Below are 57,671 nucleotides of genomic sequence, written 5' to 3' on the forward strand. Positions count from 1 at the left end.
AATAGATGTACTACGCTGTCTCAGGGTGGGTCAGATTTAGATGAAATCGGTGGGTTAAGACTCGGTGGAAATCAACATCCCAAGACAAGTGTGGGCCGGGTTGCAAAGCAACACAAATAGCCATGGCTCACATCGCCACGATTGGTATGACAATTGGAAGCGTGTGCCGCAGAAAGGCTGCACAGAGCCTCTAGGTCTACTTCGTCAGGTCATCAAGACGATCGACAAAGCCATCCCCGGCGATTCGATCAAGTTCTCGCTAAAGCAAGATCACGACAACCTTCGACTCGGAGCGGCCGTAGAAGCCAATCTTGGCGATGCGCTCAAGTGCCACATCGACCTGCACGGGGAGGGTTAGCCGAACGAGCCGAGTAGCTTCGGCAGATGGCTTGCGCCTTGAACTAAGCATCGACCTCCCCATTGGCTTTGAGGAGACACGCCCCAGACGTGAAACGGCGATTGAGCGTCGTCAATGCGGCGACATCGATCTGACACCATCGACTAAACATTGCGTCGTAGGCCGTCACTGCCAAATATTCTCCGATCATTTTCTGCCTATCCATACGGATTACATGCCCAACGCATGAAAGGTAGCCAATTATTCAAAGACAACTTATTGAGACTGCGGACATCTTTTCTGAGAGACAACAAAACCCGTCGACACCAATCCAACCCCTTCACTCCCCCGTACCGGCATTCGTCAAACCAACTGTACCGGTACTGTACAGAAAACCGTCGCTAAACTGACCTCCATCCCAGTCCAGAACCGAATGGAGAATCCGCGATGGAATTCCTCACCCTGAGCGCGCTGCCCGCCGGCATGCTGTTCGCGCTAGTCACGTCGATCACGCCCGGCCCGAACAACACGATGCTGCTCGCGTCCGGCGTCAATTTCGGTTTCCGCCGCACGATGCCGCACCTGTTCGGAATCAGCATCGGCGTCGCGATCCTGATGCTCTGCGTCGGCTTCGGCCTCGGCGAAGCATTCAAGCGCATGCCGCTGCTGTACACGATCCTCGAAGCCGCGAGCGTCGCGTACCTGCTGTACCTCGCGTGGCGCATCGGCACGTCGGGCGAAGTGAAGGCGCACGGCGGCAAGCCGCGGCCGATGACGTTCATCGAAGCCGCCGCGTTCCAGTGGATCAATCCGAAGGCATGGATGATGGTGCTGACCGCCGCGACGACGATCCGCCTGTCCGCGGACTACGGGATGAACGCCGCGTGGATGGCCGTCGTGTTCATCCTGATCGGCTTCCCGTGCATCAGCCTGTGGGCCGCGTTCGGGCTCGGCCTGCGCCGCTTCCTGTCGAACGCCCGCGCGCTGCGCATCTTCAACGTGACGATGGCCGTACTGCTGATCCTGTCGCTGTATCCGCTGATCGCGCACCTGCTGGCGTAGTGAGCGCTCACCGCGCGCCCGTTGAGATTCGCCCGATGCAGGCGTACCCTTTTGCTACGGGCGCGCGCCACCGTTTCGCCGGTTGCGCCGCTGCTGCCGGGAGAGTGCCGATGAAGCCATTGCTGAGAGCGGGCGAACACATCGAGGGGATGCACTGGATCGCCGAGTATCACCCGCTCACGCACCAGATTCGCGTGCTGCGCGAAGACATCGAGATCGGCACCTACAGCGCGCCGCCGGCGATGTTCGGTGAAGAGGAAGAGATGGGCGCCGCGAACCTCGCCGATCATCGCAGCCGGGAGGCCGCGCTGCGCGCGTATCTGCGCAACTTCGTGAAGCAACACGACGCGGAAGAATAGCCGGCGGCCCGATGGCCGCCGTATCGGCGGGCCGGCGCATCGCACCGGCCCGCGCTTCGCTCAATGCCCGAGCGATTCGATCTTGCCTGCCGGCTGCGTCACGCCATGCGGCCGCGCCATCTGCTTGATCAGCAGCGCGACACAGGCGAGCAAGCCCGCGACGGCGATCGTGGCGAACACGCCCGCGAACGAGAAATGCCGGCGCGTCAGCTCGGCGACGAGGAACGATCCCGCAATCCCGCCGAAGCGGCCGACGCCGAGCATCCATGCGACACCCGTGCCGCGCCCTTCGGTCGGATAGAAAGCGGCGGCGAGCGCCGGCATCGACGATTGCGCGGTGTTCATCAGCACGCCGGCCACGAACACGACCAGCACGAGCAGCCCGACGTTACCGGCCGCCTGCCCGATCGCATAGACGCTCACCGCCGTCAGCGCGTAGCACACGGCGATCACGCGGTTCGCGTTGAAGCGGTCCATCAGCACGCCGCACAGCACCGCGCCCACGCCGCCGAGCGGGAACAGCGCGGAGATCAGCGTCGCGCTCTTCGGCGTCAGGCCGGCATCCTTCAGCAGGATCGGCATCCAGTTGATCGACGCGTAGAAGATCACGAGCCCCATGAAGTACGCGAGCCACAACATCACCGAGCCGACGAGGTACGAGCGCGACAGCACGACGCCGAGGCCCTTGCTGCCGGTCTGCGGCGCGGTCTCCGTCATCGCGAACGAGCCGGCGTTCAGCGCATCGCGCGAGATGCGCGCGAGCGTCGCGCGGATCTTGTCGACGGCGTGGTTATTGGCGACCATGAAGCGCACCGATTCCGGCATCTTCAGCAGCAACAGCACGCCGAGCAGCAGCGGCGTCACGCCGCCGAGGATCAGCACGCTGCGCCAGCCGAAATGCGGAATCATCCATGCAGCCAGGAACCCGCCGAACGCGGCGCCGAGCGGGAAGCCGCAGAACATCAGGTTGATCACGGTTGCACGGCGCTTGTCGGGGCAGAACTCGCCCATCATCGTGACCGCGTTCGGCATCGCCGCGCCCAGCCCGACGCCGGTGATGAAGCGCAGGATCGTCAGGTGCCCGATGGTCGTCGAGAACGCGGACATCAGGCATGCGACGCCGAACAGGAATACCGAGCCGAGCAGCAGCGAGCGGCGCCCGAGCTTGTCGGACAGCGGGCCCGACACGAGCGCGCCGCACGCGAGGCCGAACAGCGCGGCGCTCAGCACCGGCGCAAGATCAGGTTTGGTGAGGTTCCATTCGCCGAGCAGCGACGGCGCGATGAAGCCGATCGCGGCCGTATCGAAGCCGTCGAGCAGCACGATCACGAAACACATGAGGAACACGAGCCATTGAAAACCGCCGAACGGCTGCTCGTTGATGAAGGTCTGGACATCGACCACGGGTGTGCGATTCATCGCTAGTCTCCTGTGTCGATCCAAGTTAGCGCTTTAGCGCTTACTTGGATCCCATGCTTCGCGGCCGATCCAGCCGGCGCTTTAGCGCTTGCCCGGATCCCATGCAAAGCCACTATGTTTATAAGCGACGCGGCCTCGGAACCGCGTCTTGCCTTTGTTCGCGCACCGGCCATCCGGTGCGCCGCGCGCCGATACTCTGCCGGCGCGTTCATTCATCGTCGAGGCCCGCCAACCATCAGCGGGCGTCGACTCAACATCGAACTACAGCCGGCACTTAACCGGCCACATCCTGTTCCTTGAAGATCTTGTCCGCGAGATGGAACGCGGAATTCGCGGCCGGCACGCCGCAATAGATCGCGGTCTGCAGCAGCACTTCCTTGATCTCGTCGCGCGTCACGCCGTTGTTGCGCGCGGCCCGCAGGTGCAGCGCCAGCTCCTCGCCGCGGTTCAGCGCCACCATCATCGCGATGGTCAGCAGGCTGCGCGTATGGCGCGGCAGGCCGTCGCGCGTCCAGATCTCGCCCCATGCATAGCGCGTGATCAGGTTCTGGAATTCGTCGGTCACCTCGGTGCGGTTCTCGATCGAACGGTCGACGTGCGCGTCGCCGAGCACCGCGCGACGCACCTTCATCCCTGCTTCGTAACGTTCCTGGTCATCCATCGCCGGTGCCTCACGCGGTCAGGAAATCGAGCAGCGCGCGGTTGAAGCCGTCGGTGCACTCGATGTTCGAAATATGCGCGGCGTCGAATTCGACGTGCTGCGCACCCGGAATCGCGGCGGCAAGCGCGCGGCCCTGGTCGGGCGGCGTCGACATGTCCTTCGCACCGGTCACGACGAGCACCGGCAGCGCGATGCCTTTCACTTCCTCGCGCAGGTCGGCTGCGTTCAGCGCGTCGCAGTTCGCCGCATAGCCGTCCTTGTCGGTATGCACGAAGGTGTCGCGGATCGCGTCGAACAGGCGCGGCTCACGTTCGACGAACACGTCCGTGAACCAGCGCGGCAGCACGGCGTCGGCGAGCGCGGCCATCCCTTCGGCACGCGCCTTCTGCGCACGCGGCGCCCACACTTCCGGCGAACCGATCTTCGCGGCGGTGTTCGACAGCACGGCGCGAACGATACGCGACGGGAAGCGTGCGGCGAGCGCCGCACCCGTCAGCCCGCCCATCGAGATCCCGCAGAAATGCGCGCGCGCGATGCCGACGTGGTCGAGCAGGCCGATCACGTCGCCGGCGAGCTGCTCGATCGTGTACGAACCGGCCGGCGCATCGGAATGGCCGTGGCCGCGCGTGTCGTAGCGCAGGATGTTGAAGTGCTGCGTGAGCGGGCGGATCTGCGGCGCCCACATCTGCAGGTCGGCGCCGAGCGAGTTCGAGAAGACGAGCCACGGCGCGTCGTCGCGCGCGGCACGGTCGATCCGGTAATGCAGTTTCACGCCGTTGACAGTGGCGAAAGGCATCTTGTTCTCCTGGTTATTGCGCGCCCGCGTGCAGCGCGAGCACGGCGTCGACATAGGCCTGCGCCTCGCCGACGTAATGAGCGGGATCGAGCAGCCGCGCGAGCGCGTCGCGCGACAGGTGCGCCGATACGGTCGCATCGGCAGCGAGCACGTCGAACAGCGTCGCGCCCGTGCGCACGGCTTCCTTCGACGCATGTTCGACGACGTGATGCGCGTCGAGCCGGCCGATCTTGTCGCCGAGCGCGAGCATCACCGCTTCGCCGAGAATCAGCCCGCGCGTCAGGTCGAGGTTCGCGGCCAGGCGTTCGGTGTTCACGTCGAGGCCCGCGACGATCTGCGCGATCTGCGCGAGCGCGCCGCCGGTCAGGCGCGCGAGATCGGGCAGCGCATCCCATTCGGCCTGCCAGCCGCCGAGTGCGCGTTCATGTTCCTGGACCATGCCCGCAAACACGGTCGCGACGAGGTTCGGCGCGCGTACGGCGGCGGTAAGCACCGCCGCGCAGCCGACCGGGTTGCGCTTGTGCGGCATCGTCGACGAGCCGCCCTTGCCGGCGGCGGCCGGTTCGCCGAGCTCGCCGACTTCGGTCTGCATCTGCAGCGACACGTCGCGCGCGATCTTGCCGAGCGTACCCGTCAGCATCCCGAAGCAGGACGCGGCTTCCGCAATGCGGTCGCGCTGTGTGTGCCACGGCACGGCCGGTACCGCGAGCTTGAGGTCTGCCGCAAGCGCGGCCGTGACGCCGGCCGCGTGCTCGCGCAGGCTCGCGAGCGTGCCGGCCGCGCCGCCGAACTGCAGCACGAGGGTACGCTCGCGCAATTCGGCGAAGCGCGCGCGATGGCGCAGCAACGCGTCGAGCCATTGCGCGAATTTCAGGCCGAGCGTGATCGGCAGCGCCTGCTGCAGCCACGTGCGGCCGATCATCGGCGTCGCACGATGCGCGCGCGCGAGCGTCGCAAGCGACGCGCACGCTTCGTCGAGCATCGGCTCGAGCACGTCGAGCGTGTCGCGCAACTGCAGCACGGTGGCGGTATCGATGATGTCCTGGCTCGTCGCCCCCCAGTGCACGAACTTCGCTGCCTCGGGGTCGTCGGCCTTCACCTGCGCGGTGAGCTGCTTGACGAGCGGAATCGCGAGATTGCCGCCGAGCGCCGCGCCGTGTGCGAGTGCCTCGGCGTCGAGCCGGCTTGCATCGCACGCGCGTTCGATCGGCGCGACCGCGGCGGCGGGAATCACCTGCTGCGCGGCAAGCGCACGCGCGAGCGCGGCCTCGACGTCGAGCATCCGCTGAATCGTCGCGCGGGGCGACCAGATCCGGTTGAGCGGCTCGGTGCCGCAGATGAGGGAGGTCAGGCGGGCGCTGTCTTCGAGCATGGCATCAGATTGGGGAAACGGCGTGCGCCTATTGTCCACCCAAGCGCGCCGGCATGCGCGCAAGCGCACGCGCCGGCACGCTCGCGGTTCAGGCAGCGGCCTTTTGCGTCGCGTCGATCAGCGGCACACCGGTCAGCTTCTGCAGTTCATCGAACGACAGGTCGGTGAAGATCTCGCTCACCGCGAGGCCGTCGGTCGTCACGTCGAGCACGGCGAGATCCGTATAGATGCGGCTCACGCACTGCACGCCGGTGACCGGATACGAGCACTGCGCGACGATCTTGCTCTCGCCCTGCTTCGTCAGGTGCTCCATCATCACGAACACCTGCTTCGCGCCGATCGCGAGATCCATCGCGCCGCCGACGGCCGGAATCGCATCGGGCGCGCCCGTATGCCAGTTCGCGAGGTCGCCGGTCGCGGACACCTGGAACGCGCCGAGCACGCAGTAGTCGAGGTGGCCGCCGCGCATCATCGCGAACGAATCCGCGTGGTGGAAATACGCGCCGCCGGTGAGCAGCGTCACGTGCTGCTTGCCGGCGTTGATCAGTTCGTCGTCTTCCTCGCCGGGCGCGGGCGCGGGGCCCATGCCGAGCAGCCCGTTCTCGCTGTGCAGGAAGATTTCCTTGCTCGGGTCGAGGTGATTCGCCACCAGCGTCGGCACGCCGATGCCGAGGTTCACGTACGCGCCTTCGGGGATGTCCTGGGCGACGCGCTTGGCCATTTCATCGCGGGTCAGTCGTTTCATGTCGGGTCTCCTCAGGCGGCTTGCGATGCGTGTTCGGCGGCCAGCTCGGCCGCGTGCGCGGCCTGCGGCACCTCGACGACGCGCTGGACGAAAATGCCCGGCGTCACGATGTGTTCCGGGTTCAGCGCGCCGAGCGGCACGACTTCCGACACCTGCACGATCGCGACCTTCGCGGCGCTGGCCATGATCGGCCCGAAGTTGCGCGCGGTCTTGCGATACACGAGATTGCCCCAGCGATCGCCCTTGTACGCCTTCACGAGCGCGAAATCGGCGTGGATCGGCGTCTCGAACACATACGGCTTGCCGTCGATCACGCGCGTTTCCTTGCCTTCCGCGAGCTTGGTGCCGTAGCCGGTCGGCGTGAAGAAGCCGCCGATGCCGGCGCCCGCCGCGCGGATACGCTCCGCGAGGTTGCCCTGCGGCACGAGCTCCAGCTCGATCTCGCCGGCGCGGTAAAGGCCGTCGAACACCTGCGAGTCGCTCTGGCGCGGGAACGAGCAGATGATCTTGCGTACCTGCTTCGCCTTAAGCAGCGCCGCGAGGCCCGTCTCGCCGTTGCCTGCGTTGTTGTTGACGATCGTCAGGTCGCGCGCGCCCTGTTCGATCAGCGCGTCGATCAGCTCGGACGGCATGCCTGCCGTGCCGAAGCCGCCGATCATGATTGTCGCGCCGTCGTGGATGTCGGCCACCGCCGACTGAAGCGATTCGAAAATCTTGTTGACCATGTCTCTTCCTGATACGAACCCGCGGCTCGATGCGCGGCCTGTCGAGGGGACACGCGCGTGCCGCGTGCCGCGCCGGGGCCGATATCGACTCCGGTATTTGTTCGCTATTCGAACCTAGATTCGATTAGCGAACGATGGGCCGATCATAGAGTCGCGCACAGCGCGTTGTCAAGGCGGGTTCCCTCGGGGGCCGCTGCGTCGTCGAACGGCAGCCCGACGTAGTTTTCGGCGAGCGACTGCGCGGCGGCCCGCGAGCGCGTCACGTATTTCAGCTCGGCAAACTTCAGGCGATTGACGAACGGCGAGTCTTCCGGCGACGAATGCAGCATGTTCGTCATGAAGTACGAGAAGTGCTCGGCGCGCCACACACGCTCGAGGCAGGTCGCCGAATACGTGTCGAGCAGCGTCGCGTCACCGTTGCGGTAGCGCGCACCGAGCGCGCGGGACAGCGCACGGACGTCGGCCACCGCCAGGTTCATCCCCTTCGCGCCGGTCGGCGGCACGATGTGCGCGGCATCGCCGGCGAGGAACAGGCGCCCGTGCTGCATCGTCTCGGACACGAAGCTGCGCATCGGCGTCACGCTTTTCTGCGTAATCTGGCCCTCGGTCGGCGTCCAGCCGGTGTCGTTCGAGAAGCGCGTGTGCAATTCGTCCCAGATCCGCGTGTCGGACCATTCGGTCAGGTCTTCGTCGGGTTTGCATTGCAGGTACAGGCGCGTGACCGTCGGCGAGCGCATCGAGAACAGCGCGAAGCCGTTGTCGTGATGCGCGTAGACAAGTTCGTCGAGCGACGGCGCCGCGTCGGCGAGGATGCCGAGCCATGCGAACGGGTACACGCGCTCGAACGTGTTCAGCCGCTCGGCCGGAATCGTCTGGCGCGCGATGCCGTGGAAGCCGTCGCAGCCGGCGATGTAGTCGCAGTCGATGCGATCTTCGCGACCGTCGGCATGCTTGAACGTGACGAACGGGTGCTCGCCTTCGACGTCGTGCAGCGCGACGTCGCTCACTTCGAAGTGCATCGCGTGGCCGTGCTCGACGCCGGCCGCGATCAGGTCACGCACCACTTCGTGCTGGCTATAGACGGTGATCGCGCGTCCGCCGGTGAGCGCGGACAGGTCGATGCGATGGCGCTGGCCCGAGAACAGCAGCTCGATGCCGTGGTGTTCGAGCCCTTCGCGGCGCATCCGGTCGCCGAGGCCGGCTTCGTTCAGCGTGTCGACCGTGCCCTGCTCCAGCACGCCGGCGCGGATGCGGTTCTCGCAGTATTCGCGCGAACGCGCTTCGACGAGGATGGAATCGACGCCTTGCAGGCGCAGCAGATGGGAAAGCAAAAGGCCGGACGGACCGGCGCCGATGATGGCGACCTGGGTGCGCATTGTTCGTCTCCTGAACATTAATTCGAATCGTCGAACACATTTGAGCGCTTTCCCGACTATGCGGCAACGCGATTCAGGAGATATGTTGTATACGTTTTGACGATACTGGCCTGGCGATGGACGCGCTCGATCTGAACCTCATTCCCTACCTCGTCGCGCTCGACGACACGCGCAACGTGAGCCGCGCGGGCGACCTGCTCGGCGTCAGCCAGCCGCGCGTGAGCACGGCGCTCGGCCGCCTGCGCGAGTACTTCGGCGATCCGCTGTTCGTGCGCACGTCGCGCGGGATGGAGCCGACACCGCGTGCGCTCGCGCTGCTGCCGGCCGCCCGCGACGCGCTCGCGCAGATCGAGCGCGGCCTCGTCGCGCCGCACGACTTCGACCCGGCCGCGAGCACGCATACGTTCTCGATCGCGCTGTCCGACGTCGGCGAGATCGTGTTCCTGCCGAAGCTGCTGCAGGCGTTCGCGACGCGCGCGCCGCACGCGAACCTGCGTTCGGTCTCGCTCGCGCACGACGAAGTCGGTCGCGGCCTCGAAGCCGGGTCGATCGATCTCGCGGTCGGCTACTTCCCCGATCTCGACGGCAACAACTTCTTCCAGCAACGGTTGTTCACGCACCGGTTCGTGTGCCTGATGCGGCGCGGCCATCCGTTCGAACAGGCGCCGCCGTTCACGGTCGAGCAGTTCCTCACGTGCGGGCACGCGGTGGTGCGCGCCGAAGGCCGCAGCCAGGAGGTGCTCGAGAAATATCTCGCGAAGCAGCGCATGCAGCGCCGCGCGGTGCTCGAGACGCCCCACTTCATGAGCCTGCCGTTCATCCTGAGCCGCACCGACCTGATCGCGACGGTGCCGCATGCGATCGGCTATGCGTATGCGGCCGAGCATGCGTTCATCGTGCCCGTCGAGCCGCCGCTCGCGCTGCCGCGCTTCGACCTGAAGCAGCACTGGCATCGCAAGTACCACAACGATCCGCGCACCGCGTGGCTGCGCGGCGTGGTCGCGTCGCTGTTCAACGACGAGCAGGACGAATGGCCGAAGTGAGTGCCAGGGCCCGTTCGCGCCAAGGTCTGGCCCCGGGCCTCGCACGCGACCCGCGAAAGCATGAAACAATGCCCGGATTCCGCGCCGCCCCGGCGGCGGCATTCGATGGAGCAGATAGATGGGTAAAAAGAAGTCCGCACGGCCCGAGCCGACCGCATCCCGCCCGAGCCGTGAAGAAGCAGAAGACGCAGTCCGCGTGCTGTTGCGCTGGGCCGGCGACGATCCCGCGCGCGAAGGCCTGATCGACACGCCCGCACGCGTCGTGCGCGCCTATGAGCAGTTCTTCGCCGGCTATGCGCTGGAGCCGCGCGACATCCTCGCGCGCACGTTCAGCGAAGTCGACGGCTACGACGAAATGATCGTGTTGAAGGACATCCGCTTCGAGAGCTACTGCGAGCACCACATGGTGCCGATCATCGGCCGCGCGCACGTCGCGTATCTGCCGAACCATCGCGTGGTCGGCATCTCGAAGCTCGCGCGCCTCGTCGACGCGTTCGCGAAGCGCCTGCAGATCCAGGAAAAGATGACCGTGCAGATCGCCGACACGCTGTTCGACGTGCTGCAGCCGAAGGGCGTCGGCGTGATCCTCGAAGCCGCGCACCAGTGCATCTCGACGCGCGGCGTGCACAAGCCGGGGGTCGAGATGGTCACGTCGCGCATGCTCGGCACGTTCCGCACCGATCCGTCGACGCGGCGCGAATTCCTGTCGATCGTCGCGAATCCTTCCTCGGTCAATCTGACGAACACGTAATGGCGCAGACGAAGCAAACGGCGCACGCGCCCGTCGTGCTGGTGACCGGCGCCGCGCGCCGGGCCGGGCGCGCGTTCGCCGAGTATTTCGCCGCGCACGGCTACCGCACCGCGGTGCATTACGACCGTTCGGCCGATGCCGCGCAGGCAGCCGCCCGCGCGATCGCCGAACGCGGGCACGATTCGGTGGCGTTGCAGGCCGACCTGTCGGACGCCGCGCAGATCACCGCGCTGATCGACCAGGTGTACGCGCGCTTCGGGCGCCTCGACGTCCTCGTCAACAATGCGTCGGTATTCTGGCAGGATCATTTCCCGAGCTTCGACCTCGCGGCATTCGACCAGGCGTGGGCCGTCAACTGCCGCGCGCCGATCCTGCTCACGCGCGCGTTCTACGAACGGGCCCGTGCGGCCGGCACGCAGGGTGTCGTCGTGAATGTGGTCGACCAGAAGATCAAGGAAAACTTTCACCGCGATCATTTCAGTTACACGGTCGCGAAGGCCGCGCTCGGCAACCTCACGCAGATGCTCGCGCTGTCGTCCGCGCCGGTGTTGCGCGTGAATGCGGTGTTCCCCGGCCTGATGCTGCCGAGCGACGACCAGACGCAGGCCGACTTCGAGCACGCGAGCCGCGCATCGACGCCGCTCGCGCGCATCGCGGGCCCCGACGACGTCGCGAGCGCGATCCTGATGCTGACCGGCAATGCGTACAACGGTGTGGATTTCGTCGTCGATGCGGGGCAGAACCTGATCCGCGTCGACCAGGACGTGCTGTACAAGCACCGCGCGCCCGACGGCAAGCACTGACCGACGCGCGCGGCGGCGGCCGGCGGCCGCGCGCCGCGTTACGGCTTCTCGGCGCTCCCGCCTTCGCGCACCTTGCCCTGTGCGACGCTCGTGCCGGGCGGCACGCTGTGCGTGAGCCACACGTTGCCGCCGATCACCGAACCGCGCCCGATCGTCACGCGGCCGAGAATCGTCGCGCCCGCGTAGATCACCACGTCGTCCTCGACGATCGGGTGCCGGGCATTGCCCTTGACCAGCGCACCTTCGCCATCGGCCGGGAAGCTCTTCGCGCCGAGCGTGACGGCCTGGTACACGCGCACGCGCTCGCCGATGATCGCCGTCTCTCCGATCACGACGCCCGTGCCGTGGTCGATGAAGAAGCTCGGGCCGATCTGCGCGCCCGGGTGGATGTCGATGCCGGTAGCCGAGTGGGCGATTTCATTGATGAACCGGGCCAGCAGCGGCACACCAAGCCGGTGCAGCGCATGCGCGAGCCGGTGATGCATCATCGCCAGCACGCCGGGGTAGCACAGCAGGATCTCGGTGATGTGCTGCGCGGCCGGATCGCCCGCATACGCGGCCTGGATATCGCTGACGAGCAGCGCACGGACCGCCGGCAACTGCCGGCCGAATTCGCGCGCGATCTCGAACGCGCGTTCGTCGAGTTCGGCGAACGGCGTATCGGCGTGCTCGGGCAGGAACGGCAGCGCACGGCGGATCTGTTCGGACAAAATGCGCAGCGTGCTTTCGAGCGTGTGGCCGACGTAGAAATCGACGCTTTCGTCGGTCAGATCCGGTGCGCCGTAGTGCGTCGGAAACATCGACGCGCGCAGGCCGGTCACAATCTTGCAGATTGCATCGCGCGACGGCAGTTCGCGGATGCCGCGCGGATGGCGCGTGCGATGGAGTTCCTCGCGCGACTCGCGCAAGCCGGCGACGATTTCTTCAAGGCCCCACTGACGGGCGGGTGATGTCGACATATGCCAATGCAGGCGGCCGCGCTCGGTCGCACGGCCGCTAATAAAGTGACGGGTTCCGCAAGATTACCGCGTTTTTTGTCCGGGAGCGGCACGCCGGGGCTCGACCGGACGGCCGATGGTGCCGAATCGCGGCGGCGTCAGATCGTGATGCTGCTCGCGTCGATCCAACGCACGGCCCAGTCGCGCGCGTGCGCGATTGCGTCGCCTTCGTCGTTGAACTGGAGCTCGATCGGAAAAAATCGGTTCGCAACGAGCTCCCCGTCGCTCGATCGGGAGATCACGACGTAGGGCTTGAATGAACCGTCACTGGCGCGCGCGGGCGCGCAGTTCAACAGATAACCGCGGTGCGTGAAGGCAGTAGTCGCTTGCATGAATCCGCCACCTCTAGTCCCTTGCTTTGTTGTTCACTACCCGTCTTTAAGGGTGCTGCGGCGCCCCCGGCGCGGGCAGAGGCGGCGCGACCGAATCCCCTGTCGCCGCTTCGCAGGAAAAGAATCATACTCTGTAGAAAACGCGTCTTCTAGCTGAAATAAATCACGACAAATCAGTGCGCGTCGCGCGACCGCGGCGATCGCCCGCGCGCCTTTTCCCGTCATGCCCGGAACGGGATTTGCTTCGATCCGGAACGCTTCGCCGCGAGGAGAGCCGCGATGGAATCATCCGGTCAAACCGATCGTTCGCGTCCGCGCAGCATCGAGCTCGACAACGACGACACGCACGACAGCACGGTCGACACCGACGGCAAGAACCGCGAGGCGTCGCGCCTCGCCGGCGGCGGGCCGATCTCGCCCGACCAGATCACGGGCAGCAACGCGTCGCTCGTCAACGCGATGCCGGAAGCCGGCGACGGCTTCGCCGGTTTCGACAGCCGCCCCGGCGGCAATCATCCGGCGTTCGCGCTGCGCGCCGGCTACATGGTGATCGAGAAGGGCTTCGACGCACCGTCACCCGTCAGCGATGCGCAGCTCGGCCCCGTTCACCGGATGTACGGCAGCGCGTACTGGCCCGGCCACCAGCGGCGGCCGGAGCGCATATTCGAGCTGACGGCCGTTCCGAGATAGCCTGCGCGGCGTTTGAATCGATCGTTCGTTTGCGAACCGGCATCGGTCGACGGCCGATGGCTGGGGATCGGCGTGCGCGACTACCGTACGCCGACCGTGCACCGATCACTGCGCGATGCAAAAGCGAACGATTCCGCGCAACGGCACCGGCGGTTTCGTTCATGCCGTGAATCGCAGCGACGCACATGCGTTGATCGAGGTCATGTCGAATCGGCTCGATTACGATTGAATGGTGATACGGGCGATGCATCCGCGTGACCGTCGCGCCGTGTCGATGCGATCGGTGCGCACCGCGATGCGCGTGTATGTGCCACACGCGACACCGCTGCTCGCGCATGCCTTCCCGCCAACGATGCGAACGGCGGCGGCGACCATACCGCACGACACACGTCGCGCGGCGCGGCGCGGCATGCGCCACGTGCATGGCACACGCCGCCGGCACCTCACTGCAAAGTCCCGGCCATTGGTTTACTCTGCCTCGCAGCATTGCGCATTGCCCAGCCCGATCGGCCATCCGGCCGACTTCGTTTCAACCCGCCACTCGGAGACACTATGTACAAGCGTATTCTGGTTGCCGTCGACGGCAGCGACACGTCCCGCCATGCGTTCGATGCCGCGCTGGCGCTCGCGAAATCGCACGGCGCCGAGCTGCAACCGTTCTACGTCGTCGAGAACGCCGCGATCTACTACAACGTGCCCGGCTACGATCCGTCCGTGCTGCGCGACCAGCTCGTCGCGCAGGGCAACGCACTCGCGAAGGATTTCACCGTGCTGATGCAGGCAGCGGGCGTGAAAGGCGAGACGAAGCTGAGCGAAGCGACATCGCTCAACGACGTATCGTCGCTGATCCTCGACGGCGCGAAAGCGTTCGATGCCGATCTCCTCGTACTCGGCACGCACGGCCGCCGCGGGTTCCGCCGTCTCGTGCTCGGCAGCATCGCCGAACAATGCGTGCGCCATGCGACGTTGCCCGTGCTGCTGATTCCGGCGGCCGCCAACGTCGACGAACCGGCCGCGTAAGCCGCGTTCGGCATGTGCGGCCGGTCGCGACGTTTTGTCACCCGACAGCGGCAAGTTGCGGTGGGACAATGATTCCGTCGATTCAACGCCGGAGTAAACGATCATGCTGACGCCCGTCGCCACACGTCCCGCCGCCACGCCTCATGCCGGTAGCTGGGCTCCTCGCCAGGCTGCGCACTGCTCGACGTGCGCCATGCGGCACCTGTGCATGCCGCAGGGCCTGGCGCCCGAAGCGCTCAGTCGCCTCGAGTCGGTCATCTGCGCGGCACGCCCCGTCAAGCGCGGCGAAGCGCTGTTCCGCGAAGGCGACGCATTCGACAACCTGTACGCGGTGCGTTCGGGTTCCCTGAAAACGGTTGCGACGCGCCACGACGGCCGCGAGCAGGTCACCGGCCTGCATCTCGCCGGCGAAGCGCTCGGCCTCGACGGCATCTGCGACGACACGCATCCGCGCACCGCGGTCGCGCTGGAAGACAGCTCCGTCTGCGTGATTCCGTACAGCGCACTCAAAACGCTGTGCTCGGAAGCCGGCTCGATGCAGTTGCGCATGCACAAGCTGATGAGCGAACAGATCGTGCGCGAAACGTCGCAAACGATGCTGCTCGGTTCGCTGAATGCCGAGGAACGCGTTGCGGCCTTCCTGCTCGACGTATCGTCGCGTTACCTGAAGCGCGGTTACTCGCCGTCGGAATTCAACCTGCGGATGACGCGCGAAGACATCGGCAGCTACCTCGGCATGACGCTCGAAACGGTCAGCCGCACGCTGTCGAAATTCCAGAAGCGCGGCCTGATCGAAATGCAGGGCCGCCACGTCCAGATCGTCGATTTCGACGGCCTGCATCACGTCTGATGCCGCACGGCGCGCACCGCTCGCGCGCCGCCTGCATCGCGTCGTCGATCAGTCGAGAAACAGCGCGGCGCGCGCCTTCAGCGCCGCGCTGAAATCGTCGAGCCAGCCGATCGACAAACGCCAGCTCTGCCAGTAAAGGTCGATGTCGATCGTTCTCCCGCGCGACATGTCGACCAGTTCGCCCGCCGCCAGCTGACGGTCGACCATCCGGTCCGGACACATTCCCCATCCCAATCCCGTTTCGCACGCGCGCAGGTAGCCCGCGACGTGCGGTATCCAGTGCTGCGGCGGATCGAGATCCGCGCGCGTCACGCGCCGGATGAAACGCGCCTGCAGCCCGTCCTTCGGATTGAACATCACGCACGGCGCGCGGCGCAGCGCATCGCGCGTGATGCCCGCGCCGAAGTAGCGTTCGTAAAACGCCGGTGAGCACACCGCGCGATAGCGGATACGTCCGAGCCGCTCCGACCGGCACCCCTGGATCGGCTCGGCCTGCGCGGTCACCGCGCCCTGCACGCTGCCGTCGCGAATGCGCGAGGCCGTGTAATCCTGGTCGTCGATCACGAGGTCGAGCAAGGTCTCGCGCTCCGTGCAGAACGGCCCGACCGCGTCGATGAACCACGTCGCGACACTGTCGTCGTTGACGGCCACGCGCAACGTCGGCCACGCGCTTGCGATCTGGCCCGGCAGCGCCGGCATCCGGCCGCCCAGCTCGGCCTCGAGCAGTTGCACGCGCTCGGTATGCCGGCACAGCAGCGCACCCGACGTCGTCGCGACGCACGGCTGCCCGCGCTTGACGAGCACGCTGCCGACCCGCTCCTCCAGCAATTTCACGCGCTGCGACACGGCTGACGGCGTGACGTTCAGCTCCTTGGCCGCACGCTCGAACGAGCCGTGCCGGATCACGGCCGCGAGGGCATCGAGCAACGCGTAGTCGAGCATTAGATTTCCTTAATCTGCATTAGGTGAATTAGCTTCTCTTATTTTCATGCTGACCGCAGACTAGCGCTACCCGATTCATCCGTCTACTGCTTCCACTGCTGTCACCCACCATGAACTGGCTCGCTTTTTCCCACGGCGCCGCACTCTGCGGTTCGCTCATCGTCACCATCGGCGCGCAGAACGCCTTCGTGCTGCGGCAGGGCATCATGCGCTCGCACGTCGGCAAGATCGTGCTGCTGTGCGCGCTGTCCGACATGATCCTGATCGGCGCGGGCGTCGGCGGCGCATCGGCGCTCGTCGAACGCTATCCGACCTTCGTCCACGCGGTGCTGTACGTCGGCCTCGCGTATCTCGCGTGGTTCGGCATCAACGCGCTGCGCCGCGCGTTCAAGCCGGGCCACGAAACCCTCGACGTGCGCGGCGACGCGGTCGCGCCGCCGCCGCAGAGCGGCCTGGCAATCGTGCTGATGACGCTCGCGTTCACGTGGCTCAACCCGCACGTGTATCTCGACACGTTCCTGCTGATCGGCACGGCCGGCGCACGCGAGCCGGAAGGCGCGCGGCTCGCGTTCGCGATCGGCGCGATGACGGTCAGCGTCGTGTGGTTCCTCGGGCTCGGCTACGGTGCGCGACTGCTCGCGCCGTGGTTCCGCAAGGCGGTGGCGTGGCGCGTGCTGGACGGCGCGATCGGCAGCATGGTGCTGTTCCTCGCGGCCGTGCAGTTGCGCTGACCGGCTCACCGTCACACGGGCGGCCACTCGCCGCCCGTCGTCCCGCCCGCTTTGGCGCAACGCCTGAGCATCCACCTTCCCCGTCCCGCCCGCCTCCGCCCACGCGCAATTCCGCGTCTCGTCGCACCAGCCGCGACAAAAAATCGGTTCCCGATCGAACACAGCCACACGAAGCGCTCACGCAACGGACGAGGCGTCCGTCATCCGCGTCAGGTCGTCCGCCATCGCGGCGGTACGCTGTCTGCACGATTCGGATCGATCGGCGAGAATGTCCGGCGTCCCGCGACAACGGCGTGACCGCACCACGTACCCGTCGTCTCGCCGCGATCGTCTCGGCCCATCCCGCAGTTCCATTCCGTCACCCCGCAGAAATCGGAGCAGAACATGGCACTACGCACCCTTGGCACGTCGAACATCCAGGTTTCGCCGCTCGCGTTCGGCGGCAACGTCTTCGGCTGGACCGTCGACGAGAACACGTCGTTTGCGCTGCTCGACGCGCTCGCCGACACCGGCATCAACTTCATCGACACGGCCGACGTCTATTCGGCCTGGGCTCCCGGCAACAGCGGCGGCGAATCGGAAACGATCATCGGCAAGTGGCTCAAGCGTTCCGGCAAGCGCGAACAGGTCGTGATCTCGACCAAGGTCGGCCTGCTGGCCGCGCGCGCTGGGCTGACCCGGGACACCATCCTGAAAGCCGCCGACGATTCGCTGCGCCGCCTGCAGACCGACTACATCGACCTGTATTTCTCGCACAGCGATCTCGCCGATACGGCCCCGCTCGAGGAAACGCTCGGCGCCTATCAAACGCTGATCGACGCGGGCAAGGTGCGGATCATCGGCGCATCGAACTACAGCGGCGCACGCCTGCGCGAAGCCGCCGACGTCAGCCGGCGCGACGGCCTGCCCGCGTACCAGGTCATCCAGCCCGAATACAACCTGCTCGATCGCGCCGACTACGAACGCGATCTCGAACCGGTCGTGCGCGACCTGAAGCTCGGCGTCGTCAACTACTACGCGCTCGCGAGCGGCTTCCTGTCGGGCAAGTACCGCAGCGAGGCCGACCTGAAGAAGAGCGTGCGCGGTGATCGCGTCGCCGGGTATCTCAATGAGCGCGGGCTGCGCATCCTCGCGGCGCTCGATGCTGTGGCGGAAAAGCACGGCACGCAGCCGGCCGCGATCGCGCTTGCATGGCAGATCGCGCGGCCGACGATCACCGCGCCGATCGCGAGCGCGACGTCGCTGGCGCAGCTGGCATCGCTCGGCGAAGCGATCCGCGTTCAGCTCGATCAGGACGACATTCGCCGGATCGACGAGGCCAGCGCAATCTGAGGTTGTCGGTATCAGGCCGGTCAATCGGATCGCGCAGTCCGCGCGGTTCCGCGACCGGACTGTGTCGTGCGCGTTCCCTTGTCACCGCATTCGCGGATGCGGGTCATTCGGGCGTGGCGGATGAATACAATGGCGTGCATCCCGGCGGCCAGCCGCGCGACTCGACACGACCGGACCGATATCCGCGACGCCCGAACCAACACCACGCACAAAGACCGCCCATGCCCCGGAACACCCGCCGTGCCCGTTACGCCCGCCCGTTCACCGCGACGATCGCCGCGCTGCTCGCGTGCGCGCCAGCCGTGTCTCGCGCAGGCTGGTACGAAGTCGCGAACTACACCGGCACGATCGGCACGGCGCCCGTTCACGTCTCGCTGCAGACCTACGACGCCATCAACCGCAACGACGCGGGCCGCTGGCGCGTCGACGGCAGCTACTACTACGACGCGCATCGCAAGCCGATCCCGTTGCGCGGCCACCGCGAGCCAGACGGCCGCGTGACGCTGTGCGAAGCATCGCCGTCCGCATCGAACGCCGATTCGCCGGTCGTGCCCGCCGCATCGCCGTCGCGGCCGAAGCCCTGCCCGATCGCGCTGACCGTCGCCGGTAAAACGGCAACCGGCACCTGGGACGACGGCCACAAGACATTCCCGATCACGCTGAACGAAGTCGGTCGACTGAACGACAACGATCAGGATCACCTCCAGCTCGACGGCACCGTCGATATTCCGATGTGGTATCGCACGAAGACCCACATGCTGGTCGGCGTCTATGCGCTGTCCGACAAGTGCGGCATTGCGATGCAGTCGCTGCAGGCCGTGAACATCGCGACGGGCCGCATCGACCGCACGATCGCGCTCGACTGCGACGCGGGCATGGTGATGACGTCGATCTACGCGAACGTCGCCGACGCGCGGCGGCCCGGCTACGTCAGCGTCGAGTTCCGCGGCGGCAAGATGGGTTACGAGCAGGACGTATCGCTCGGGCTGCAGTCGTCTTCATCGAAGTAAGCCGGCACGCCCTAACCCGAAATCGCATTTGAGGCTTGACTCACACCGCCGCTTCATTTGACTCCTGCGGACATCGATCACGCGCGCGCCCGCAACGCCCCGCTGCACACGCGTCACACGCCCGTCCCGGGTCTTTCACGGATTGACCGCGCCATTCGACGTGCCCGAGACTGCGCCGCTCAGGCGGTCATTGGGAGAACGTCATGCCGGACACCAGCACGGAGATCGCCACGATCTCGACGCGCGCCGTACGCGGCCACGAACGCGTCGACTTCTGGGTCGACCATGTCGCGCGCACGCTCGTGCGGATCGAATGCAGCGGCAAGTCGTCCGAAGGCATCGACGCGACGCTGCGCAAGCGCGATCTCGGGCTGTTCGGCGCCTGCGACATCGTCGCGAACCGGCACGCGGTCGTGCGCACGCCGCACAACATCCATGCGGACCAGCGCGACGCCGTGTTCATCTGCCTGATGCACGCAGGGCAAGGCTATACGTTCCAGGACGTCGACTGCATGCAGCACGGGCCCGGCGACCTCGTGCTGTACGACACGTCGATGCCGTACGGCCACGGCTTTCCCGCCGACATGGCGATGACCGTGCTCGACGTGCCGCGCGACGTGTTCGAGGCGCGCGTCGGCCCGTGGCGCTACCGCAGCCTCGTCAAGATCGACCGCGACGACGGCGTCGCGTCGTGGGCCGTGCGTCAGGTGTACGCGCTGCTCGCCGCGCCTCAGGAACCAACGCCCGAGGCGCGCGAGCGGCGCGCCGCCGCGATCCTCGATCTCGTGCAGTCGATGCTGCGGCTGCGCGACGGCGACGCGTCGCCGACCAAGTCGACCGTCCATACGCTGTCGCGCGCCAAGGCGTTCATCGACAGCCATCTCGCCGACGACGACCTCGACAGCCAGTCGGTGAGCCGCGCGATCAACCTGTCGCCGCGCCAGCTCGCGCGCGTCTTCGAAATCGAAGGGATGCCGCTCACGCGCTACATCCTCGCGCGGCGGCTCGAACGCTGCCGCGCCGACCTGCGCGACCGGTCGCTGAAGCACCTGACGGTCAGCGAGATCGCGTTCCGCTGGGGCTTCAACAACAGCGCGCACTTCAGCCGCAGCTATCGCGCGCGCTTCGGCGAGACGCCGAGCGATACCCGCGCGCCGGCGCCGGCCGACGCGCGATAGTCCCCCCCTACCACCCACCACCCGCCGCCGTGTCCCTGCGAGGCAAGCACGGCGTCCGTCCCGGTCAAATGGGGCCGCATAGCGGTCGCTAAGCTGGCTTCCTGCGCGGCGGCATTCGTTTCGCCGCCCGACAGCAAGGAGAAGAAGCGGGATGGAGACGTACGACCATATCGTCGTCGGCGGCGGTTCGGCCGGCTGCACGGTCGCGCACCGGCTGGTGAAGGCCGGCAGGCGCGTGCTGCTGCTCGAGGACGGCCCGAAGGACGACAGCCTGTTCATCCGGATTCCGGCGACGTTCATCCGCGTGCTCGGCACGCGGCGCACGGTCACGTTCGAGAGCGAGCCGCAAGCCGGCGCGGCGGGACGCAAGACCTACGTGCCGCAGGGCCGCACGCTCGGCGGCGGCAGTTCGGTCAATGCGATGCTGTACGTGCGCGGCACGCGCGACGACTACGACGACTGGGCCGCGCTCGGCTGCACCGGCTGGGGCTGGGACGACGTGCTGCCCGTGTTCAAGCGCGCCGAATCGCACCTGCGGCTTTCCGAGCCGTTTCACGGCACCGACGGGCCGCTGAAGGTTGGCGACACACGCTTCAGGCATCCGCTGAGCCTCGCGTTCGTGAAGGCCGCGCAGGAAACCGGCATCGCGTACAACGACGATTTCAATGGCGCCGCGCAACATGGCGCCGGGTTCTACCACACGACGATCTTCGACGGGCAGCGCGGCAGCACCGCGGCCACCTATCTCGCCGACGCGATCGGCCACCCGAACCTGCGCGTGCTGACCGGCTGCCGCGTCACGCGCATCCGGTTCGACGGCCAGCGTGCGACCGGCGTCGAATGGCGGACGGAAAGCGGTGTGACGGGCTCGGCCACCGCGCGCGCCGACGTCGTGCTCGCGGCCGGCGCGCTGAGCACGCCGAAGCTGCTGATGCTGTCGGGCATCGGGCCCGGCGCGCACCTGCACGCGCACGGCATCGACGTGCTGCACGACAGCCGTGACGTCGGCGCGAACTACCAGGATCATCTCGAAGTCTCGATCTACGGCCGCAGCCACGCGCCGGTCAGCCTGCTGGGCGAGGATCGCGGGCTGAAGGCGTTGCGGCACGGGCTGCAGTGGATGCTGTGCCGCACGGGCCTGCTGACGTCGAACGTCGTCGAATCCGGCGCGTTCGTCGACACGACCGGCAGCGGCCGCCCGGACATCCAGTTCCACGTGCTGCCGACGCTCGTCGGCGACGTCGATCGCGAGCCGCTGCCCGGCCACGGCCTGTCGATCAACCCGTGCCTGCTCAGACCGCGCTCGCGCGGCTCCGTGCAACTGCGCGGCAACGATCCGGCCGCGCCGATCCTGTTCGACAGCGGCGCGCTGTCCGATCCGGCCGATGTCGACGGCCTCGTGCGCGGCGTCGCGCTCGCGCGGCAGATCATCCGTGCGCCGTCGCTCGCACGCATCGTGCGCGAAGCCGAAACACTGACCGACACGGCACTCGCCGACTACGTGCGGCACCGCGCGAAAACCGTCTATCACCCGGCCGGCACCTGCCGCATGGGCAACGACCAGCATGCGGTCGTCACGCCGCGCCTCGCGGTGCAAGGCGTCGACGGGCTGCGGGTTTGCGATGCATCGGTGATGCCGCGCATCGTATCCGGCAACACGAACGCGCCGACGATCATGATCGCGGAGCGCTGTGCGGAGTTCATGCTGGCGGAGTAACGTAACCCGGCGCGGCACGCGTGCGCGGCCGTTCACTAACCACTGAAAAGAAAAACGGCGCGTGAGACACGCGCCGCCACTTCATCCGCATCGACTGCCGGAATCAACACCTGGCCTCACGCGCCGCCTCGCGCAGCGCCATCGGCGACGCACCATAGCGTTCGCGAATCGCACGGCTGAAGTGCGCCTGGCTCGAGAAACCCCAGCGAAACGCGATTTCGCCGACGCTCGTCTTGCGCAGCCGTGCATCGGTCAGCTCGCGATGCGCATGCGACAGCCGCTCAGACCAGATGTGCTGCGTGATCGACTCGCCTTCGGCCGCGAAGAGCCGGCTCAGATGCCGCAGCGACAGCCCGACTGCGTCGGCGACGGCCTGCGGCCCGAGTTCCGGGTCACCCAGGTGCGTTGCGATGTACTGCTTCGCGGTCAGCAGATACGACAGCGACGCGCGCGATGCACCCGCACCGTTCACTTCCGCATCGATGAGTTCCGCGATCAGCGTGCGCGTGTGTTCGGCGAACCGTGCGGCGTCGCCTTCAACGGGATCCTTCATGAACCGCTCGACGCTCGCGCGCAACGTCGCGCCGAGCATCGCGCCCGCGCCCGGCTTCGGCGCGATCCGCAGCGGGAGCGCCGCCAGTTCCGCATCGAGCCGGTCATCGAACGTCGTGATCGGAATGTCGATCAGCAACTGCCGCATCGGCGTCAGGAATCCGAACAGATAGGGCACGCGCGTGTCGTAGACCACGACATCGCCGGCTTCCGCGAGCAGGCACCGGTCGCGCTGGATGAAATACGCGCGCCCGCTCAGGAGCTGGCACGCGAACAGCGACTCCTTCGGCAACTGGCGCACATGCACCGGGCTGCGCTCGATCACATGATCCTGGCCGCTGATATCGGCGACGCGCAGGTCGGTCAGCGCGAGGTCGGTCTTCTCGACCTCGAGCCCGCCCGGCGACAGCGACGAGCAGCGCAGGCCGACCAGCGTGGCCGCGTTGAAGGCATCCCAGTACGCCATCCGGTCGCGCGCCGGCACGCCGGCCGTCGAGCCGCGTGTACGGGAAAAAACCGTCGAATTCGTCACGTCGCCTCCTGCGGGCGCCTGTCGTGCGGAGCGGCACGGTTGGGGGAATGATTCGTCTGATTATTGGCGCGACGCCATGTCCGGCGCGATCAAGCAATTCGTCCAGCCCAGTCAAGAGCGGCGCGCACCGGCTGGCTAAAGTCGAGCCCACGACACCCATACACAAGGAGACGAACCGTGGTCGACCAAGCCGTAGCCGAATTCTGGCAAACCATCCCGCCGATTGCCAATCCGTTCAAGCCCGATGCGCTGCCAGAAGCATACATCCCGAACGCGGCCACCGACGACGAGCGCTATTACGTTCCGTTCACCGAAACGGTTTCGTCGCGGCCGCTGTGGATCTCGCCGTCGCAGAACAAATGGTGCGACATCCTGATGGCGAAGGAAGCCGGGCTCGTGAACCGGCACTATCACCCGCACGAGGTGTTCGCTTACACACTGTCGGGCAAGTGGGGTTATCTGGAGCACGAATGGACCGCGACGCGCGGCGATTTCGTGTACGAGACGCCGGGCGAAGGCCACACGCTCGTGGCCTTCGATCACCCGGAGCCGATGCGCGCGTTCTTCATCGTCAAGGGGCCGCTGATCTGGCTCGACGATGAAGGCAATCCCGACGGCTACTTCGACGTGCATTCGTACATCGCGATGTGCAAGGCGCACTACGAGAAGGTCGGCCTCGGCGCGCAAGCGATCGAGAAGCTGTTCCGCTGACGCGCGGCGAGGCTCACCATGACATCCCCTTCCTCCTCCCGATCCGCCTGGACGTATGAGAACCGGCTGCTGCTGATCCTGTTCATGACGTTCGGCTTCGTGTTCTTCGACCGCCTCGCGCTGTCGTTCCTGTTCCCGTTCATGTCGGCCGAGCTGCACCTGACGAACACACAGCTCGGCATGGTGTCGTCCGCACTCGCGCTCACGTGGGCGCTGTCCGGTGCCGCGACGGGCGCATGGTCCGACGCGCGCGGCACGCGCAAGCCGCTGCTGATCGCGGCCGTGCTCGGCTTTTCCGTGTGCTCGGCGCTGTCGGGGCTCGTCGGCGGCTTCGCGAGCCTGATCGCGTTCCGCGCGCTGATGGGCATCGCCGAAGGCCCCGTGCTGCCGCTGTCGCAATCGCTGATGGTCGAGAGTTCGACGCCGAGCCGCCGCGGGCTGAACATGGGCCTGCTGCAAGGCTCCGCCGCCGGCCTGCTCGGCGCGACGATCGGCCCGCCGGTGGTCATCGGCATCGCGACCGCGTACGGCTGGCGCGAGGCGTTCTACGTGTCGTGCATTCCGGGCTTCCTGATCGCGCTCTGCATCTGGCGCTGGGTGCGCGAAGTGCCGCCCGGCGGCGTGCGGCACGCGCAGGCCGATACCGCCGGCGCGCAGGCCGCAAGCGGCGCGGCAGTCAGCCGCTGGGCGTTGCTGAAGGAACGCAACATCCTGCTCTGCATGCTGATCAGCTGCTTCTTTCTCACGTGGTTCATCGTGATCATCTCGTTCGCGCCGGTGTTCCTCGTGGAAAGCCGCCACCTGTCGCCGTCCGACATGGGGGTCGTGATGACCTGCCTTGGCGCCGCGTGGGTCTTCTGGGGCTTCGCGGTGCCGGCGATCTCCGACCGGATCGGCCGCAAGCCGACGATGATCGCATTCGCGCTGATCGCGTCCGTGTGCCCGATCGTGATGATCCACGCCGGCTCGCTCTGGGCGCTCGGCGCGCTCGTGTTCGCCACGTACACGGGCCTCGGCTGCTTCACGCTGTTCATGGCGACGATCCCCGCCGAAACGGTGCCGCCGCGCGCGATCGCCAGCGCGCTCGGCCTGATCATGGGCGCGGGCGAGCTGATCGGCGGCTTCGTCGCACCGACCGTCGCCGGCTTCGCGGCCGACAAGTACGGCCTGCAGTTCGCGATGTGGACGTCGGCCGCCGGCGCGATCCTCGCGTGCGTGCTGTCGTTCGGCCTCGTCGAGACCGCGCCCGCCGTGCTGCGCAAGCGCGCACTCGCCGGCACCGCCGCGAGCCGTCTCGATGCACAAAACCTCGGAGGACGCTGACATGCGGGCACTTCAATGGCATGGCCCGCGCGACGTCCGTCTCGTGGAAATCGACCCGCCGCGCATCGGCCCCGGCGACGTGCGCATCGCGGTCGCGTATTGCGGGATCTGCGGCAGCGACCTGCACGAATATGCGGACGGCCCGCACGCGATCCCGGTCGACACGCCGCATCCGCTGTCGCGCCGCACCGCGCCGCTGACGCTCGGCCACGAGTTCTGCGGCACCGTCGTCGAAGTCGGTGCCGGCGTGACGGCGCTGCGCGCGGGCGATCGCGTCGCGGTCGAGCCCGAGTACCGCTGCCACCAGTGCGCATACTGCCGCTCGGGGTCGTACAACCTGTGCGTGTCGATGGGCTTCGCCGGGCTGATGGGCGACGGCGGCATGGCCGACTTCGCGGTCGTGCCGGCCTACATGCTGCATCGCCTGCCTGACGGCGTGAGTCTCGAACAGGCCGCGGTGATGGAGCCGGCCGCCGTCGCGCTGCACGCGTTGCGGCGTGGCGAACTGCGGCTCGGCGAAACCTGCGCCGTGTTCGGGCTCGGCCCGATCGGCCTGCTGCTGATCATGCTCGCGAAGCTGCAGGGGGCAACCACGATCGTGGCGGTCGATGTCTCGCCCGAACGGCTCGCGGCTGCCACACGCCTCGGCGCGACGCATACGTTCGACGCACGCTCACTCGGTGCACCCGCGCTGCAGGACGCGATCCGCGCGGCCTCGGGCGGGCTCGGCGTCGATGCGAGTTTCGAGGCGGCCGGGCTGCCGGCCACGTTCGAATCGGCGATGCAGGCACTGCGCAAGGGCGGCCGCGTCGTGATGGTCGGCCTGATGCCGCACGCGGGCTTCGACGCGTTCCGCGCGGTCAACGACGAGTTGACCTTCACGGCGAGCGTCGGCTACCGGCACGCGTATGAAGACCTGCTGCACATCGTCGCGTCGGGCGCACTCGACCTCACGTCGATCGTCACGCGCACCGTATCGCTCGAAGACGCCGTCGCCGACGGCTTCGACGCGCTGCTCGCCGACCGCGCGCAGATCAAGATCCTCGTTTCACCCGCGCAACGGCCGGCCCGTCGCGCACACACCATCGGGAGCGTCGAGCATGAGTCGTCAGTGGGCGTTTGAAGGCCAGTCCGTCGTCGTGACGGGCGGTACCTCGGGCATCGGTGCGCGCACCGCGATGCGGTTCGCGCAAGCCGGCGCGTCAGTCGTCGCGCTCGGGCTCGATGCGACCGGCCCGCATGCGCCCGTGCATGCGGGCATCCGCTGCGTGGAACTCGACGTGACCGACAGCGATGCGCTGACGCGCACGATCGCGGCCCTGCCGCGGCTCGACGTGCTCGTCAACGGCGTCGGCATCAGCCGGCACGCGGACGAATACCGGATGGACCAGTTCGAGCTCGTGCTGAACGTGAACCTGACGTCGGTGATGCGTGCATCGGACGCCGCGCGGCCGGCGCTGTCGGCGCACGGCGGCAGCATCGTCAATGTCGCGTCGATGTACACGTACTTCGGCAGCAAGGATCGCCCCGCATACAGCGCGAGCAAGGGCGGCATCGCGCAGCTCACGCGCTCGCTCGCGCAGGCGTGGGCCGATCGCGGCATTCGCGTGAACGCGGTCGCACCCGGCTGGATCGACACACCGCTCAGCAGCGGCCTGATGGCCGACATGCAGGCGTCGCGGCGCATCCTCGAACGCACGCCGCTCGGGCGCTGGGGCACGGCCGACGAAGTCGCCGACGTGATCCTGTTCCTGTGCTCGCCCGGTGCGTCGTTCGTGACCGGCGCGGTCGTGCCGGTCGATGGCGGGTATTCGACGGTCTAGCGCGCCGCTCAACGGGCATCGGCGGACTTCGGCGAGCCCGCGATTGCTGCCGATGCCTGTCACACACCGCCTTCCTCAGGTTGCCGCTGAACCGGGATTCGTCCGGTTCGGCTTTGTTCATATCAATCAGTAGTCCAATCAAAAATATCCGATCCGATCGGAAACATGTGAGGAGCACATTGGAGATGACGAAAAAGACCCTTCTGGCGCTCGCGGCATGCGCCATTCCCGCCGCGTCGTTTGCGCAGAGCAGCGTGACGATGTTTGGGCTGATGGATGCCGGCATCAGCTATGTCAGCAATCAAGGCGGCCACGGCGCCGCGAAGTTCGACGACAACATCTTCTTCCCGAACCTGCTTGGTTTCGAAGGCAAGGAAGATCTCGGTGCGGGCACACGAGCGATCTTCCGGCTCGTCAACCAGTATTCGCTCGGCAACGGCTCGATCATCGGCGGCGGGCTGTTCGCGCGCACGGCCTATGTCGGGCTGCAGAACGACCGGTACGGCACGCTGACGCTCGGCAACCAGTACGAGTTCATGGTCGATGCACTGGCCGCGAGCGGCAACGAGATCGCGCAGGATCTCGTCGGCCTGTACGGCTTTCGCAACGGCCCGTTCGACAAGCTCGCGTTGCCGAACAACCCGACCGGCGCATTCGACTGGGATCGTGTCGCGGGCAGCAATCGTGTCGCGAATTCGGTCAAGTACACGAGCCCGTCGCTGTCGGGCCTGACCTTCGGCGCGCTGTACGGCTTCGGGAACGTCGCGGGGTCGGTCGGCGCGAACAATACGGTCAGCGTCGGCGCGAGCTACGACAACGGCCCGTTCGGCGCTGGCGCGGCCTATACGAACCAGAAGTACGGCGCGACCGACGGGCTGCCGCCGACCAGCGTGCGCAACTGGGGCGCGGGCGTGCACTACACGCTCGGCACGGTTACCGGGAAAGCGCTCTTCACGACGGTGCGCAACGCGCAGAACGGCGCGGGCGCGTGGTCGGCGGAAGCCGGCGCCGCATGGCGGCCGTCGCCGGCATGGGTGATCGGCGCGAGCTACACGTACATGAAGGGCAACGACACGCTCGACAACGCGCACGCGCACCAGTTCCTGGCCGCCGTCCAGTACTGGCTGTCGAAACGCACGATGGTGTACGTGGCGGGCGTCCATCAGCGCGCCAATCACGGCAGCAACGCGCAGATCAACGGCGTGATGGATGCGAACGGCGCGTCGAGCGGTGCACTGCAGTCGATCGCGCGGATCGGGTTCAGCACGCGGTTCTAGGGCGCAGCCTCAGCGATTCCTGATGGCGATCCTGTGTCCGGATCGCCTGACGACGCCGGCCGACCTGCCGAACTGCCGTCCTCGTCGTCACACGCGGCGGGCCACAAGCCGATCGCCATCGCCATCGCCATCGCCATCGCGAAGCATGCATGCACGCAACCGCGACTAACCCGACGAATCCGCACCGCCCCCGTCCTGCATCGCCGTATCGCGACACTGCGACGGCGTGACCCCGAAACGCCGGCGAAACAGCCGCGCGAAATACGCGGGATCGGAGAACCCCGACTGCAGCGCGAGACGCGTAATGCTCGCCCCGTCGGCACCGGTCTGCGACAGCACTTCGTGGCACTTCTCGAGCCGCAGGCGCTGGATCATCGCCTGCGGCCGCTCGCCGATCGATTCGAACGCCTGATAGAGCGTGCGGCGGCACACCTTCAATGCCGCGGCAATGCGATCGGGCGACAGTTCACCGTCGTCCAGATGCCTATGAATGTATTGCTGCGCATCGCGCAGCAACGTCGCGCGGATCTTGCGCCGCGAAGCGGGCGCCGTGCCGTCCGTGAAATCGATCGCCTCGGCGAGCAACGTCGCCACCAGTTCCAGCACGCCGTAGCGGCTGCGCGGATTCATGCGCCGGCCCTCGGTGATCATCGCCTGCAGGCTGGCGAGCGCCACGGCCGCGCCGCCCGTCGTCGGCATCGCGCGGCCGATCGCGTGCCGGGCCAACGCCAGCAGTGCGTCATGATCGGCCACTTCGCACAGCATCGTGACGAATTCGCCGTGCGCGTCGCTTTGAATCCAGTACGGGCTGCTCGCCTCGTACAGCGTGAAATGCCCCGGCGGCACGATCACTTCGCACGCGCCCTGCTCGAGTCTCGCCACGCCGCTCAGTTGCCAGATCACCTTGACGTAGCGGTGCTTCAGCGTCTTGCAGGCGTCGCGCCCGATGGATGCGCTATGCGCGCTCGCCGAAATGCGCGCCACGCGGCAGCGCGCGTGATCGAACACGTCGACGCTTGCGTCGAATTCTCCGGACGCGCCTGCGTTGAGTTCCAGCGGAAAGAACCGATGCCGGATCTGCTCCGACCAGCACGACACGCCGCCCTCCCGCAGCAGCGGATGCGCTCCCGAATCGATCATGACGTTCGCCTCCAGAAAAATCCGGCTTTCAAGTACGTCCATTGCGTGGCCGCCTGCATGCGCATGCAGCGGGCGCGACGATCGACTCGCCCGACTTCCGGTCGTGCGCGTCGACACGCGCCCGGCAAGCATCGATGAGAGGGGATCGGCTCCTAGCGTACGGCGCGCCGACGCAAAAGAAAATTCGCACAACTCCCATGCGCGGCCGGAACGCTACCTGACGCCGTAAAGATTTCACCTAGATGCACCGCACTCCTGATGGCTCTGCACGCAAACACATGCGAGCGGGAAACTGGCGCGGCACCCTGCTGACGGGCGGAAACCGGCTTCCGGCCGGGCTTCACGCGATCGGCCCATGCCGTCCCGCACGCCGCCCGAAGACAAACGGCGGCCGCTCGCGCGCCGCAGGAGGAGACACATGATGAAACGACGGTCCATTTCCGTGATGCTGTCCGCGCTCGCGGTCGCGCACGGCGCTCATGCAACCGAAGGCGGCGGCTCCGTCTACCCGACCGGAGCGGAAGGCTACCTGTGCTGCGCACTGCCGCCGCCGGGGCTCTATGCGCTGATCTACGTGGAGCGCTACCACGCCGGCGAACTGCGCGACAACGACGGCCGCGACGTCGCGCCGCCGGACTTCAGCATCACCGCCTATGCGGTAACGCCGCGGATCGTGTGGGTCACGCCTTACACGTTTGCCGGCGCATCGCTGGCCATGCATGCGCTGCTCCCGCTCGTCACGCTCGACGTGCACGCGGGCGGTCAATCGCAGCGGCGGACCGGTGTCGGCGACATGACGTTCGGGCCGGCGCTCGGCTGGCACGTCACGCCGACGCTCCACACGCTGCTCGCGGTCGATTTCTTCGCGCCGACCGGCCGCTACGACAAAGGCGACCTGGCCAACATCGGCCGAAACTACTGGGCGATCCAGCCGATCGCCGGTATTTCGTACGGCGGCCGCACCGGGCCGGTGTTCGACGCGAAGCTCATGTGGACCTTCAACCAGCGCAACCACGCGACGGATTACCGGTCCGGCCAGGAATTCATCGTCGACTATTCGGCGGGCTGGGGTTTCGGCAACGGCCTGACGGTCGGCGCGGGCGGCTATGTCTACCGGCAGATGACGGACGATTCGCAGGCCGGGCAGACCATCGCCGGCAATCGCGGCCGTTCGTTCGCGATCGGCCCGTCGATCAAGTACGACAGCGGGAAAGGCTGGTTCGTGACCGCCAAGTACCAGATGGAAACCGATGTGCGAAACCGCCCGGAAGGGGCGGCGTTCTGGCTCAAGGCCGTGTTTCCGCTCTGATTCGACCGGATCCGCGTCGGCGTTGCCCGACGCGAAAGCGGCGCAGGTCATCCCTGCGCCGCCCGTTTCATCGCCCAAGCAGCAGATCGGCGCCGCGTTCGCCGATCATGATCGCCGGCGCATTGGTATTGCCGCTCGGCACCTGCGGGCAGATCGAGCAATCGATCACGCGCAGATTGGAGAAGCCGTGCACGCGCAGCGTCTTCTGGTCGACCACCGAGGTCCGTGGGTCCGTGCCCATCCTGCAGGTGCCGGCCGGGTGATAGACGGTCTTGATGTCCTGCCGCACGAATCGCTCGATTGCCGGCAGATCGTCCGGATCGATCCGGGCCGGCGCGACGATCTCCTTCACGTGCGCCTGAAGCGCCTTCGCCGACAGGATCCTGAGCCCGGCCTGCACGGCCCGGATCTGGCCGTCGAGGTCGGCCGGGTCGCTCAGGAAGTTCGCGTCGATCCTCGGCAGATCCGCCGGATCCTTGCTGCGCAGCCCGACCTGCCCGCGCGATTTCGGTTGCAGATGGCCGACCTTGACCGACATGCCGTGCTCGCTCGCCGGCGGCTTCTCTCCCGGCGTATTGTCGAAATTGTCGAGCAGCGGCAGGAAATGGAACTGGACATCGGGCCGCCCGGTGCCCAGCGTGTCGATGAAGGCGCCGCCTTCGAGAATGTTGCTGGTCAGCAGCCCGCTCCTGAAGCACTTCCACTGCAGGAAATGGCGCATCGCCCGAAGCCCCGTGTTCTCGCCGTAGAGGCTCGCCGGCGTACGAATCGACGCCTGCACCGACATGTGCAGATGATCGTGAAAATTCCGGCCGACCGGCAACGCGGCAACTGTATCGATCCCGAGCGCGGCAAGATGCTCGGCCGGTCCGATGCCGGACAGCATCAGCACTTTCGGATTCCCGATCGCCCCCGCGCTCACGACGACCTCGTTGCGCACGCGCACCGACACGGGCGCCTGACCGCCCTCGCTGAATTCGACCGCGACCGCACGCCCCGCATCGGTCCGGATCCGGTGCACGAGCGCGCCCGTCACCACCTTCAGCTTCGCGTCGTTGCGCACCGACGCCAGATAGGTCTGCGCCGTGCTCGCGCGTTCGCCGTTGCGCGTCGTCGTCTGGTAATAGCCGATGCCCTGCTGCACTTCGCCGTTGAAATCGTTGACGTAGCGCAGCCCCATTTCCTGCCCGGCCCGGATGAACGCGGCCGTCAGCGGATGGCGATAGCGGTTCTCGCTGACGGGCAGCGGGCCCGTCTGGCCGTGATACGCGGGCCCCAGGCTTTCGTTCGCTTCCGCCCTCATGAAGTACGGCAGCACGTCGTCGTAGCGCCAGTCCGTGCATCCCCACTGCGTCGCCCAGTCGTCGTAGTCCTCGCGCTGTCCGCGGATGTAGATCATCCCGTTGACCGAACTGCCACCGCCCAGCACCTTGCCCTGCGCGATGATCATGCTGCGGCCGTTCGCGTTCGGCTGCGGTTCGGTCATGTAGGGCCACGATTTCTTCTGGAACACCTGCATCACACCGCCCGGAATCCGGTGAAACGGATTGTCGTCGCGCGTGCCGGCCTCCAGCAGCAGCACCGAACCGGCATGCTGCTGGATCAGCCGCGCGGCCACGACGCAGCCGGCGGAACCCGCGCCGATGACGACGTAATCGAAGGTCAGGTCTTGAGTAGTCATGTGTCTGTCGATAGGGATAGGCGGGCGAGCAACGCAACGCCCGCGATCTTGTTGTTGTGGTGTCTCGGTGCGGAACGTGCGCGGCTACATCGCGATCGTGACGACCTTCTCCTCCAGGTACGCATCGAGCCCGCTTTGCGACAGGTCGCGCCCGACGCCGCTCTCCTTGAAGCCGCCCCACGGCAGCCGCGCGTCGAGCGGGCTCCACGCGTTCACCGCGACCGCGCCGACCCGCAGACGGGCCGCGGTACGGTGCGCGGTCGCGAGATCGCGGGTCCACAGCGATGCGGACAGCGCGTAGACGGTGTCGTTCGCCAGCGCGACAGCCTCGTCTTCCGTATCGAACGGAATGATCGTGCCGACCGGCCCGAACACTTCGTCGCGCGCGATGCGCATCGCCGGATCGACGTTCGCGAACACCGTCGGCCGTACGAAGAAGCCTTGCGACGGCACCGGCTCGTCGCCCGCGACCATCGTCGCGCCGTCGCGAAGCGCCGCTGCGATATGCGACTTCACGCGATCGGCGTGGCGGGCGCTGATCAGCGCGCCCATCTGCGTCGCCGGATCGAACGGCGTGCCGACCCTCACCGACCGCGCCGCGTGCGCGAGCGCGCCGACGATGTCGTCGTAGTGGCGACGCTGCACCAGCACGCGCGTACCGGCCGCGCAAGTTTGCCCCTGGTTGACGAACAGCCCCATCGCGACGCCGGCAATGGCCTGCTCGAGATTCGCGTCGTCGAAGATGATTTGCGGCGCCTTGCCGCCGAGTTCCAGCGTCAGCCGCTTGAACTGCGCGCCGGCTTCGCGCGCGATCGTGCGGCCGACCTCGGTGCTGCCGGTGAAACTGATCTTGTCGACGCCGGGATGATTGACCAGCGCGGCGCCGACCGACGCGCCGATGCCGTGCACGAGATTCACGACGCCCGGCGGAAAGCCCGCCTGCGCCGTCAGGTCCGCCAGCGCGCCGACCGCGAGCGGTGCGTCCTCCGACGGCTTGATCACGACCGTGCAGCCCGCCGCGAGCGCGGGCGCCAGCTTCCAGCACGCGATCATCAGCGGCGCATTCCACGGCACGATCAGGCCGGCGACGCCGACCGCTTCGCGCACCGTGTAGTTGACGGTCGGGCGCCCCATGAAGCCACCGGTCGGAATCTGGCGGCCTTCGAGCTTGTCCGCCCATCCGGCGAAGTAGCGCAGCGTGTCGATCGACATCGGCAGGTCCATCATGCGCACTTCCATCGCCGGGCGCCCCTGTTCGCGCGCGAGCAGTTCGACGAAGCGTTCCGCGTCCTGCTCGAGCAGATCGGCCAGCCGGTTCAGCAGCTTCGCCCGCGCCGCGCCGGGCAACCGGCTCCAGTGCCCGCCGTCGAATTCCGCGCGGGCCGCGCGCACGGCCCGGTCGACGTCGGCACCGGTGCCGGCCGCGACGCGTGCAAGCAGTTGCCCGGTGCACGGCTCTAATTTCTCGAACCACTCGCCCTGCGCGGCGTCGCACGCGTCGCCCGCGATCCGGTGTTGAAGGGTGTACTCGGCTGTCATGTGGCTGTCTCCAGATCAAAGGCCGATCCGGCGCTGAAAGACGGATCGGCATATCTGGCCCACTGTAGGACGCGAGTTGCGGCGACGCTGGGACATCCGTGCATCGAATGCAGGATTCACATGCACACGCGCATGAAGTGTCCGTCGACGCCGATCGCATGCGCGCCAGCGCCGCAATCGGCTTGCGCGGCCAGCGCGAGGCCGACTCGTGCATGGTTGGCGCGCCGCACGGCCGGCGGCATCGACGCGTACGCGGCGTCGCGAATCAACGCGTGGCGGAACGCATAGAACACGCGATCGCGCCGATGTTGCGCGTACATGATCCGCTCTTCGAGCAGCAGTTGCAGGTGCGCGTCGAGCGTCGCGCGATCATGCGGCGATGCCGCGGCGAGCAGGTGCGCATCCACCTCGAGCCCGATCGTCGCGGCGAGCTGCGCGGTGTCGCGCGCGTCGTCGATCCGGTCGAACGCGCGACCGAGCATCCCGCCGAGACTGAGCGGAAGCGGGCACGGATCCGTCGTCCGCAGCGCCGCGAGCGAGCCGTCCACACCGCTCGTCGCCAGCTCGCGCGCGACGGCCTCGATGAACAGCGGAATGCCGGCCGTACGATGGACGAGCGGGTCGAGCCGGGCCGGATCGAGCGCGTCCTGGCCAAGATACGCCGACAACAGGCGCCGCGCGTCGTCGCGCGGCAGGCGGCGCAGTACCAGGCGTTCGGTCGCGTCGCGCCAGCGTGCGAGCCTGTCGGGTTGCGACGTGAGCACGACGCAGAGCGCCGACGCGCGAGGCGAGCGCTGCAGGTACGCAAGAAAATCCTCGGTCGAGCGGTCGATCCACTGCACATCCTCGACGACGAGCAACACCGGTGCGCCATTGCCGAGCGACGCGATCAATTGCTCGAGGACGTCGAACAGTGCGTGCTGTTCGCGTGCGCTCGACCGCCGCGCCTCCTTCGCATCGCAGGGCAGCCCCAGCCAGGTCGAGAGCGCGACACGGGCCGCCGCACGATCGCATTCGAGCGGCGCGAGCATCGTGTCGATCGCGGCGCGCGTGATACCGGGCGGGCTGTCGGCGTCGAGTTGCCAATGCTCGCTGATGAACCGCAGGATCGGAAACAGCGCATGATTTTCCCGCTCGGGCAGGCACCCGCAATGCGCGAACGCGTGGCCCTGTGCCCGCACGGCCTCGCACAGCGCGTGCACGAGGCGCGACTTGCCGATTCCCGCGTCGCCGACGACGAGCCGCGGTACGCCGCGCATCGCGCGACGATGGCGCGCACGCGTCTCCTGCCACGCACGCAGCAGCGCATCGAGTTCGCGCGTGCGGCCGATCATCGGCGCCCTCGTGCCGCCGTCGAGCGAATCGAACGGCGTATCGGCCCGACACTCGCCGAGCAGTTCATATACCGGCTGCGGCGCGAGGCCCGCCCGCGCCAGCCGCAACCCGGTCGGCCGGAAGTCGGCATACCGTTCGAGCGCGAGCCGCGCATCGTCGCTGATCAGGATCTGCCCGGGCCCGGCAAGCCGCAGCAGCCGCGACGCGGCGGACGGCGTCGAGCCGCACGCCATCTGCGACGGATGCGCGAGAACCTGCCCGACGTGAATCGCCGCCGCCACTTCAACGTGCCAGCCTTCGCGGCCGACGGCATCGCCGGCGCCGGCCGGCACCGGCAGCCGTGCGCGCCCTGCCACCCGCACCAGGTCGAGCGCCGCACGCGCCGCGCGGCGCGCGGGCAGGTCGATATCGCCTTGCAGGCCGAAATGGAACAGCAGCGTGTCGCCGAGCCGCTCGCCGACCTGCGCGCCATAGCCGACGGCGATGTCCGCACACTTCGTCAGCCATTGCGCCTCGTAGCGGTCGAGCAGGGCGCCATGATCGGTTCCCGCATGGCGTTGCCGGCCGTCTCCGGCGATCGTCACGCAACAGCACAGCGTGGTGACCTGCCGGTATTCGCCAGCCGTTGCGATCGCGTCACTGCGCTGGGCAAACGGGTGCGGCTGCGAGCGCACATGCCGGCTCGCACGGCCGGCATCGAACGGGCCGACCAGCGCGGCGAAATTGAGCGCGCGGAACTGCTCGGCGAGTTCGTCGGCCGATGCGGCGCGCTGCGCCGGATTCTTGTTCAGCGCGCGCCGCAGCACCGAGCCGAGCGGATGCGACGCGATCGACGGCGGAAGCGCGACATCCACCTGGCTGAGCTGCTGATAAAGAATGTCGGCCACGCTCGCGCCCTGCACGACGACTTCGCCCGTCAGGCATTCGATCACGACCAGACCCCACGCATACAGGTCGCTTCCGGGCGTCGGCGGTTCGTTGCGCAATTGCTCGGGCGCGCAGTACGACGGCGAGCCGAGCGCCTCGGCCGCGAGCGTCGCGGCCTGGGGCGCGATATCTGCCGTGCCGGGCAACAGCGCACCGATCCCGAAATCGAGGAGCTTCGCGTGCGGCCCGTCGCCGGCCATCGCGATCACGATGTTTTGCGGCTTCAGATCCCGGTGCACGATGCCGCGGCGATGCGCGGCCGCGAGCGCATCGAGCACCTGCGCCATCAGCCGTCCCGTGTCGACGACCGACAGCGGCCCCTCGATCGCAAGCCGGTCGCGCAGGGTCCGGCCCTGTACACGTTCGAATACGGCGAACAGCCGCCCGTCGGGCGCTTCTCCCTTGTCCAGCAGCGCCACGATGTTCGGGTGCCGCAGCGCCTCGCACAGGCCCGTCTCGCGCCGGAAGCGCATGCGCTGCCGCGCGCGCTCCGCCGCGGTCCGCGCGACATCGTCCCGCATCAGCTTGATCGCGACGTCCTCCCCCGTCTCGCCGCAGGTCGCACGAAACACCACGCCGCTGCCGCCTTCGCCGAGCAACGCACCGAGCCGGTAATGCCGCTTGCCGGCCAGCACCGCGAAAGGCGCGGCGGGCTGCTGCGATTCACGCGCTTGCGGCACGACGCTTGAGCGTGCCGCGGTCGGCAACCGGGGCTGTCTTTCCGCGTTCACGAGCAGTGGACGACCGGATCCGGCGCCGGACGATGCATGCCCATGCGCGGCTCGACGCCCGGCACCGACTGGCATTCGAGGCGCTCGCCGCGCATGACGCGAAACGGGAAATCGCCGAAACGGACACTGCCGCGCCGCCGCTCGACCAGTTGGCTCGCGTCGAGCCCCGGCAGCGCCGCGAACTGGCTCCGGGCGCGATGAATCTGCACGTTGAGATGGGACGTATCGATACCGAGCATGCGCGCCAGCCGGTCGAGTTCGATCCAGCCTTGCGTGGCGGCGTCGTAGCCGGCCTGCATGTCGGCCGAGCGTGCGCGGGCGAGTGTGACGAGGCTGTAGTGATGCGCGCGCTCGCCGAGGTCGACCACGCCGCCGCGAACATGCAGCAGCGCGCGTGCGTGCTCCTCGTCCCGGCTGACGAAGAATTCGAGCAAGCGGGCCGACGCGGCCGGATCGGCAGGCGCGCGCAACGTCATCGTCGAGCCGTGGCGCACGAGCGCCACGCGCCACGTGACGTCGCCCGTCGACACTTCATCGCCGTCACGGAGCGCGCGCGGCGGCAACGTGTCGTCGCACAGCCATTCGCCGGCCGGCGACCGGACGATCGTGACCGGCTGCGCGGCGTGGGCAGCCAGGATCTGGCGGGGCGTGAGCACGATCGGATGCGTCGCGCCCCGCACCGGCCACAGCGTATCGGCCGGATCGTCGAGCGCATCGACGCGCCAGGGCGCGACACCCGCCCTGCCGAACCGGATGACGTCGCCTCGCTGCAGCACCGCGTGCTCGCCATCGCGCAACGGGACGCCCGATACCGACGTGCCGTTGCTGCTGTGATCGTGGAGCTCCCACTGCCCGCCGACCCAGCGGATATGGGCATGGACACGGGACACCGACGCGTCGCGGATGACCGTATCGCAGCGCGCGGTATCGCGGCCGAACACGTGATACGCGCGGAGCAGGCACGCTTCCCCGGAAGAATCGTTCTTGAGTATCGCCATGGCCGCCCCGTATCGGATTCGCCCGGATCGCTCGAGTGACGCATCGACGCCCGGGAAAGCGATTGATTCAATGATCGCGAACGATATCGACCGTTCGCCGCCTCGTTACCTGTTTCTTCGTCAGCTTCCTTCCGAATCGTTGCTCATCCGGCGTGTGTTATTTCGATTGATTGAATGATCGGCTTTTTTGTTGTTTTAAAGTCGAGCAACTTGATGAAAATCCTGCCAAATAAAATCATGCGTCGCAATCGAAATGCTCAACTCTCGCCCTGATATTGCAATGCTTTACATTTTCGACGAAATTTCGGTTCAAATATAAAGGGTCGAAAATCTTCATAATCTCGCGAACCAATACAGGCGTGCCTCGAACAGAAACACCACATTGAATGACGGGGCTGATTTAAATACCTTTGCCAGCGCGGAAATTTTGTTTGATTAAAAGAAAATTAATTAAATAGTTTCGGCGATTTGAATAATTCATTCCGATATTTTGATGCATGAGTTCGGACACTGCGTCGACATCTCGTGAGCTTTGCCGCCATAGACTGCCGCAAGCACTGGACATGGGGCGACCGCACCACAGGACATTCCGGCGGTCCTATGGCGCGAGGCATTCGCGGACATTCGCTATCGGCCATTCGCGCATGAACGATGCGAAGGCTGCCCCGGCCTTGGCGATCACTGGCTCCTGCCCCAAGGCTGCGAAATTGCGGATGCATCACCCGGGGAGGCGGCATCTCCAGACTCTCGCGTCTGTTGACAGTTTTGTAATCAGTCACAATAATGAGAATTATTATCATTTTGGGCGTGATGCTCGCTCATCTCGCAGCAATGTGACTGGCTCGCACCGCGACTCCTCCCACTCTCCGCTGATCGCTGCGTTCATCAAGCACTACGAGGAACTTGTCAATCACGTCCGGCATCGCTTTGGCGATCGCGCATTCGCGTGCGACGTCGTCCAGGATGTCGGCGTTCAGCTCCTTCAGCGGCCGCCGGGCGAACCCGTCCACACACCGCTAGCCTTTCTGCGTCATCTGTCGATACATCGGGCCATCGATCGATGGAGAGGAGACGAATTGCACGCGAGCCGCATGGAGCCGGCTGGGGTCGTCGTTCCCGACTCGCGGTCGGACGATATCGACGGCGAGCAGGCATTGAGCTACCGGCAGACCGTGCAGGAACTCGAGCGGGCCATCAACGCGCTGCCCGCGCGCTGTCGCGAGGTGTTTATCCTCCATAAGCTGCACGATCTGTCACAGGAAGAAGTGGCGGCGCAGTTGCGAATATCACGTAACATGGTCGCCAAACACATGGCCCGCGCGATGACGGACCTCGCCCCGATCTTGCAGAACACCCTGCACACCAAGACGGCAAATGCCGATGCTGCCTGAGCCTCCCCGTAGTCACGATTCGACGCCTCCTCAAGACGACTCGCTCGATCCATTCAAGGATGCGTTGCGCGCACGTTATCCGCTTGACGCGGTCGTGCGTCGTGCAGCGCGGCGGCGAACCGCCCGGCGTGTCGTCGGCGGATCGATGCTGAGTATCGCGGCTGCTCTGATGATCTGGCAGGCCGATCCCGCGTACCGGGTCGACACCCTCGCGACAGCAGTGGGCGAGCACCGCGCGTGGCCGCTCGCCGACGGTAGCCGGCTCGAGCTGAATACCGGATCGTCGGCACGCGTCGAGTGGCATGTGCGCTCGCGACGCATGCTGATCGAACATGGCGAGGCATCGATCGAGATCGCGCACTCGCCGTTCCGGCCGTTCGTCACTCGCGCAGGCGACGTGACGATCCACGATATCGGGACGAGCTTCACCGTGCGCCGCGATGCGCAGGACGTGCGGGTCGGCGTCGTGTCCGGGGCCGTGGAAGTCGCCGTGGCACAGCGCCCGGCGGTGATGCTCCATCCCGAGCAATCCGTCCTCGTGAAAGGCGATCGCATCGGCGTGCTCCAGCCGTTCGATCCGGCCGCCACGTTGAGCTGGCGCGAAGGCCGGCTCGTCTTCGACGGGACACCGTTGAGCGTGGCGATCGCGGAAATTCGCCGCTACCGGCGCGCACCGGTCAAGCTCGACCCGCGCGCCGCCAACCTGCGCTTGTCCGGGCAATTCAATACCGACAACGTCGACACGCTGCTGGACATGCTGCCCGGCGTGCTGCCGCTCAACGTGAAGCGGGATGCGGACGGCACGGTGACCGTCGCGCACCGCTGAAGCTCCGCTCCGAATAAATTTCCACCCGGACGTCAACAAACCCGTCGGCTCGTCCGGCAACCCTCGTGAGCATCATCGATTCATAACGATTCAAACGAGGAGCGGTGGTATGGGGGTTACTGGGCACCAAGCCGGTGTGGGGCGTGTCGTGTGTGTCGCGGTTGCGGGCTGTCTGTCGGCCGCCGCGTGGGGGCAAGGCGGTGACGTATCGTCATTCGACATTCCCGCGCAGCGTCTGGACCGCGCGCTGAATGCATTCGCGCGCCAATCCGGCGCACAACTGCTGTTCTCGACGTCCAGCGCCGAGCAGCGGGCAAGCCAGGCCGTCAAGGGCCGGCTGACCGCGGCAACGGCACTGGAGCAACTGTTGTCGGGTTCGGGGTTGCATGCCCGTGCGACGGGAAGGAACACGTTCACGGTAGAGAGCGGCGCACCCGCCGCACCGCCGAAGACCGATACGGGTGCAGGTGTGGGTACCGGTGTCGGTGCGAGCGAGAATGCGGGTGGCGGTACGAACGTGAGCGCGAGTCGTGCCGCGGAGCCGGTGGAACTCGCGGCAATCGAGGTATCGGGCGACCGGACCCACAGCGATCTCGTTCGACCGACCCGGCAGATCACCGTGATCGGTCGCGACACGTTGCGCGACCTCGAAGCCGGATCGAACAATCTGGCGACGGTGCTGAGCAAGGCCGTGCCGGGGATGGCCGATTCGAGCCACACGATGACCGACTACGGCCAGACGCTGCGCGGCCGGAACATACTCGTGCTGGTCGACGGCGTGCCGCTGAATACGAATCGCGATTCGGCGCGCAACCTGGCGAACGTCGACCCGAACAACATCGAGAAAGTCGAAGTGCTACGCGGCAGCAGCGCTGTTTACGGGGCGGGCGCAACGGGCGGCATCGTGTCGATCACGACGCGGCAGCCGGGTGGCGCGCCGCGCGCCGAGACGACGTTCTCGATGACCTCGCCGCTCTCGCATCTGGGCACGGGCGGCCTCGGCGGCACCGTGCAGCAGTTCTTCGCGGGCAGCCACGGCCCGGTCGAGTACGAATTCAACGTCGATGCGCAGCACATCGGCAGCGCGTATGACGCGCGTGGCCATCGCATCGCGCCAGAACCCAGCCAGGGCGACCTGTTCGACTCGAACGTCTACAACGTCGAAGGCAAGCTTGGATTCCGGATCGATGCGAATCAGCGCATCGTGTTTTCGGCGAGCCACTACGACGCGAAGCAGGACACCCACTACGGGAGCGATCCGTCGGTCGCGAAACTGCCGCCGGGCACGACCGTCGCGCGTCCGAAAGACGGGCTCCAGCTCGACGACCAGAACCGCATCCGCAACACGCAGCTCAACCTGCAGTACAGCAACAAGGACGTGCTCGGCAGCGAGGTGGCGGCCCAGCTCTACTACCGGAACTACTTCACGCGCTTCGCGCCGTTCGACGCGCGCGCGGTGGCGACACGCGGCAACAACGTCGATCAGGTCATGCAGGACTCGAAGGTGTTCGGCAGCCGCCTGACGATCACGACACCGCTCGATCGCGCCGGCCGCACGAAGATCCAGTGGGGCGCCGACTTCAACCAGGAACGCAGCGACATGCCGGACGATATTTTCTCGCCGGCCGCGTACGACGCCAGCGGTGGCCTCGTCTACCGCAAGACCGGCACGCTGACGTACCTGCCAACCCTGACGACGACCAGTGTCGGCGGTTTCGCGCAACTGCAGCACAAGTTCAGCGACAAATGGTCGGCGGAAGCCGGTGTGCGCTACGAGCATGCGAGCGCGAGCTTCGACAGTTTCGTGCCGCTTTCACAGCTGCGTCTTGCGAAGAAGTACACGGTGCCGGGCGGATCGACCGGCTACGGCGCATGGTTGTTCAATGCGGGTGTTGCCTATGCGCCGGTACCGAGCCAGGAAATCTATGCGTCGTTCAGCCAGGGGTTCCAGTTGCCGGACGTCGGGCTGCAATTGCGTAACGCGACCGCCGGCTTCGACATCCATTCGTCGAGCCTCGAGCCCGTGAAGACCAACAACTACGAGATCGGCTGGCGCGGTAGCCTGGGTAATCACGCGGACGGCACGCTCGCGCTCTTCTACACGACGTCGGAACTCGGCGACGTTCAGAGCTTCAACAACGGCCTGATCCTCACGCGCACGGCCGAGCGCATCGCTGGCATCGAAGCGACCGTCGACTACGCATCCGACGACGACAAGTGGGGCGCGGGCGGCACGATCACCTACATGCAGGGGCGCGAGCGGCCGCAGAACAGCGCGAATTTCCAGGACATGACCGGCTATCGGATTCCGCCGCTCAAGCTGACCGGCTATCTCGAATACAGGCCAAACCCGCGCTGGAGCAATCGGCTGCAGGCGACGTTTTACGCAGCGCGCGATTACCGGCTCAACGACAAGATCGGTTTCGGCCGCATGGACGTGAGCAGCTATACGACCGTGGACCTGATCTCGCGCTACCAGATCACGAAGAAGGATCGCGTGACGGTCGGTGTCGAGAACCTGCTGAACCGCTACTACCTGCCGCTCTACAGCCAGCTCATGCGCAACAGCAACAACACGAGCCGCTTGCCTGCGGCGGGTGCCGTGCTGACGGCCAGCTATACGCATCGGTGGTAAATGCGTCCCGTCCGGTTCCGTGCGGCATCCCACCCCGATCCGGATGGGACGGGCGTGGGGCGCCGCCCGGAAAATGGAGGCGGATCGTCGACACGGCGAGGATGCACCGGGAAAATGAAAATTAAAGTCATTCGCACTCCACGATGATTTACCCGATTGCGCGCTGATCTGAGCGATTCGACCGGCTTTTCCATCGGGCCCGTCTGTTTCACCCGGAAGGCGTTTGCGATTCGGCTGACCGCCGACTATTGTTGGTTCTGGGTGTGATGTGGACGAACGCGCCGAACAGGAGAACTGCGATGAAAGGCGACAAGAAAGTCATCGAATACCTGAACGCTCAACTGAAGAACGAGCTGACGGCGATCAACCAGTATTTCCTGCACGCCCGTATGTATCGTCACTGGCAACTCGACAAGCTGGGCAAGCACGAGTATGAAGAATCGATCGGCGAGATGAAGCATGCGGATGCACTCATCGAACGCATCTTCATGCTCGACGGGCTGCCGAATCTTCAGGATCTGCACAAGCTTCTCATCGGCGAGCACACCGAGGAGATCCTTGAATGCGACCTGAAGCTCGAACGCATCGCCCAGGCCACCTGCAAGGAAGGGATTGCGTACTGCGAATCGGTGCAGGACTACGTGTCGCGCGAAATCCTCGAGAACATTCTCGACGATACCGAGGAGCACATCGACTGGCTGGAAACGCAACTTGAACTGATCCAGAAGGTCGGGATCCAGAACTATCTGCAGTCCGGCATGACATCGCTCGACTCGTGACCCATGGATTGCCTGTAGCGAACGCCGCTGAGCATCCGGGGGCAGAAAAGTATCACGTGGCAACTCATGGATGAGCCGTCCGGCCGCGGGTCGGGTACGCGCCAGGTTGAACCCGGAATTCGTTACCGCCGGGCAATCGTCGCGACGGGGCCCCGGCGTTTTTTGCATTGTCGTTGATGTCGGACAAATCGGTGGTCGGACGGCAATCAATTGATCGACCGACACTCGACCGATGCGCTGGAAGATACAACCATCGTGAGCGAAGCGACAATCTCCCGGTCCGGACCCTGACTGGATCCAGCTACTTCCGCATGCATCCACCGACCGGTGTGGTGATCCCTGATATTGGTTCAAGGCGCTGACGGGCGAAGGTCTCTTCGTGCCATGGATACGGGGAATCCAGACGCTGCAGCCGCCTTGCCGCGAATCAATACTCGGCTTAAGGGACACTTAAGCGTAGGCAAGACATGATGTGGCAGGACATATTGAAACAAGAACATGAAAGCCATCTACACGGAACTGGCTCGGGTGGGGATACGACCGACAGCCAGTCGATTCAGCGTATTGAAGTTGTTTCGCGATAATCCTGCCGCTCACTTTTCTGTCGAGCAGATTTACCGGATGCTCTCCGGCGGTCCGGAACCCTTCAGTCTCGCAAGTACCTACCGAGCCCTGGCTACATTCGCCGAAAGCGGCCTTGTCACCAGTGCATCGCTTGGCAATGCGGGCGTCGTGTATGAACTGAATCGCGGCAGGCATCACCATCATCTTGTCTGCCGGCGCTGCACGGCAATTTGCGACATTTACGAAGATGCGCTGACCAGCCAGCTCGAGCACATTGCCTCTCACAATCACTACAGATACGAAGAAGCGTCTATTGTGATCACCGGAACATGTTCGGCGTGTCAGGCGAAGGGGAAGTGACCCACGCTGCGGGAAACGGAGAGCCGAATCCCCAAAATGTCTGACGAATCAAGACGTTTGACTCACTGGCCTTGATAAGACCCCCAATTACGAAATATTGCGTAAACCGATTGAATTGGTTTATAAACGGGAATGATTCGCATTTTCTTTCTCGTCTCCCGTTTATAAAGTCGAAGGGGTTGTTCCATGTCCGCCGCCCAACTCGCCGTGCACCAGGAGGTGCAGGCTCTCTATCGCGACCACCATGGCTGGTTGCAGGGGTGGCTGCGCAGGCGGTTGGGTAATGCCTTCGATGCGGCGGACCTCGCACAGGACGCTTTTCTTCGCCTGATCCTCAAGCCGGTGCCCAAGGGCTTCGACAGCGATGCAGAGGCACGGGCCTACTTGCGCGCGATGGCGCAGGGCATGTGTATCGACCTGTTCCGTCGCCGTCAGGTCGAACAGGCATGGCTCGACGCGCTCGCTGCCCAGCCGGAACCTTATGAGCCCTCGCCTGAATATCGCGCGATCGTCATCGAGACACTGATGGAAATCGGCGCGCTTATTAGCCGGCTGCCGGACAAGGCAAGGGACGCATTCGTCATGGCGCAGATTCACGGCCTGTCCACTCGCGAGATCGCGAGCGAATTGGGCGTCTCCGACCGAATGGTGCAGAAGTATCTCGCCCAGGCGATGCTGCAGCTCGCGTTGCTCGACGCCGGCATCAAGCACTAACCGATGGCTGTCTCGTCGTCCTCATCCGCCGCCGAATCCGGCGTCCAGGCGGATTTCGAAAGTCTTGAACAGGCGGCCAACTGGTATGCGCTCCTGCATGCCGATGGCGGAAGCGGCGAGCATCGCCACGCGTGGGCGCAGTGGCTGGCCGAGCGGCCGGAACATCGGCGCGCGTGGGCGCATGTCGAAGCGGTCAGCCGCCGATTCGAGCCGCTCAGGGGCGAGAGTCAAGGCGAGCGCAACGCTGCCGCGGCTGCGGTACATGTTTCCGCGGCGCGTTCGGCGAGCCGGCGCCACGTGCTGGGTGGTCTCGTGGCGCTGGCCGGAACCGGTCTCGCCGGCTGGTTCGCCTGGCGCTTTACGCCGCTGGCGGATCGAATCGTCGCGTGGCGGTCGGACTACCGCACCGGGATCGGCGAGCGGCGCGACGTGCAACTCGCCGACGGCACGCGCGTCTGGTTGAACTCGGACAGTGCGTTCGATGTTCACTACGACGACACCAGGCGAGTCCTGACGCTGAAGATGGGCGAAATCCTTATCGATACCGCCAAGGACAGTCAGGGACGTCCGTTCTTCGTCGACACCCCGAACGGCCGGATGCAGGCACTCGGTACCCGGTTCACCGTACGGCAGTCCGGCACGCACACGCTGCTGGCCGTATTCAACGGCCGTGTCGAGATTCGCAACCTGGCCGGACATGTCGAAATCGTGCAGGCCGGTCAGCAGCGACAGTTCACGGCGGATACGATCTACGCGCCGGAACGGGCCGACCCCGCGCGTGAAGCGTGGTCGCGCGGCGTGCTCCTGGCCGATGACGTCACGCTCGGCGCGCTGATTGTAGAGCTGGATCGCTATCAGCACGGGCACATCGGTGTCGATCCGTCGGTCGCAGGCATTCGCGTGGTCGGCCGGTTCCCCGCCGACAACCCCGACCAGACGCTCGCGATGCTCGAACGCGACTTGCCGATCCGCGTACGTCGCACGTTGCCGTGGTGGGTCACGATCGAAGCCCGGTGACCGGCGCGATGCCGGTTCTGGCCAGGGTTGCGGGGGCGATCTCACGTCGCCGCAAAATAATTTCCGATTTCAGTTCGCATTTCCGGGCGTCATCCGATTAACAGATGAAAGAGGACCATTCGGAGATCAATCAGTGCTCTGAATGCCGACCCGGCGCCATGAGGCGGGGCATCCGCCCCGGCTTGCCGACATCCGTTTCCGTCCGGAAGCAGGTGTCGTCGCAATGGCGACAGTCGCAGCCAGCATGGCGCCGCCCGATCGACCGGGCGCAGCCGCTATCAAGCCAAGGTATCCGGCTCTGTTAGACGCGCGATGGACCTCCCCTTGCTCACTTCATTCTCAAGGAATGCCGTCCATGCGTCGCCCGTCGTTCTCGTCGAATCCCGATTTTTCGCCGCCCGCGCGCAGCTGCGCGCAGATGCCCCGTGCGCCGCGCACCGCGCATCGCCCTACCGCGCACGCCGTTCGGTGCGCCGTGCTAGGCCTCGCACTCGCGGGGAGTGGCGCGTGGCAAGCGGCATCCGCCCAATCGGCCGCCGGTGCGGCGGCGCAAGCCGCGACCCGGCGCTATGACATCCCGGCAGGCCCGCTGTCGGCGTCGCTGAACCGTCTTGCCGATCAGGCAAACGTGATGCTCAGCGTGCCGGGCGACATGACGGCCGGGAAAACCAGCGCGGGCGTCCACGGCACCTACTCGGTGCAGGGCGCGTTCCAGGCGTTGCTGAACGGAACCGGCCTGGAGCCGGTGCAGCAATCCGACGGCAGTTTCTCGCTGCGCCCGGCGGCGGCGGCCGCAGGCGCCGAAGCGGGCGTGCTGCCCACCGTGAACGTGCTCGGCAAGCGGGTCGGCGACGCCATTCCCGAGGCTTACGCAGGTGGCCAGGTCGCGCAGGGCGCGAAGGTCGGGATGCTCGGCAATCGCGACTACATGGACACACCATTCAGCATTTCGAGCTACACGGAAAAGCTGATCCGTGACCAGCAGGCGACCAGCGTCGCGGACTTGCTGACCACCACGGATCCGTCGGTCCGCGCGGCGATCGACAGCACCAATCGCTACGACGCGATCACGATTCGCGGGCTGCGCGTCGAGAACGGCGAGATCGCGCTCAACGGCCTCTACGGGCTCGTGCCCGCCTATCGTGTGGGTGCCGATCCGGTCGAACGGGTCGAGATCCTGAAGGGCCCCGGAGCATTGCTGAACGGGATGATGCCGCAGGGCAGCGTCGGCGGCAGCGTGAACGTCGTGACGAAGCGTGCCGACGACACGCCGCTCAACCGGCTGACCGCCGAATATGCATCGAGCTCGGTGTTCGGCGGCCATGCCGACATCGGCAGGCGCTTCGGCCAGAACGGCGAGTTCGGCGTACGCGTCAACGCGGCTCATCGCGAAGGCGACACACCGATCGACGAGCAGTCGCGGCGCAATACGTCGCTGTCGGTCGGGCTCGACTACCGCGGCAGCCGCCTGCGCGTATCCGGCGACGTGATCTACCAGGAAGACTTCATGCGCGCGCCGGTGCGCGGCTATACGCCGATCGCCGGCATCGCGGTGCCCTCGGCGCCCGATTCGCGAACCAATCTCGCGCAGACGTTTTCCTATTCGAATTCCCATAGCCTGACGGCGCTGGGGCGCGCCGAATACGACCTGTCGTCGAACGTGACGCTGTTCGGCGCGGTGGGCATGAACCGCTTTGGCTACGACAAGCTGGAAGATCCGGGCGCGACGATCATCAATGCGCTGGGCGACGCGAAGTCCACTTCGAGATACCAGTCGGGCGCATCGCATGCGCTGTCGGCAGAGGCGGGCGCACGGACGCGCTTCAAGACGGGCCCCATCGATCACCAGCTTGTCGTCAGCGGCGACTACCTGCAGCAGACGACGTGGTTCGGCCAGACCGCGTACGGCAGCTACACGACGAACATCTATATGCCGACCCGCCTCGCCGGGCCTGGTGCGGCAGTGTCCGTGTCGCCGGAAGCGAAGGACAGCGCACAGATCCTGCGCAGCATCGGCGTGGCCGATACGCTGTCGGCCGCCGGCGGGCTCGTGCAGCTCACGGTCGGCGTGCGTCGCCAGCAAGTGAGCAGCCGCAACTTCGATACGTCCGGCGCGGAAACGTCGCATTACGACCAGGGCGCGACCACGCCATCCGTTGCGCTTGTCGTTCGTCCGCTCGACCAGTTGTCGTTCTACGCGAACTACATCGAGGCGCTGACGCCCGGTTCGGCACCGCCGCCCGACGCGGCGAACCCGAACCAGGTGTTCGCACCGTTCAAGTCGAAGCAGTACGAAGTCGGCACCAAGCTCGATCTCGGCAAGTTCGGCGCGACGCTCGGGCTGTTCCAGATCGACGTGCCGAGCGGGATCGTCGATCCGGTCAGCAAGCTGTTCAGCCTCAACGGGTTGCAGCGCAATCGCGGTCTCGAGCTGTCCGGCTTCGGCGAAGTCACGCGCGGCGTACGGCTGCTGGGCGGCGTCACGTGGCTCGACGCGCGGCTGCGCCGCACGCAGGGCGGCACCTACGACGGCAATCACGCGATCGGCGCGCCGTCGCTGCAGGCCACGCTCGGCGCGGAATGGGATACGCCGTTCGTACCAGGCGTCACGCTGACGAGCCGCATGATCTACACGGGCAAGGCGTACGTGAGCCAGGACAACACGCAGCATGTACCGAGCTGGACGCGTTTCGATCTCGGCGGCCGCTACACGACGAAAGTCTCCGGCCGCGACGTGACGCTGCGCGCGAACGTAACGAACCTGTTCAACCGCGACTACTGGCAGGCGAACCCGACCGGGTACCTGTTCACGGGCGCGCCGCGCACGTTCTGGCTGTCGGTGTCGACCGACCTGTGACGGACACCGGCGGGCCGGGGCGCAGACACGCGGCCCTGCCTGCCGATGGCTTGCCCTTCCGATTCTCACCGTCATCGCATGAAACCTCACGGACAGTTCTGGCTCGACGCCCGGCACATCGGCGCGCTCGCCGCGCCGCTCATCCTCACCCAGCTCGCGCAGGTCGCGCTGACGACAACCGACATCGTGATGATGGGGCTGCTCGGCCCGCGGGAAATCGCGGCCGGCGGGCTCGCGCTGACCGTGTTCAACCAGCTGCGCACGATGGGCACGGGCCTCGTGACGGGCACCGGCAACCTGGTCGCGTTCGCGAACGGGCAGCGCGACACGGCGCGGATCATGCGTCTCGTGCGGGCGAGCTTCGCGCTGTCGACGCTCGCCGCGCTCGCGTTCGTACTGCTGATGCTGGCCGTCGAACGGCCGCTCGTTTGGCTCGGCCAGGATCCGGACATCGCGCGGCAGACCGCGCTTTACCTCGCGGCGGCAGCGCCCGGCATGCTGCCGTGCCTGTGGTTCCAGTCGCTGCGCCAGTACACCGTCGGATTGCGCAAACCGGGGCCGCTGCTCGCGATCACGGTGGTATCGATCGCCGTCAACGCGGTGCTCGACTATGCGCTGATGTTCGGCCGCTTCGGGTTCCCCGAACTCGGCCTGACCGGCGTCGCGTGCGCGACGAGCGCGGTGTACCTGCTGTCGTTCTTCGCGTTCCTGACGATCGCGAAGCGTCGGGCGGCACTGCGTGAGCACCTGTCGCTGGCCTTCTGGCGCGCCGATGCCGATGCGTTCCGGCAAACGCTGAAGATGGGTGCGCCGATTGCCGCAACCTACGGCTCGGAGGCCGCGTTCTTCACCGTGCTCACGCTCGTGATCGGTACGCTCGGCACCGATGCGCTCGCGGCGCAGACGGTCGTCAACCAGGTGATCTACATCGTGTTCATGATTTCGGTCGGGCTGTCGCATGCGTCGTCGATCAGCATCAGCCATGCATGCGCGCAGCACGACTATCGCGGCGCAAGGCGGCTTGGCTATACGGGGCTGGGGCTGGGCGTTGGCGCGATGCTGATCGTCGCGCTGCCGTATCTCGTCGCGCCGACGCATGTGCTCGCACCGTTCCTCGCACGCAGCTCGGCCGCAAATGCCGATGTGCTGCGGCTCGCGACGGGGCTGCTGACGATCGCGGCGCTGCTGCAGATCTTCGACTGCAGCCAGAACATCGGCGTCGGCATCCTGCGCGGGCTCGGCGATGTGAAGAGCGCGTTCCGCATCTCGATCGTCGGATACTGGATGATCGGGCTGCCTGTCGCCTGGGCCGCCGGCGTGATGCTCGGCTACGGCATCTACGGCATCTGGGCCGGACTCGCCATCGGGTTGGCCGCGACCGCGACGATGCTGCTGCGCAAGTTCGAATACCGGTTGGGGGCGCTGGCGAAGCAGGCCGGCGCGGCACGATCGTGAACGGACGTCCCGTAACGGCTAGGCGCCCGCGTTCTCCGTTGCCGGGGACGGCACGCGGGGGACGTGCACGGGTCGGTGCGGTTGCGCTCGTGCTGATCGGCGGCCTCGCTGCGATCACGCTCGCGAGTCTGTGCGCCGGCAACCTCGTGCTGAGTCCTGCGGCGGCGCTCGATGCGCTGGCCGGCGGTGATACGCCCGCCGCGCAGATCGTTCACACGCTCCGGCTGCCGCGCCTGATTGCGGCGCTCATGGTCGGTGCGAGCCTCGCGGTCGCCGGCGCGCTGATGCAGGGCATCACACGCAATCCGCTCGCCGACCCGACGCTGACGGGCGTCGTCAGTGGCGCGGCGCTCGCGGTCGTGGCCGCGACCGTGCTGGCGCCGTCCTGGGGCGCGGGCATGTTGCCGTTCGTGGCGCTGGCCGGCGGCAGCATCGCGGCGACGCTCACGTTCGCGCTGGCGTGGCGCGCGCGACTGTCGCCGCTGCGTCTGTCGCTGGCCGGAACGACGATCGCCGCGCTCGGCAGCGCGGGCGTCATTTCGCTGATGATCGTGGCGGGACCGCAGGCAGGGCCGTTGTTCTACTGGCTGGCCGGCGGTTTCGCCGGTGTTGGCTGGCAGCAGGTCGCGATGGTCGCGCCGTGGACCGTCGCGGGGCTCGCCGCCGCGCTGGCCTGCGCGCGCGTGCTCGACACGCTCGCGCTCGGCGACGAAGCGGCGCAGGGCGTCGGACTCGACCTGCTGCGCTGGCGTTTGATTCTCGTTGGCATCGCGGTTGCGTTGTCGGCATCTGTCGTTTCGATCGCGGGGCCGGTCGGTTTCGTCGGGCTGTGCGTACCGCATCTCGTGCGTGTCGCGCTCGGGGGCGGCTATCGCCGGACGTTGGGCGTGACGGCAATGGCGGGCGCATTGCTCGTGTCGGCAGCCGATCTCGTCGCCCGCACTGTTGCCGCGCCGCGCGAACTGCCGGTCGGCTTCCTGACCGCGCTGGTCGCCACGCCGTTGCTGATCGCGATGATTCGCCGCGACGAAGGGGTCTCGACGTGAAGGGCATGTCGATCTGGTTGGTTGGCACGTCGTACGCGCGACGCGCAGCATGGGCCGTGATCCTGATGCTCACGGTTGTCCTGTCGGTGCGTTTCGGCGCGGCCGATTTCCCGTTGACGGCGGCCATTCAGGCACTGATCCATCGCGACGGCGCACGCGACGTTGCCTTCGTGATGTGGGATCTGCGCCTGCCGCGTGTGCTGCTTGCGCTGATGATCGGCGCGCAATTGGCAGCGAGCGGGCTCGTGCTGCAGGCGGCGCTGCGCAATCCGCTCGCGGAACCCGGCGTGATCGGCGTGTCGTCCGGCGCGACGCTTGGCGTGATGCTCTTGCTGCTCGTCGCGAACTTTGCCGGATCGCTCGACGGCAGCCGGCTCGACGCGTACGACATCACGTGGATGCCGCTGGTCGCGCAGGCGGGCGGCATCGGCGCGGCGCTGGGCGTCTACGTGCTGGCGTGGCGCAACGGCACGGCGCCGCTCCGGCTGATCCTGATGGGCGTCGCCGTCAGCGCCGCGATGTATGCGGTCGCGATGACGATACTTGCCGGCTGGGGCTCGAGCCGGATCGAGGTGCTGCTGACGTGGCTCGCGGGCAACCTGTACGCGCGCGGCTGGCCGCACGTGCTGCTGCTCGCGCCGTGGACCGTGGCGACGATCGCGCTCCTCCCGGTCATCCTGCCGGCGGTGCAGGTGCTGTCGCTTGGCGATGACGCGGCGACGAGCGTTGGGCTGAGCGTCGAGCGTTGGCGTCTCGTGGCGATCGTCTATGCCGGTTTCGCGGCTGCCTGCGCGGTAGCGATCGCCGGCCCTGTCGCGTTCGTCGGCCTGATCGCGCCGCATCTCGCGCGGCTCGCCGTGGGCGGCCCGCTCGGGCGGCAGGCTCCATTCGCACTCCTCTGCGGTTCGCTGATCACCGCGCTTGCGGACCTGACCGGTCGCGTCGTCGTCGCACCGGCCGAAATTCCCGTTGGGGCGGTCACCGCGATGTTCGGCGCGCCGCTCTTCCTCTATCTGCTGTCCCGGTCGTCACGATGACACTTGTTGCTCGCGATCTCTCGCTCGGATATGGCCCGCGCCGCATCGTCGACGCCCTGTCGTTGTCGATCGAGCCTGGCCGGATCACCGTCCTGCTCGGTCCGAATGGCTCGGGCAAGAGCACGCTGCTGCGCGCGCTAGCCGGTTTGCTTCCGCCGCGCGGCGGCGATGCATCGCTCGACGACGTTCCGCTGCGGCAATGGCCGCGCCGCAAGCTTGCGCGGCGCATCGCGTTCCTGGCACAGACGCAGGACATTCCGTCCGGCCTCACGGTGCAGGAACTCGTCCGCCACGGACGGTTCGCGCACCGGAACTGGCTGCGCGGCGAAACGGACGACGATCGCGAAGCAGTCGAATGGGCGCTCGAGATGACCGGGCTGGTTGCGATGCGCGACCGCGCGCTCGTCGCGCTGTCGGGTGGCGAACGCCAACGTGTGTGGATTGCGATGGCGCTCGCGCAGCGCGCGGACATCCTGCTGCTCGACGAGCCGACGACCTATCTCGACCTCGGGCATCAGCTCGACGTCATGCAGACGCTACGGCGGCTCAACGACGAATTCGGGCTGACGCTCGTGATGTCGCTGCACGACCTGAACCAGGCGATGCGATTCGCAGACCGCGCGATCGTGATGCACGACGGGCGGCTCGTTGCCGACGGCGCACCGATCGACGTGCTTACAACGACGTTCGTCGCGGATGTATTCCATGTGCGCAGCGAGCGGCTGCATGGTGCGAGCGACGGTGTGCCGGTCTGCCATCCGCTCGGCTATGCGGCACCCGTCGAAGGCGAGGACGATGCCGGGCCGGCCGTTTGCGACGCCGTGCCATCGATTGGGGCCGCCAGAGATGATTGACCGCAAGCGTCGTGCGCTGTCGTTCGCATTGCCGGCTTCGCTGGCAGCGGTGCTCGTGCAGCCCGTTTGCGCGGCGTCATCAGCCTCGCCGTACAGCGTCGTGGATGATCGCGGCGTGACGCTGCGCTTCGATACCGCACCGAGCCGGCTTGCGGCGATTTCGTACTTCGGTGCCGATACCGCACTGGCGCTCGGTGTGCAGCCGATCGCGTCGACGTTTCTGGTGCGCAGCCCGCGGCCTGCCTATCTGCTGGACAGGATGGACCGCGTGATCGACCTCGGACAGCGCGCGAGCCCGAACCTGGAATTGCTGGCGAGCGCGCATGCCGACCTCATCGTCGCGATCCGCCGCTACACCGAAGCGAACGCGGTGCGGCTCCGGCAGATCGCGCCGTATCTTGCGCTCGACCTGGAGACTGGCGACGACAGCGACCGTAGCATCGCGCTCGTCGGGGCCGCACTTGGCCGTGCCGACGCGGCCGCCGCGCTCAACCGGCGTTTTGCCGACGTGCTGGCGAGATTCCGCGCACGCGCAGGAATACGCCGCGCACCGCGCTACCTGTTCGTCTGGGGGGCGGGCGCCGCGCCGTGGGCGTTCTACGACGAGAACATGACCTGCTCGTTGCTGAATGCACTGGGTGGCGTCAACGTCGCCGGGCGCAATCCGCTGCCGTCGCGGCGCGACAATACGGCGTTCCAGATGAGCCTCGAGACACTGTTGCTTGCGAAGCCGGACACGATTTTCGTTTACGACGATGGTGGTCGGCGCAGCTTCGACACGAACCCCGTGTGGCAGCATCTCGCGTCGACGCATCGCGTGAAGATTGTGAGCGTAGGCGATCACTGGATCGAATCGTTCGGGCCAATCGCCCGGCATGCGGTGCTTGCCGAGGCGGCCGCGTTCCTGCATCCCGATGCTTTTGCACTGCCGGACTTGCGCGAGATCGCGTCGTTGTATTTGCGGCGCGCCGGTTGATGTGCCGTTCGGGTCGAAATCTCACACCGGTTGCGGAGGATAAAAAACGTCCAGCGTCGGAAACGCCGCCGATTCGCGCAAGCAGTCTGACAGATAGATGGCGACACCGAGATCCCCGGTCCACAACGAATAGCGTCGCCGTCCATACCGCACCGCATGTGCTTCCGACTGGCCGATGCTGTGCATCGCGAACGCCCGGGCGCGGTCGAGCCAGATCGGGTTTCGGGTGCGCTGGTATAGCACGAGGAACGCGTAGCCGTTGCCGGCCGTGCCGTGACAGAGAGACGGACCTTTGGCCAGCGGCCCCGCATCCCAAACCGCCTCTCCCGCGCCGGTCAGCAGATCATCGAGCGCCGTGCCGGGGAAGCGCGACAGGCATGTGACGAAGCCCGGCGCGCCGTGACAGAACTGCATCAGCAGGTCGTCGCCCGACGAAACGGCCGAGTCAAGCTGGATCCGCCAGTTGACTTTGCCGTCTTCGTGAGTCGCCGTTTGCCGCACCGTGTTCGCGATCGCTTCTTGCCAGCGCGACCAGTCTGCTCCATCGAGCAGATGCCGGCCGCGGATCAGCGGTGATGCTGTCGCCACGAATCCGTGTACGCCGTCGAGATAGGTCGAACGGTGACCGTACAGATCCTGTGTCCAGAAGTGGCAGGCATGTTCGTCAGACCACTGGAGTTGATTCCACAACTGTGCCGCGGTCTCGCGAAACAATCCTGCCCAGCGTTCGTTGTTGGTGAGCTCGAATAGAAAGCAGGCGGCCAGCAGCGTACCCGGCGCGCCCCGCATCAGTTCGCGCGCCGGATGATCCATATTGCCGGCGATCAACGTTGCGAGCCGTGTTTCGAGCGACGGCGTGGGCGTCTGCGCGAATTGCAGCATAAGGATGGGCAGTTCGCCGAACAGGTATGAAGCGTCGCCGTCGATTCCTGCGATGGAAAGCCACCTCTGGTTATGTGCGCGGATGGGTTCGAGTTGATCCAGCCACGTGGTTCGTGTGCCCGGGGCGCTGAGCGCACCGAGATGATGGAGCGCCCATATCACTCCGGCGGCTCCGAAATAGAACGGCGTCAACGCAGGTGCCGTTCCATCCTTCGTTTCAAGATCCAATGGGTGCGACGGCCATAGCCTGTCCGGCGTGAACACGGCGCTCGTTTCATCGATGATTCGAGCGATGGCAATGCGGACGCGATCGGCATCCCAGTCAACAGGTTCGAGCGCTTCGTGACGTGCCGGATTGAATAGCATGGCGGTAGCTGATGGGGCTTGGGGTGCAACGGGCATGTTATACGCATCGCCGCAGTCCACGGATTTGCGTCGTTGTTAGCCAAGGACCGCTGTGCCGCTGACGCACGGACAAGTATCCGCCGCGGTCCAGCATACGGCCCATAACCATCCAACCCCAATAAATCCTCTTGACGACATATCTTTCGATATATATCTTTAGATATGTTTTACGAGATATAGGATTCGATCATGCGACACAACCCATCTCGCGGCCATGCCCGATGCGACGGCCATGGCGCACATGCCCGCCCGGAGTGGTTCACCGGTCTCTGGTACGCGATCGGCCGCCACCGCCGCGGCCAGGATCCGTTCGGTGGCGGCCCGTTCGGCGGTCGCGGCGGACGGGGCGGCTTTGGTGATTCCGGTGACGAAGGCATGCCGCGCGGCCGCCAGTTCAGCTCCGACGATCTCCAACTGATGTTGCTTGCGCTCGTCGCCGAACAACCGAGCCATGGCTACGAGCTGATCAAGGCGCTCGACACGCGTTCGAACGGTTTCTACAGCCCGAGCCCCGGCATGGTGTATCCGGCGCTCACGTATCTCGAAGAAGTCGGCTTCGTCGCGTCGCAGGCCGAAGGCAACCGCAAGCGCTATGCGCTGACCGACGCCGGCCGCGCCCATCTCGACGCCCAGCGCGAACGCGTCGACACGCTGTTCGCGCGCCTCACGCACCTCGCGCGCAAGATGGAGTTCATGCGCCGCGCGTTCGCCGGGGAATCGGCGGGCAGCGAAACGCAGGACGAAGCACAAGCCGGCTGGCTGCCGGAGTTCGTCGAGGCGCGCCTCGCACTCAAGCGCGCGCTGCTGCACAAGAGCGCCGCCGACGCCGACGAACAGCGACGCATCGCGGCCATCATGCGCCGCGCGACAGCCGAAATCGAAGGCGGCACCGGCGCGTAAGCCGTGCTGCCCCGTCAAAACCTCAGGAGAACGGATTGATGCAGAACACATCCGACCGCACCGTGACCCGCGTGCGCCACACCCTCAAGTTCCGCTTGCTGCAGGTCCTGCGCGTGCACACCGTGACGCCGCACCTGCTGCGCGTCACGCTCGGCGGCCCCGATCTCGCGGATTTCGAATCCGCGTCGTTCGACGATCACGTGAAGGTATTTTTCCCGCCGCCCGGCGCTGAACGGCCCGCGATGCCGAAGCTCGGCGAGAACGGTCCCGAATTTCCGGAAGGCGAACCGAAGCCGGTCGCGCGCGACTTCACGCCGCGCCGCTTCGACCGCGCCGCCGGCGAGCTCGATCTGGAATTCGTGCTGAACCACCCGGGCCCCGCGTCGCAGTGGGCCGCACAGGCACGCGTCGGCCAATGGCTCGGCATCGGCGGCCCGCGCGGTTCGTTCGTCGTCCCGACCGGTTTCGACTGGCACCTGCTGATCGGCGACGATACGGCACTGCCGGCGGTCGCGCGGCGTCTCGCGGAATTGCCGGCCGGTGCGCGCGTGGCCGTCGTGCTGGAAGTCGCGGATCGCACCGCGCAGATCGCGTTCGACACGCGTGCCGACGTGCATGAAATCTGGCGCTTCCGCGCCGAAGCCAACGCGGCGGACGGCGACGTACTGCTGAATGCCGTGCGCGACATGCCGCTGCCGCCGTCCGGCGACGGTTACGTGTGGGCGGCCGGCGAAGCGCTGTCGATGCGCGCGGTACGCCAGCACCTGACCGGCGAGCGCGGCGTCGACAAGTCGCGCATCCGCGCGGCGGCCTACTGGAAACGCGGCGCGGCGGCCGTGCACGAAA

At 66.5% G+C, this 57,671-nt stretch carries 50 protein-coding genes and 2 pseudogenes (1 of these 52 running past the window's edge); 35 read left to right on the forward strand and 17 right to left on the reverse strand.

The window, feature by feature from the left end; translation table 11 throughout:
* The first annotated feature begins 64 nt into the window (after positions 1 to 64).
* The 3 genes from BCO18175_RS22200 (at position 65) to BCO18175_RS22210 (ending at position 1,758) form a co-directional block, all read left to right on the forward strand.
* Positions 65 to 358 carry a hypothetical protein gene (locus BCO18175_RS22200; RefSeq protein ID WP_174984030.1) on the forward strand — a complete coding sequence of 98 codons (294 nt, stop codon included), beginning with the start codon at positions 65 to 67 and terminating at the stop codon, positions 356 to 358.
* A gap of 426 nt (positions 359 to 784) precedes the next feature.
* The gene (locus tag BCO18175_RS22205) at positions 785 to 1,399 is read left to right on the forward strand and encodes a LysE family translocator (protein ID WP_174984032.1); all 615 of its coding nucleotides are present in this window, start codon (positions 785 to 787) and stop codon (positions 1,397 to 1,399) included.
* Between the two features lie 110 nt (positions 1,400 to 1,509).
* Positions 1,510 to 1,758, forward strand: a complete 249-nt coding sequence (locus tag BCO18175_RS22210; protein ID WP_174917929.1) for a hypothetical protein — start codon at positions 1,510 to 1,512, stop codon at positions 1,756 to 1,758.
* A gap of 60 nt (positions 1,759 to 1,818) precedes the next feature.
* Here BCO18175_RS22210 and BCO18175_RS22215 read toward each other — a convergent pair whose 3' ends face one another.
* The 7 genes from BCO18175_RS22215 to pobA form a co-directional block, all read right to left on the reverse strand.
* A complete protein-coding gene (locus tag BCO18175_RS22215) occupies positions 1,819 to 3,177 on the reverse strand; it encodes an MFS transporter (RefSeq protein ID WP_174984034.1) in 1,359 nt (452 codons plus the stop codon).
* A gap of 274 nt (positions 3,178 to 3,451) precedes the next feature.
* Positions 3,452 to 3,838, reverse strand: a complete 387-nt coding sequence (pcaC, locus tag BCO18175_RS22220) for a 4-carboxymuconolactone decarboxylase (RefSeq protein ID WP_174917931.1) — start codon at positions 3,836 to 3,838, stop codon at positions 3,452 to 3,454.
* Between the two features lie 10 nt (positions 3,839 to 3,848).
* Positions 3,849 to 4,634, reverse strand: a complete 786-nt coding sequence (pcaD, locus tag BCO18175_RS22225) for a 3-oxoadipate enol-lactonase (RefSeq protein WP_174984036.1) — start codon at positions 4,632 to 4,634, stop codon at positions 3,849 to 3,851.
* A gap of 13 nt (positions 4,635 to 4,647) precedes the next feature.
* On the reverse strand, positions 4,648 to 6,006 hold the full coding sequence (locus BCO18175_RS22230) for a 3-carboxy-cis,cis-muconate cycloisomerase (RefSeq protein WP_174984038.1): 1,359 nt from the start codon (positions 6,004 to 6,006) through the stop codon (positions 4,648 to 4,650).
* A gap of 88 nt (positions 6,007 to 6,094) precedes the next feature.
* Entirely contained in the window at positions 6,095 to 6,751 is a 657-nt protein-coding gene (locus BCO18175_RS22235; RefSeq protein ID WP_174984040.1) for a CoA transferase subunit B, read from the reverse strand.
* A gap of 11 nt (positions 6,752 to 6,762) precedes the next feature.
* Positions 6,763 to 7,476: a 3-oxoacid CoA-transferase subunit A gene (locus tag BCO18175_RS22240; protein ID WP_085038225.1), complete on the reverse strand. Its 714-nt coding sequence runs from the start codon at positions 7,474 to 7,476 to the stop codon at positions 6,763 to 6,765.
* A gap of 143 nt (positions 7,477 to 7,619) precedes the next feature.
* Positions 7,620 to 8,852, reverse strand: a complete 1,233-nt coding sequence (gene pobA, locus BCO18175_RS22245) for a 4-hydroxybenzoate 3-monooxygenase (RefSeq protein ID WP_174984042.1) — start codon at positions 8,850 to 8,852, stop codon at positions 7,620 to 7,622.
* Between the two features lie 116 nt (positions 8,853 to 8,968).
* On the opposite strand from pobA, the gene BCO18175_RS22250 reads away from it, so the two are divergent.
* From BCO18175_RS22250 to BCO18175_RS22260, 3 genes are all read left to right on the forward strand, one after another.
* Entirely contained in the window at positions 8,969 to 9,895 is a 927-nt protein-coding gene (locus tag BCO18175_RS22250; RefSeq protein ID WP_069250399.1) for a LysR family transcriptional regulator, read from the forward strand.
* A 118-nt stretch (positions 9,896 to 10,013) separates the two neighbouring features.
* The gene (gene folE, locus BCO18175_RS22255) at positions 10,014 to 10,646 is read left to right on the forward strand and encodes a GTP cyclohydrolase I FolE (RefSeq protein ID WP_174984044.1); all 633 of its coding nucleotides are present in this window, start codon (positions 10,014 to 10,016) and stop codon (positions 10,644 to 10,646) included.
* Positions 10,646 to 11,449: an SDR family oxidoreductase gene (locus tag BCO18175_RS22260; RefSeq protein WP_174984045.1), complete on the forward strand. Its 804-nt coding sequence runs from the start codon at positions 10,646 to 10,648 to the stop codon at positions 11,447 to 11,449. Before folE ends, BCO18175_RS22260 begins: the two co-directional genes overlap by 1 nt.
* Positions 11,450 to 11,487: 38 nt before the next feature.
* On the opposite strand, the gene epsC is transcribed toward BCO18175_RS22260, so the two are convergent.
* Together epsC and BCO18175_RS22270 are read right to left on the reverse strand one after the other, a co-directional pair.
* Positions 11,488 to 12,408 (reverse strand): serine O-acetyltransferase EpsC, encoded by a 921-nt coding sequence (epsC, locus tag BCO18175_RS22265; RefSeq protein WP_174917940.1) that lies wholly within the window; start codon positions 12,406 to 12,408, stop codon positions 11,488 to 11,490.
* 137 nt (positions 12,409 to 12,545) lie between these two features.
* On the reverse strand, positions 12,546 to 12,779 hold the full coding sequence (locus BCO18175_RS22270; protein ID WP_011356723.1) for a hypothetical protein: 234 nt from the start codon (positions 12,777 to 12,779) through the stop codon (positions 12,546 to 12,548).
* A gap of 279 nt (positions 12,780 to 13,058) precedes the next feature.
* Between BCO18175_RS22270 and BCO18175_RS22275 the strand changes: the two genes are divergently transcribed.
* From BCO18175_RS22275 to fnr, 3 genes are all read left to right on the forward strand, one after another.
* Positions 13,059 to 13,469 (forward strand): DUF3005 domain-containing protein, encoded by a 411-nt coding sequence (locus tag BCO18175_RS22275; protein WP_174984047.1) that lies wholly within the window; start codon positions 13,059 to 13,061, stop codon positions 13,467 to 13,469.
* A 552-nt stretch (positions 13,470 to 14,021) separates the two neighbouring features.
* The gene (locus BCO18175_RS22280; RefSeq protein WP_174984049.1) at positions 14,022 to 14,489 is read left to right on the forward strand and encodes a universal stress protein; all 468 of its coding nucleotides are present in this window, start codon (positions 14,022 to 14,024) and stop codon (positions 14,487 to 14,489) included.
* A 103-nt stretch (positions 14,490 to 14,592) separates the two neighbouring features.
* Entirely contained in the window at positions 14,593 to 15,339 is a 747-nt protein-coding gene (gene fnr / locus BCO18175_RS22285; RefSeq protein WP_011356726.1) for a fumarate/nitrate reduction transcriptional regulator Fnr, read from the forward strand.
* Positions 15,340 to 15,387: 48 nt separating this feature from the next.
* Here fnr and BCO18175_RS22290 read toward each other — a convergent pair whose 3' ends face one another.
* Entirely contained in the window at positions 15,388 to 16,281 is an 894-nt protein-coding gene (locus tag BCO18175_RS22290) for a LysR family transcriptional regulator ArgP (protein WP_039344521.1), read from the reverse strand.
* Between the two features lie 110 nt (positions 16,282 to 16,391).
* Here BCO18175_RS22290 and BCO18175_RS22295 point away from each other — a divergent pair, with 110 nt between their 5' ends.
* From BCO18175_RS22295 to BCO18175_RS22315, 5 genes are all read left to right on the forward strand, one after another.
* Positions 16,392 to 17,012 (forward strand): LysE/ArgO family amino acid transporter, encoded by a 621-nt coding sequence (locus BCO18175_RS22295; protein ID WP_085038215.1) that lies wholly within the window; start codon positions 16,392 to 16,394, stop codon positions 17,010 to 17,012.
* 384 nt (positions 17,013 to 17,396) lie between these two features.
* Positions 17,397 to 18,344, forward strand: a complete 948-nt coding sequence (locus BCO18175_RS22300) for an aldo/keto reductase (RefSeq protein WP_174984051.1) — start codon at positions 17,397 to 17,399, stop codon at positions 18,342 to 18,344.
* Between the two features lie 221 nt (positions 18,345 to 18,565).
* Entirely contained in the window at positions 18,566 to 19,354 is a 789-nt protein-coding gene (locus BCO18175_RS22305) for a hypothetical protein (protein WP_174984053.1), read from the forward strand.
* 203 nt (positions 19,355 to 19,557) lie between these two features.
* Positions 19,558 to 20,532 carry a helix-turn-helix domain-containing protein gene (locus tag BCO18175_RS22310; protein ID WP_174917945.1) on the forward strand — a complete coding sequence of 325 codons (975 nt, stop codon included), beginning with the start codon at positions 19,558 to 19,560 and terminating at the stop codon, positions 20,530 to 20,532.
* Positions 20,533 to 20,683: 151 nt separating this feature from the next.
* Positions 20,684 to 22,249: a GMC family oxidoreductase gene (locus BCO18175_RS22315; protein WP_174984055.1), complete on the forward strand. Its 1,566-nt coding sequence runs from the start codon at positions 20,684 to 20,686 to the stop codon at positions 22,247 to 22,249.
* A gap of 103 nt (positions 22,250 to 22,352) precedes the next feature.
* Here the strand turns inward: BCO18175_RS22315 and BCO18175_RS22320 are convergent, their stop codons facing one another.
* Positions 22,353 to 23,333 (reverse strand): helix-turn-helix domain-containing protein, encoded by a 981-nt coding sequence (locus tag BCO18175_RS22320; RefSeq protein WP_174984057.1) that lies wholly within the window; start codon positions 23,331 to 23,333, stop codon positions 22,353 to 22,355.
* 177 nt (positions 23,334 to 23,510) lie between these two features.
* Between BCO18175_RS22320 and BCO18175_RS22325 the strand changes: the two genes are divergently transcribed.
* The 5 genes from BCO18175_RS22325 to BCO18175_RS22345 all read left to right on the forward strand — a co-directional run bounded on the left by BCO18175_RS22325 (position 23,511) and on the right by BCO18175_RS22345 (position 28,467).
* Entirely contained in the window at positions 23,511 to 24,044 is a 534-nt protein-coding gene (locus BCO18175_RS22325; RefSeq protein ID WP_174967813.1) for a 2,4'-dihydroxyacetophenone dioxygenase family protein, read from the forward strand.
* A gap of 18 nt (positions 24,045 to 24,062) precedes the next feature.
* Positions 24,063 to 25,367 carry an MFS transporter gene (locus BCO18175_RS22330; protein WP_174984059.1) on the forward strand — a complete coding sequence of 435 codons (1,305 nt, stop codon included), beginning with the start codon at positions 24,063 to 24,065 and terminating at the stop codon, positions 25,365 to 25,367.
* Position 25,368: 1 nt separating this feature from the next.
* Positions 25,369 to 26,490, forward strand: a complete 1,122-nt coding sequence (locus tag BCO18175_RS22335; RefSeq protein WP_174984061.1) for a 2,3-butanediol dehydrogenase — start codon at positions 25,369 to 25,371, stop codon at positions 26,488 to 26,490.
* On the forward strand, positions 26,468 to 27,190 hold the full coding sequence (locus BCO18175_RS22340) for an SDR family NAD(P)-dependent oxidoreductase (protein WP_174967810.1): 723 nt from the start codon (positions 26,468 to 26,470) through the stop codon (positions 27,188 to 27,190). Before BCO18175_RS22335 ends, BCO18175_RS22340 begins: the two co-directional genes overlap by 23 nt.
* 185 nt (positions 27,191 to 27,375) lie before the next feature.
* Positions 27,376 to 28,467 carry a porin gene (locus BCO18175_RS22345; RefSeq protein ID WP_174984063.1) on the forward strand — a complete coding sequence of 364 codons (1,092 nt, stop codon included), beginning with the start codon at positions 27,376 to 27,378 and terminating at the stop codon, positions 28,465 to 28,467.
* Positions 28,468 to 28,632: 165 nt separating this feature from the next.
* Here the strand turns inward: BCO18175_RS22345 and BCO18175_RS22350 are convergent, their stop codons facing one another.
* Positions 28,633 to 29,607 carry a helix-turn-helix domain-containing protein gene (locus tag BCO18175_RS22350; protein ID WP_254608151.1) on the reverse strand — a complete coding sequence of 325 codons (975 nt, stop codon included), beginning with the start codon at positions 29,605 to 29,607 and terminating at the stop codon, positions 28,633 to 28,635.
* A 418-nt stretch (positions 29,608 to 30,025) separates the two neighbouring features.
* Here BCO18175_RS22350 and BCO18175_RS22355 point away from each other — a divergent pair, with 418 nt between their 5' ends.
* Complete coding sequence (locus BCO18175_RS22355; RefSeq protein ID WP_254608152.1) at positions 30,026 to 30,916, forward strand: SphA family protein; 891 nt, start codon at positions 30,026 to 30,028, stop codon at positions 30,914 to 30,916.
* A 67-nt stretch (positions 30,917 to 30,983) separates the two neighbouring features.
* Here BCO18175_RS22355 and BCO18175_RS22360 read toward each other — a convergent pair whose 3' ends face one another.
* From BCO18175_RS22360 to BCO18175_RS22375, 4 genes and pseudogenes are all read right to left on the reverse strand, one after another.
* A complete protein-coding gene (locus tag BCO18175_RS22360; RefSeq protein ID WP_174984069.1) occupies positions 30,984 to 32,597 on the reverse strand; it encodes a GMC family oxidoreductase in 1,614 nt (537 codons plus the stop codon).
* An 84-nt stretch (positions 32,598 to 32,681) separates the two neighbouring features.
* Complete coding sequence (locus BCO18175_RS22365) at positions 32,682 to 34,136, reverse strand: aldehyde dehydrogenase family protein (protein WP_174984071.1); 1,455 nt, start codon at positions 34,134 to 34,136, stop codon at positions 32,682 to 32,684.
* A gap of 128 nt (positions 34,137 to 34,264) precedes the next feature.
* Positions 34,265 to 37,105: pseudogene (locus BCO18175_RS22370) on the reverse strand (TOMM system kinase/cyclase fusion protein); the annotation flags it as partial.
* 20 nt (positions 37,106 to 37,125) lie between these two features.
* Positions 37,126 to 38,127, reverse strand: a complete 1,002-nt coding sequence (locus BCO18175_RS22375) for an FHA domain-containing protein (protein WP_174984074.1) — start codon at positions 38,125 to 38,127, stop codon at positions 37,126 to 37,128.
* Between the two features lie 644 nt (positions 38,128 to 38,771).
* On the opposite strand from BCO18175_RS22375, the gene BCO18175_RS22380 reads away from it, so the two are divergent.
* The 13 genes and pseudogenes from BCO18175_RS22380 (at position 38,772) to BCO18175_RS22440 (ending at position 54,638) form a co-directional block, all read left to right on the forward strand.
* Positions 38,772 to 39,518, forward strand: a complete 747-nt coding sequence (locus BCO18175_RS22380; RefSeq protein WP_254608154.1) for an RNA polymerase sigma factor — start codon at positions 38,772 to 38,774, stop codon at positions 39,516 to 39,518.
* Between the two features lie 145 nt (positions 39,519 to 39,663).
* Positions 39,664 to 40,344: a FecR family protein gene (locus BCO18175_RS22385; RefSeq protein ID WP_174984077.1), complete on the forward strand. Its 681-nt coding sequence runs from the start codon at positions 39,664 to 39,666 to the stop codon at positions 40,342 to 40,344.
* A 109-nt stretch (positions 40,345 to 40,453) separates the two neighbouring features.
* Positions 40,454 to 42,979 carry a TonB-dependent siderophore receptor gene (locus tag BCO18175_RS22390; protein ID WP_174984079.1) on the forward strand — a complete coding sequence of 842 codons (2,526 nt, stop codon included), beginning with the start codon at positions 40,454 to 40,456 and terminating at the stop codon, positions 42,977 to 42,979.
* A 299-nt stretch (positions 42,980 to 43,278) separates the two neighbouring features.
* Complete coding sequence (gene bfr / locus BCO18175_RS22395; RefSeq protein WP_174984081.1) at positions 43,279 to 43,758, forward strand: bacterioferritin; 480 nt, start codon at positions 43,279 to 43,281, stop codon at positions 43,756 to 43,758.
* A 498-nt stretch (positions 43,759 to 44,256) separates the two neighbouring features.
* Entirely contained in the window at positions 44,257 to 44,682 is a 426-nt protein-coding gene (locus BCO18175_RS22400) for a Fur family transcriptional regulator (RefSeq protein ID WP_174984083.1), read from the forward strand.
* Between the two features lie 186 nt (positions 44,683 to 44,868).
* On the forward strand, positions 44,869 to 45,396 hold the full coding sequence (locus tag BCO18175_RS22405; protein WP_174984085.1) for a sigma-70 family RNA polymerase sigma factor: 528 nt from the start codon (positions 44,869 to 44,871) through the stop codon (positions 45,394 to 45,396).
* Between the two features lie 3 nt (positions 45,397 to 45,399).
* The gene (locus BCO18175_RS22410; protein ID WP_174984087.1) at positions 45,400 to 46,413 is read left to right on the forward strand and encodes a FecR domain-containing protein; all 1,014 of its coding nucleotides are present in this window, start codon (positions 45,400 to 45,402) and stop codon (positions 46,411 to 46,413) included.
* A gap of 475 nt (positions 46,414 to 46,888) precedes the next feature.
* On the forward strand, positions 46,889 to 49,270 hold the full coding sequence (locus BCO18175_RS22415; RefSeq protein WP_254608155.1) for a TonB-dependent receptor: 2,382 nt from the start codon (positions 46,889 to 46,891) through the stop codon (positions 49,268 to 49,270).
* Positions 49,271 to 49,348: 78 nt separating this feature from the next.
* On the forward strand, positions 49,349 to 50,725 hold the full coding sequence (locus BCO18175_RS22420) for an MATE family efflux transporter (protein ID WP_174984089.1): 1,377 nt from the start codon (positions 49,349 to 49,351) through the stop codon (positions 50,723 to 50,725).
* Positions 50,726 to 50,763: 38 nt separating this feature from the next.
* Complete coding sequence (locus tag BCO18175_RS22425) at positions 50,764 to 51,771, forward strand: FecCD family ABC transporter permease (protein ID WP_174984091.1); 1,008 nt, start codon at positions 50,764 to 50,766, stop codon at positions 51,769 to 51,771.
* Positions 51,772 to 51,776: 5 nt separating this feature from the next.
* Positions 51,777 to 52,808 carry a FecCD family ABC transporter permease gene (locus BCO18175_RS22430; protein WP_174984093.1) on the forward strand — a complete coding sequence of 344 codons (1,032 nt, stop codon included), beginning with the start codon at positions 51,777 to 51,779 and terminating at the stop codon, positions 52,806 to 52,808.
* Between the two features lie 59 nt (positions 52,809 to 52,867).
* A pseudogene (locus BCO18175_RS22435) lies at positions 52,868 to 53,662 on the forward strand (ABC transporter ATP-binding protein); the annotation flags it as partial.
* Positions 53,655 to 54,638: an ABC transporter substrate-binding protein gene (locus BCO18175_RS22440; protein WP_174984097.1), complete on the forward strand. Its 984-nt coding sequence runs from the start codon at positions 53,655 to 53,657 to the stop codon at positions 54,636 to 54,638. The pseudogene BCO18175_RS22435 and the gene BCO18175_RS22440, both read left to right, overlap by 8 nt.
* A gap of 21 nt (positions 54,639 to 54,659) precedes the next feature.
* Here BCO18175_RS22440 and BCO18175_RS22445 read toward each other — a convergent pair whose 3' ends face one another.
* Complete coding sequence (locus tag BCO18175_RS22445) at positions 54,660 to 55,886, reverse strand: lanthionine synthetase C family protein (RefSeq protein ID WP_174984100.1); 1,227 nt, start codon at positions 55,884 to 55,886, stop codon at positions 54,660 to 54,662.
* Between the two features lie 228 nt (positions 55,887 to 56,114).
* Between BCO18175_RS22445 and BCO18175_RS22450 the strand changes: the two genes are divergently transcribed.
* The gene (locus BCO18175_RS22450) at positions 56,115 to 56,825 is read left to right on the forward strand and encodes a PadR family transcriptional regulator (RefSeq protein ID WP_174984101.1); all 711 of its coding nucleotides are present in this window, start codon (positions 56,115 to 56,117) and stop codon (positions 56,823 to 56,825) included.
* Between the two features lie 38 nt (positions 56,826 to 56,863).
* Positions 56,864 to 57,671: the 5' portion of a siderophore-interacting protein gene (locus tag BCO18175_RS22455; protein ID WP_174984103.1), read on the forward strand. Its footprint extends 14 nt past the window's final position; 808 of the gene's 822 nt are visible here — the first part of the coding sequence; it begins with the start codon at positions 56,864 to 56,866; the stop codon falls past the right edge of the window.

The organism is Burkholderia lata (genome assembly GCF_902499335.1).
GTDB classification, from domain to species: domain Bacteria; phylum Pseudomonadota; class Gammaproteobacteria; order Burkholderiales; family Burkholderiaceae; genus Burkholderia; species Burkholderia lata_B.

Coding starts and splice junctions, on each gene's coding strand:
- BCO18175_RS22405 (WP_174984085.1), top strand. CDS start 44,869: ATGTCCGCCGCCCAACTCGCCGTGCACCAGGAGGTGCAGGCTCTCTAT.
- BCO18175_RS22215 (WP_174984034.1), bottom strand. CDS start 3,177: ATGAATCGCACACCCGTGGTCGATGTCCAGACCTTCATCAACGAGCAG.
- BCO18175_RS22230 (WP_174984038.1), bottom strand. CDS start 6,006: ATGCTCGAAGACAGCGCCCGCCTGACCTCCCTCATCTGCGGCACCGAG.
- BCO18175_RS22350 (WP_254608151.1), bottom strand. CDS start 29,607: ATGATCGATTCGGGAGCGCATCCGCTGCTGCGGGAGGGCGGCGTGTCG.
- BCO18175_RS22385 (WP_174984077.1), top strand. CDS start 39,664: ATGCTGAGTATCGCGGCTGCTCTGATGATCTGGCAGGCCGATCCCGCG.
- BCO18175_RS22420 (WP_174984089.1), top strand. CDS start 49,349: ATGAAACCTCACGGACAGTTCTGGCTCGACGCCCGGCACATCGGCGCG.
- BCO18175_RS22280 (WP_174984049.1), top strand. CDS start 14,022: ATGTACAAGCGTATTCTGGTTGCCGTCGACGGCAGCGACACGTCCCGC.
- BCO18175_RS22355 (WP_254608152.1), top strand. CDS start 30,026: ATGATGAAACGACGGTCCATTTCCGTGATGCTGTCCGCGCTCGCGGTC.
- BCO18175_RS22270 (WP_011356723.1), bottom strand. CDS start 12,779: ATGCAAGCGACTACTGCCTTCACGCACCGCGGTTATCTGTTGAACTGC.
- BCO18175_RS22305 (WP_174984053.1), top strand. CDS start 18,566: ATGCCCCGGAACACCCGCCGTGCCCGTTACGCCCGCCCGTTCACCGCG.
- BCO18175_RS22380 (WP_254608154.1), top strand. CDS start 38,772: ATGAACGATGCGAAGGCTGCCCCGGCCTTGGCGATCACTGGCTCCTGC.
- BCO18175_RS22315 (WP_174984055.1), top strand. CDS start 20,684: ATGGAGACGTACGACCATATCGTCGTCGGCGGCGGTTCGGCCGGCTGC.
- BCO18175_RS22445 (WP_174984100.1), bottom strand. CDS start 55,886: ATGCTATTCAATCCGGCACGTCACGAAGCGCTCGAACCTGTTGACTGG.
- BCO18175_RS22400 (WP_174984083.1), top strand. CDS start 44,257: ATGAAAGCCATCTACACGGAACTGGCTCGGGTGGGGATACGACCGACA.
- BCO18175_RS22340 (WP_174967810.1), top strand. CDS start 26,468: ATGAGTCGTCAGTGGGCGTTTGAAGGCCAGTCCGTCGTCGTGACGGGC.
- BCO18175_RS22440 (WP_174984097.1), top strand. CDS start 53,655: ATGATTGACCGCAAGCGTCGTGCGCTGTCGTTCGCATTGCCGGCTTCG.
- BCO18175_RS22360 (WP_174984069.1), bottom strand. CDS start 32,597: ATGACTACTCAAGACCTGACCTTCGATTACGTCGTCATCGGCGCGGGT.
- BCO18175_RS22430 (WP_174984093.1), top strand. CDS start 51,777: ATGTCGATCTGGTTGGTTGGCACGTCGTACGCGCGACGCGCAGCATGG.
- BCO18175_RS22205 (WP_174984032.1), top strand. CDS start 785: ATGGAATTCCTCACCCTGAGCGCGCTGCCCGCCGGCATGCTGTTCGCG.
- BCO18175_RS22260 (WP_174984045.1), top strand. CDS start 10,646: ATGGCGCAGACGAAGCAAACGGCGCACGCGCCCGTCGTGCTGGTGACC.
- BCO18175_RS22345 (WP_174984063.1), top strand. CDS start 27,376: ATGACGAAAAAGACCCTTCTGGCGCTCGCGGCATGCGCCATTCCCGCC.
- BCO18175_RS22210 (WP_174917929.1), top strand. CDS start 1,510: ATGAAGCCATTGCTGAGAGCGGGCGAACACATCGAGGGGATGCACTGG.
- BCO18175_RS22300 (WP_174984051.1), top strand. CDS start 17,397: ATGGCACTACGCACCCTTGGCACGTCGAACATCCAGGTTTCGCCGCTC.
- BCO18175_RS22390 (WP_174984079.1), top strand. CDS start 40,454: ATGGGGGTTACTGGGCACCAAGCCGGTGTGGGGCGTGTCGTGTGTGTC.
- BCO18175_RS22375 (WP_174984074.1), bottom strand. CDS start 38,127: ATGGCGATACTCAAGAACGATTCTTCCGGGGAAGCGTGCCTGCTCCGC.
- folE (WP_174984044.1), top strand. CDS start 10,014: ATGGGTAAAAAGAAGTCCGCACGGCCCGAGCCGACCGCATCCCGCCCG.
- BCO18175_RS22330 (WP_174984059.1), top strand. CDS start 24,063: ATGACATCCCCTTCCTCCTCCCGATCCGCCTGGACGTATGAGAACCGG.
- pobA (WP_174984042.1), bottom strand. CDS start 8,852: ATGCGCACCCAGGTCGCCATCATCGGCGCCGGTCCGTCCGGCCTTTTG.
- BCO18175_RS22410 (WP_174984087.1), top strand. CDS start 45,400: ATGGCTGTCTCGTCGTCCTCATCCGCCGCCGAATCCGGCGTCCAGGCG.
- pcaD (WP_174984036.1), bottom strand. CDS start 4,634: ATGCCTTTCGCCACTGTCAACGGCGTGAAACTGCATTACCGGATCGAC.
- fnr (WP_011356726.1), top strand. CDS start 14,593: ATGCTGACGCCCGTCGCCACACGTCCCGCCGCCACGCCTCATGCCGGT.
- BCO18175_RS22310 (WP_174917945.1), top strand. CDS start 19,558: ATGCCGGACACCAGCACGGAGATCGCCACGATCTCGACGCGCGCCGTA.
- BCO18175_RS22335 (WP_174984061.1), top strand. CDS start 25,369: ATGCGGGCACTTCAATGGCATGGCCCGCGCGACGTCCGTCTCGTGGAA.
- epsC (WP_174917940.1), bottom strand. CDS start 12,408: ATGTCGACATCACCCGCCCGTCAGTGGGGCCTTGAAGAAATCGTCGCC.
- BCO18175_RS22240 (WP_085038225.1), bottom strand. CDS start 7,476: ATGGTCAACAAGATTTTCGAATCGCTTCAGTCGGCGGTGGCCGACATC.
- BCO18175_RS22235 (WP_174984040.1), bottom strand. CDS start 6,751: ATGAAACGACTGACCCGCGATGAAATGGCCAAGCGCGTCGCCCAGGAC.
- BCO18175_RS22365 (WP_174984071.1), bottom strand. CDS start 34,136: ATGACAGCCGAGTACACCCTTCAACACCGGATCGCGGGCGACGCGTGC.
- BCO18175_RS22275 (WP_174984047.1), top strand. CDS start 13,059: ATGGAATCATCCGGTCAAACCGATCGTTCGCGTCCGCGCAGCATCGAG.
- BCO18175_RS22450 (WP_174984101.1), top strand. CDS start 56,115: ATGCGACACAACCCATCTCGCGGCCATGCCCGATGCGACGGCCATGGC.
- BCO18175_RS22250 (WP_069250399.1), top strand. CDS start 8,969: ATGGACGCGCTCGATCTGAACCTCATTCCCTACCTCGTCGCGCTCGAC.
- bfr (WP_174984081.1), top strand. CDS start 43,279: ATGAAAGGCGACAAGAAAGTCATCGAATACCTGAACGCTCAACTGAAG.
- BCO18175_RS22290 (WP_039344521.1), bottom strand. CDS start 16,281: ATGCTCGACTACGCGTTGCTCGATGCCCTCGCGGCCGTGATCCGGCAC.
- BCO18175_RS22295 (WP_085038215.1), top strand. CDS start 16,392: ATGAACTGGCTCGCTTTTTCCCACGGCGCCGCACTCTGCGGTTCGCTC.
- pcaC (WP_174917931.1), bottom strand. CDS start 3,838: ATGGATGACCAGGAACGTTACGAAGCAGGGATGAAGGTGCGTCGCGCG.